The organism is Cryobacterium sp. TMT1-62 (assembly GCF_004403145.1).
Classification (GTDB): Bacteria; Actinomycetota; Actinomycetes; order Actinomycetales; family Microbacteriaceae; genus Cryobacterium; species Cryobacterium sandaracinum.
The window spans coordinates 1-57,671 of sequence record NZ_SOGZ01000033.1 but is presented as its reverse complement, the minus strand read 5'-3'; the positions used below and the strand labels follow the sequence as shown (position 1 = coordinate 57,671).

Genomic DNA, 57,671 nt, shown 5'->3' with positions numbered 1-57,671 from the left:
CCGACCCGCGACGACGCCTGAATGTACTCTGCAGTGTTCTTCGGCTGGCCGACCACGAGCATTAGCCCGAGGCGTGGCACGTCCACGCCCACTTGCAGCATGGACGTCGCGAGCACGACGTCGTAGGGGAAAGCGTCTCGCGACTTTAGCTTCTTACCCGCAGCCTTGGCTGCAGCTGCTAGAACGCCGTACTGCCGCTTTGCCTGCGTCGTGTCTCTCTCGGGATCGAATGGCACCGCGAGGTTGGTCAGCGTCGCCGAGATTTCCGACGACGAAATGCGCGACGTGAGTTCGCCGATCCGTAATCCACTCGAACCGCGGCGAGGGTAGCCCGAGTCCCTGTCGGGGTTGCTGGTGCGAGTGACGATGTCGTCTTCGAGATACCGGCGCATGCCAGCGAGCTCGCGGGTCGCAGAGAAGTAGTCGACGAGGGTCGCATACGGCTCTGCCGGGTCGCCGTGCTCGTCGAACAGCTTCTGCCCGGCGAGCAGCAGGATCTCACTGACCCGAATCTCGGCGAGCGTCAGCCGCGCACCGTGCGCGCAGACGCCGATGTACCGGCGTCCGGGCTTCGCCGCGGTGATCGGCTCTTCCGTGGAGAAGAAGGTGTCGGTGACCGAGAGCACCTGCGGTGGGAAGATCTGCACCCGCCGCGCGTAGAGCTTCTGCACCTGGTCGCGGGCGTTGCGCACGGTCGCCGTCGATGCGATGACCAGCGGCTTGACCAGCGCCGCCTCGTCAGCTGTGCCGATCTCCCACGTCGAGAGGGTATCGACGGCAGCTTCGAACAGCCCTACGGCCGTACCGAGGGCGCCGGTGATGAGGTGCAGCTCGTCCTGGATGATGAGGTCCGGCGGCCGCAGGCGGTCGATAGGCTTGACTGACGCTTTCGGGTACGTCCGGCCTCCTTCCACCTTCGACGCGTGGTCCTTGGCGTTGCACACAGTCGAGGCGGTGTCCGGATGCTTGTAGCCGTGCCGCTCGCACCGCTTCGACACGTACCCGAACAGGCTCGCCGCTTCGCCTTCGCGGGCGAGCCGCGCGAACTTGTCCACGGTAGCAAGAAGGAACGTCGGCGGATTCCGGTAGATCTCGTCATCGACGGTAAGCACAGGCAGACCGTCCACGACACTGCCGCCGGCGGAGAATGGGCAGGTGCCGAGCTTGTCGCCGCAGTACACGTGGATGCGCTGGGTTGCCTTCACGGCGACGACATCCGCCTTCGGATTGATCGGCGTGCCGCACCACGGGCAGCTGCTGAATTGAAGCACGGTGAGCCCGTAGGCCGAATTCCCGTCGTCGTTGCGTACGTCCTTGACCTGCTGCTCGGCCTCGGCGAACCGCTTCGGGCTCACGCTCGAGCCGACCCAGAGTCCGATCCGGAATGGTTCGTCTCCCCATATCGCGGGGTCTTCACGGCGTACGATCTCGGCCGCGCACATCAGGGTGGTCGCACGCAGGAACTGCTGCGAGGTGAGCAGCCGCAGCGTGTATCGCATCAGCACGGCCACCCCGTCGCGACCGTCGATCACCCCGCCAGGCGTCTCGATCACTCCCTGCAGGCGACGGATGCCGAACGTGAAAGCCGCGAGCCCGAGATAGGCCTCGGTCTTGCCACCACCGGTCGGGAAGAACAGCAGCTCGGCCCGGGGCATGTCACCGGACCGCCGCGGCACCGTGGGGTCGACGATCGACGACAGCTGCATCAGGATGAACGCGAGCTGGAACGCGCGCCAGGAGGCCGCGATGTCCCCTTTGGACTCGATCGCCGCGGTCGCCTCGGCCGCCGTCAGGGTCCGTTCAGCGGCCCGGAGTCCCGCGATCTGGGAGCGGATGCGCTGATCGCGCATGGTGCGGTTCATGAACGCGAACGCCTGCCGCGCCTGCGCACTGTTCGGGGCGTCCGAGGCGGCGTCGGTCAGGAGGGCGAGTCCCTCGCGGAGGCGCTTCAGAGCGTCTTCGCCGTCCTGGAGGCCGCTCTCCGCGACTTCGTGCAGATGCTCCGGAAGCGCCTGCGCATCGACCCGCCGCCTGCCAAGCCAGTCCTCGTAGCCGTCGATCAATGGCGTGAGGTATTGGTCGAGCTGTTCTGGGGCCGCGTCCATCAGCAATCGCATGCTCATCTGGGCGCCCGCAATCGACGGCGCGAGCGTTTGCGGCACATCTGCGGTGGGCAGCCAAGTAGTGCGCACAGCGACCGCACGACGGGAGTCCGGCTCAGGCAGTGTCCACGTGGCGGAGGCCGTGCGACCGACGGCGAATTCGAGGCGGTCGCGGTAGAGCAGGTCGAGCTGCAGCACCTCGGCATCGCCGAAGTCGCGCGCACTGTCGAGCGCATCTCGAGTCGGCCGGAATACCGCCTGCCCGTCGGCAGCGGTCACCTCAAGCTCGGTCTGGAACAGCCACACGCGAGGCGGCAGCTCTCTGCCGGTGACCTTGGTGTTCTGCAGTGCGGCTTCGACCACGCGTACGCCGTCGTGCTCGAACACCTCGACCGAGATGGCGACGTGGCCATCGACGATCACCTTGGTGAGGGTCTCGCTCGTGCCGATCCTCGATATATCGATCGTCACCGGCTTGTCGTAGGGCGTGCGGTCGTTGTAGGTCTTGGTGTAGCCGTCTTCGTCGGTCTCCCGACGGGACTCGTATTGCCCCCACCTTGCAGTGAAAATGAGGTTGTTGTCCTTGGGACCGACCTGGAACCGTAGCCCCATCGACGAGGGCGCGATGAGCTTGGACTCTGGGCCGCGGTCCTCATCCGTGTCGGTGCCGCCTGCGTCGGAGATCGTCTCGTCCGCTTCTTCGAGCACGCCCTGCACGTCGCGGCTCGCGTCTGGGTCCACGACCGCCACGCCTTCCGAGTCGCGGAAATCTTCGGGGCTGTCCGCGTCGTCCGCGGTCAGGCGCCCGCGCACCGGATTTGGCACTGGTTCGTCGTCGCCGATCGCGACGGGCGCGAGAGCTCCGACGAGGTACCGACCACGCGGCGTGCCGCTGATCGTCTCGTCGAGTTCGCCCCACGGGCCCATCAGGTCGCGCTGGAGTAGGTCGATAAGTTCGTCGCGCACCTCGACGGAAGTCGCCGGGGTGCCGGAAGTGATCTCGGTGGTCGTCATCTAGAACATCGCTCCTTCTGGGACTGACTCAAGGTCGACTTCCATCTCCCGGATAGAGGTCGCCTTGCCATCGTTCTCCGCCTCCAGCGCCGCCCGGCGGTGGTTCTCCTCTAACAACCGATCAAGGATTTCGACGCGGGCGCCAGGACTCACTGTGAACCGTTCCATCTGGCGGTAGGTGTGGAAACCGTGGTCGAGTGGGACGTCGGTCCATCCGTAGGCCTCCATGGCCGCGTGGTCGATCTCGACGTGGATCTCACGGAGACGGTTCACATCAGCATCTGCAGTGATGATCGGGTTGTTAAGAAGGCCATAGAGCGGCGTGAGCCCCATCTGGCGGCGTTGCATAACCTCGCGGCGTTCGCGATCCAAGATCTCGCCCGCCTGACGCATACGGCTCGTCGAGTTCGGACGCGGGAGTGTCTCGAAGACGTCCGAGGGCGTGTATCTGGGATCGTTCCTCATCCCCGACCCGTACTTGATTGCCCAAGTCTGGTGCGGCATGGACGATAGCATTGCCAAATCCGCGAAATCCTCGGTTGCAAATATGCCGAGCGCGTGGCTGAAAACTTGGTCCGCCATAACTCGCATCGGCATCACCGTCTTGCTTACGAGGGTGATTGCGATCACGTGCCGCAGGCCGGCGATTGCTCTATAGAGACCGGGTCGTTTCTCCCCGTAGTGCCACCATCGTTCAGGCAACGGCTTACGCAATGCATATGTCCCGTCAGGCTTGAGCCGTTGCCTCTCGGGCTTCACCCGCGCGAGAACGCGTTCAAACGGCAACCTATAGCGCTCAGCTTGCGACAACGGCCAGTCGGAGAAGTTGATGACTGCCCGGCTTCCGTCAGCAGACGGCCGAGAATTGAGATCCTCCCCATTCATGTAGGGGCGGATCACTTCCGCATTCGCCGACGACGCGGCAACCATTACTGCCGCCTCCTCGGGAGTCAAAACGAACCCTGAGCCAAGGACGATCGACCCTTGGAAGACGAAACGGGCATTCTCAGCCAATCGGACAGGCACGCCTTCCACCCTTCCCTGTGGCTCAAGCAGCGTCGAGATCGAGTGCACGAATGTACCGTCCGAAACCGGCCGAACGGATTCACCGAGCGGGCGCAGCGAACCCCACACAGCCGCGTATTCAAGGTTTGCGCTCCGAGCTGGCCAACTTGCGCTCTGGACGCTCCGGCGAATCACCATCCCGGCGTCGACAATCTGGTCAAGGCCCACCTCCCGCGTCGCGCCCTGACCGATCGTATTCGTGGCAATAAGCCCGAGCTGACCCTGAACCGGTACGAGAAGGTCATAGGCACGAAGGAAGAAATATGCGACGAGGTCAGCGCTTCCCCGAGCCGACCGAGCGATGACATGAACGAACCAGTCACGAACATTCGTGCCCATCGCTCCCGTCAACTTCTGGCCGCCAAGGAATGGTGGGTTTCCGATGATCGCGTCGAATCCTCCGTGTTCCACAATCACATCCGGGGCTTCAATCACCCAGTGCAATGGTTTCCAGCGAGCATCACCGGTTTCAACAGCGGGCGTGAGCCCTGCCGTGAGTAACAATTCGAGTCGGGCGCCTTCCCCCGTTGTTACGATCGGTGGATACGCCGTGTAAAGAGCGTCGGCTAGCTCGTCGTACCTTGCTTCGAGGGCGCGCCCTGGCTTGCCTCCTTCGAGCAGCCCGGCCGCGATGATGCCGTCAGCGACGTCACGTAGCTTCGCGGTGACCGCGCGCGACTCTTCCAGGAGCTTCCGCTTGGCGCGGGAGGACCTCATCCGGTCGGCGTCGTCGACCTGGCCGCTGGAGAGTTCCCGGCGCAGCTGCGCGGCCTTCTCGAGGTCGCTGTCGACATCGAGTTGCAGCAGCTTCGATTGGACAAGTTGGCTGTGTCCGGGGTCGATGTGCTGTGCGCGCAACTGACGCTCGGTTGTGACGCCGAGCAGGGAGTTGCCGTGAAAGACACGGTCGTCGACGAAGGAGAACGGCTTGCCTGGGTCCATGGAGACGAGCCACAGGGAGAGCTTGCACATCTCGACGGCCATGCCGTTGATGTCGGCACCGTAGAGGCAGCGGGCGACGATTTCGCGGATCGCCCAGCGTTTGACGTCCTCATTCTCCTCGGCGGTCAGGCCTTCCTTCGACCTCGCCTCGATGAGACGCGCCGCGAGGTAGCGCGCGGCGGCCACGAGGAAAGCGCCGGACCCAACGGCGATGTCCGCGACCTTGAGGTTGAGGATCTCGGTGGAGCTCTTCAGCACCCAGTCGTCCTTGTTCTCGGTGTCGAGGGGCCCTGGCGAGTAGACGAGCGGTTCGAGCGCGTGCAGCACCACTTCCTCCGCGAGCGAGCGCGGGGTGTAATGCGTGCCCGTGTTGGCGCGTTGCGGCGACTCCGTCATCACCAGGCCACCTGCGGGCACGACGTAGGGGAAGTCGCGCAGGTCGTTGCGGATCAGAGCGTGCAACGGGACAAGCTGGTCGACGATCTCGGTGTGGCCGAGCAGCACGTACCCGAGGCGGGTGCGGGCGTCCGCGGCATCCGTCTCATCATCGGCCTCGTAGGCTTTGGCGATCTGCCGTGGCGTCGCCGGTTTTGCAGTGGCCTGGGACTTGCCAAGGTGATCCGTCAGCTTCTTAGCAAAGTCGATGCCGCTGGAGGCAGCATCCGCAAGGTCACTCAGCTCGGCGAGAGCGATCTCGGGTTCATAGCCGCTCTTGCCGTGCAGGCCGACGATGACATCGGTGGTGTACTCGGCGGAGTAGCCGAGCAGTCCCTCGTAGACGTAGCCGATCTGCTCGACGTCGAGGTCGCGAAACGACAACTGGCGGGCCTCGCCGCCGACGTGGGCGATCTGCACAGCCTGGAGCACCTTGAGCATGACCCGGTCGGAGACGCGCACGGTAAGTAGCCCCTGCGCGTTGGTCGAGCGAAGCCAGGGGAACCGGGTGGGGTCGAACATCGAGCCGCCGTAGGCCGGCATGCGGGTGTCTTCGAACGTGGCGCCCGAATAGATGGCGGTGCTCGCCGCGAGCAGGCGATGCCAGGTCTCCCACGTGTGATCGAGTGCCTCTTCGGTGTCGTTCTGCGCCTGGCGCTCCAGATCAACGCGAACACCGGCGATGGCGTAGGAGTCGCGATACATCTGGTGCTGCGGCAAAAGCCCGCGCTCCTCTGCGAATAGGAGGAATATGACCCGCATCAGCACCGAAACGGAGGCCTCATAAACCTCCTTGGCGTCATCGGGCAGCGGTGATTCCTCACCGTTCGCGAGGGCACGCAGGTGTGATTCCGACATGGCCTGCAACACGAGCTCGACCGCGCGACGCACCTGATCGCCGAGGGCCTCGGTGATCGCCTCGGCGCTGGCGACGCTCGCCTCGAACAGCCTCGGGAGGCGTTTCTCCGGGGCACCGCCGGCGATGGAGACGAGGCCGGCAAGAGCGAAGAAGGCGTCGCGACTGTCTCTCTCCTCGCGCCAGATGAGCGCGTCGAACACACCGCTCGCGGTGGTGACACCACTGACCGATGAGACGACTCCCCACCAGCGGCCGTCGGTGACGAGGCCAACGGTGACCCCGGTGTCGCGCAACAAGGCGGCGGTGCGATCGATCGAGTCCGCGGCCCAGCCATCGGAACCGAACCGGCGGAGATCCTCCGTCGGGTCCACGACCACGACGAGCGCAGCAGGACCATGGCCGACGTCGAGCGCGGCCCACGGGCGAACCCTCACATCACCATCCGGCGAACCTGCGACGAGTGTGGGATCGGGGTTCTCGACGAGGTACTGGCCCCACTGCAACAGGTCACGCAGAACCGCGGTGACCCAGCGGTCGCGCCAGGCCAGCCCACCAGAAGCATCCGCTTTGCCGTGACGATTCGTCCATGCCTTGGACCAGAGCGTGTGCTCATACACGAACGTGCTGTTGACGTCGTCGATTGCATTGAAAGGCCGGTCGAGCCCCGACGGGAACACCGACTTCAACGCCGCCTTGGAAAGGAACGGCCCATCGATGTCGACAAGGGACAACCACTCCCACGGATCCTTAATTGCCACGGGTCTTCCCCAGTCTCTCGGCGTCGGCCGGGCTCAGTGCGAAAACGACCGCGGCAACGAATGTGTGCGGCTGCAGGTTGGCGTACCGTCGGGCGACCGCGTTGCGTTCGTCGCGCTGCTCCTCCGTGAGGACATCAAGCCGGCGGCGGATGTTCGCAAGGTCTTTCTCGCGCTGCTGCTGTTCCTCGTGGAAGAGCATCTGCTCGACCTCGCGCCTGCGGACCTCGGCGTTGTCGAGGGTGCTGGCGAGCGTATGCCGGAACCGGGCGAACACCTCGTCGACTCGAGCGAGGTCTGCGATCTTGCGCTTGTCTAGATCCTGCTCGATCGCTCCCCGCAGTCTCTGCGCGCGGGAATCCACGGCGGCGCGGACACGCTGACGGATACCGCCATCAGCCTCGCCGTCCTCGTTCCAGAGGTCGGCGAGCGCGACCAGAATACCCGGTTTTGGAACGGCGAGCCTGTCGGCGTCGAGCGCCGTGACAAGTAGCTCTTCGGCGCTTTCGACTCCGATTTCCTGGCGGCGTCTGAGCCTGGTTCCGGCGAGGAAGACCTCTTCGTGGAGGCGAGTGCCGCCGTCGCCGACGACGACCAGGCGGGCGACACCGGCGACAAAGGACTGTTCCAGACCGTCGACCACGACGGCGCTCACGCCGTGGATGTGGTTAGAGCGGGTCCATATCTGTCCGCGCAGTTCCCGCGCGGCACGCTGGATCAGCGGGTGCCCGAGGTGCGCGTAGACGATGTCGGTACGCCCCTTCGCGTCCTTCCCCTCGAAGGTGATGGGGCGCGCGACCTCCGGGTGCAACCGAGTGTGCAGCCCCTCGAGACCAGGCGTCCAGGTGCGGTCGAGGCCGGAGGGTAGCGCGAAAAGCTCGGCCTGTTCCTGGTCGTCGACCACTTCGATCAGGCCGGGCTGCCCGGAGACGCGGAGTCCCGTCTCGAGTACGCGGCGCAGGTTGCGGTCGTGGAGGTGCAGTCGATCGCGAGATCCTTCGAGCCGGTCAGCGAGCTCGGTCAGCTCGCGGCCAAGATTCTGCTCACCCTGAAGAGCTTTGGTTATGATCTGTTCGCCGGAGCCCTTGACTGGCTTTGGCCGGCTCGGCAGGTTGCCGTAGCCGAGGTCCCGCTGAATGTCGGGGTCGATAATGTCGCCAGCCGAGCCCAGGTCTTCCTGCACGCGCGAGATCTTGCGAGCGACCCGGGCGAGGTAGTCGGTGTCTCGAGCGTAGTTCGATGCCGTATCGGACTTGTCCTCAGGGTCGGGATGGTAGACCTGCGGTCGCTCAGTCTGCCCGTACCGATCGATGCGGCCGATGCGCTGCTCAAGCCTATTCGGGTTGAAGGGGATGTCGTAGCTGACCAGCCTGTGGCAGTGCGTCTGCAGGTCGATGCCCTCGCCTGCGGCATCCGTTGCGAGGAGGATGCGCACCGGGTCTTTCGACGGTTCCTCAGTGAAGCGCACGCGGATGAGTTCGCGCTCGTCGGCGTCTGTGGCCCCCTCAATCACTGCAAGCCGGTCGCCCCCGAGGTCGAAGGCGTTGAGCACGTCGCGGATCCAATGAAGTGTCGCGACGTACTCGGTGAAGATGACGAGACGCCCGTTCAGCCAGGTGCCATCGGGAGTGAGGAGCTGCGCGCGGATTTGGTTGATGAGTGCCTGCAGTTTTGTGTCCGGCAGCGACATAAACCGCGAGCCCCAGTCGATGAGCCACTCAAGGTCCGTGACGTCCTCATCTGTCAACGGGACCTGTGCGCGCTGGGCGCTGCGCAGGGCCTCAAGCTCTGGCTGTTCGGTGCGGCCTTCTTCTTCATCGGAAGCCTCGTCGCCCAGCACTTCGTCGTAGTCGGGAAGATCAACGTCATCATCACCGCGCAGCCGTGTGGCGAGGTATGTCTCCGCTGTCGCGGCGAACGCCGTCGGCGAGGAGAAGAACCGTTTCTTCAGAATCAGCGTGGCCAGGTCGGCGGCCCGCTTGCCCTTGTCTGCTTTGACGGCCTTGTTGCGTCGCGTCGTGAACGCGATCAGCCGGTCATAGGCTTCGGATTCGCCCGCACTCGGCTGGAACAACATCGCGTGCACTTCTCTGAGCTGAAATCCCTCGTTCGGAAGGTCCTTTTTCAACCGGCGCACCGCCACCTGAGCCAGAGCCTGTGGGTCGAGGTCGGCGCCTCGGGCGAAGCGCTGCGGGTCGACCATCTCCATGAGCGCGGTGAATGACTCTGTGTAGCCGTTGTGAGGAGTGGCGCTGAGGAAAAGTCGGTGCTCGCACCGCCGCGCCAGTTCACGAACGGCGACCGTGCGCTGGCTGTCGACCGCGTAGCGGTTCGTGTCGCTACCGCCACGAGAGGGAGCTGCAGGGGCCACGTGGTGAGCCTCATCGATGATCACGACGTCGAAGGCGTAGCGGTCGGCGATGCGCTTGTCGTCTGCGCGCGCGTAGACATCGCGCAGAAGTCGCTCGGCTCGCGGGGTCGGAAGCCACGACATGGAGACGATGACACGCGGGAATACGACAAACGGGTTGGCATGCACGCCGAAACGACGACGGAAATCGCGCATAGTGTTCGAGTTGACGATTTCAAAGGTCAGCCCGAATTTCTCGGACATCTCTTCTTTCCATTTGATGACCAGGCCCGCGGGGCACACGATGATCACCGAGCGAGCGCGATGCCGGAGCAGGAGCTCCTGAACCACGAGGCCCGCCTCGACCGTCTTTCCGAGGCCGACGTCATCGGCCAGAAGGAGGTTCGCGCGGGGCGCCTCAAGGGCACGGCGGAGCGGCTCGAGTTGGTAAGCCTCCACAGTCGCGCTGCTTCGGAAGGGAGCCTGCAGCGTGCGGGCGTCAGCGGAGGTCAGCGCACCCCAGCGGAGGGCGTCGACGTACGCAGCGAATGTCGTGGGGTCGTCAATCCGAGTCGGATCGATGGTGACGGGTAGGCCCTGCTCAAGGATGACGCCTCGACCCGGTTCCAGCTCCCAGACCACCGTGAGCTCACGACCGTAGTGCTCTTCTTCGATGGACTGGAGCGACACCGCATGCTGGAGCTCGGCGGTGCCATCATCCGCGCTCGACCGCCGGAGTGCCTGCTGCGCCACATTGGTGACGATCCATTTTGCGCCTCTAACGCTCGCGAGCCGGCCGACTTCGGGTACCTCTGTGGTCGTCGTCGTGCTGCGTGCGTCAAGCTCTATCGTCACTGATTCCCCCATGTTGCCAACTTCCCCTCCACAAACGATCTCACATCAAGTTTCTACACAACGCCACCGATATCAGAGCCCGGAGTAGGACACGAGGTCTCTCATGAAGTCGGGATCGTAGTTCAAGCTGCTGCGTTGCAGTCGTGTCGTGAAGCCCCGCGCCGCTTTCTGCGAGAGCGGGCGAGATCCTCGCTCACGCAACAGGCGAGCAAGCGAGGTCTGCCGATGCAGGGAACCGGTAGTCAGTGCGTCGGGGAGTTTTCCGTTTATGCGGCGACCGTCAACGAGCGCGCCGGACCAGCCCCATCCGTCACCAGCTGTCATCCGCCCCGCGAGATCGACCGGGCCCAGGTCGTCGTAGGCCTTGAGACCCTCGGCGATCCAGCGAACCACGGGCACCGCGACCGCGTTACCGACCAGCTTCCAGCGATCCCGTTCGGGAGCGGCCTTGGTCCATCCTGCGGTGAAGCCCTGGAGCATCTCCAGCGCTTCGATCGACGGCGTCCGGAATCTTTCTTCGGCCTCGACGGCCGGCAACCAGACAGCCGGAGAGGTCGGAATTCCAGCAGTCGTCGATCCCTTGATGGTGGGCACGACACCAATGCCCCAGCCGACGCCCCGGTTGCCCTCGGACCAGTAGAAGCCATTCGCGTCAGAACGCAGGCGCGATGGTGTGACACCCGCTGGAGGCGCTTCATTCAAGTCCCGGAACAACACTCGAGACGGGTCATGATGACGACTCGCGAGAATGAACACGCGCTTGCGTCGTTGGGCCACACCGAAGTACTGGGCGTCGAGGATGCGGTATGACCACGAGTACCCCGCCTCTGTGAGGGTGTCGGTGATGACTCGGATTGCATTGCCTTGCTTGAGCCGCAGCATATTGGGCACGTTCTCCAGCAGGACCCACTCGGGCTTCGCGATGCGGACCCGCTCAAGTACGCCGAGGATCAGGCCCGATGCGCTGCCGTCGAGCCCTGCCTGCTTGCCGGCCTGCGACAGGTCCGTGCAGGGGAATCCGGCGACGACGAGGTGCGCATCGTGCATGTCGTTGGGGAGGTCGCGAACATCGGAGTGGAGAACGGTTCCTGGGATGCGGTTCGCCAGCACGCTACGCGCCGGTTCCCAGTTTTCATAGGCGTGGACGGGCCCGGCGAAACCAGCCTTACTCAGCCCACGCTCGAAACCTCCGATGCCCCCGAACAAGCTCAGTATCGGGGCGTCAGATTGCATCTTTCGAGTATTTCAGACGCTGGGGACGTTAGCCGTGCGCAGCGCCGCCTGGTCAGCTCCTGCGGCGATCGTCTCAGCCAGGCGACGGATGTTGTCGAGTAATTTCTCCGGTGCCGCATTGAGATCGATCGCATGGCAGAAAAGAGTCACCTTCGCTTCACTGACCACGTGTTCAGCGGGAGACTCGTTGCCGGCCGCGTAGACCAAGTGCCCCTCTGACAGACCATATCGAATGCAGTACGCCAACACTTGGTAGAGGTCGGCGTTCGGATGTCGCCCGTTCTTTTCTGCTTTGTACTTTGCGTCAATTGCCGCCACTGTCATGCCGCGACGCTGCCAAACGATGTCCGGTCGAATGGAGACTTTCTCACCCGCATCCAGATGATCGTTCAGCTGGGACTCGACCTCCCCGCCAAACTGAGACAGTGCAGCGCTTAAAGCCGACGACACGAAATCTTCGTAGATGGTCCACATATCGAAAAGAAATGAGGTCGCTGTAACGGCGCCTTCTCGGTGCTCTAGCGACGCGTTGTTCAGGATGAGCACGGCGAGGCCGATCGCATTCCGGTACCGCTCATTGATCCGCGTGAATCGAACTTCCGGCAACGGGGCGCCCGTGCGAATCAGACTGACCTCCCGCAGTACGTCACGGATACGCCGCACCGCCTGCCGAGTTGGCGCGGGGAGACTCGGCATGCGCAACAACCGATCTGCAGCGGCTAAAAGTAACTGGTTCTCAGCTATGTCAACTGTGTAGTCGTCATAGGTCACTCTGACCGGCAGTGGAAGGCCCGCGTCTCGAGTTATCTGCGCCGCGATATCCAACCGACCACGGATGACAGCCGCTGATTCGGAGACTGATCTGTATCCCTGGAGTACTCCACGACTGATCGCCCGCCCGACCTGATCAGTGAACGCTCTACCGATGGTGGTGAGAAGGTCGCTCTCGCTATCAAGGTCGATTTCGCCATGGCGCCAGAATCTCTGGTCCCGAGCGTATGTCATCATGAAAAACAGGCGCGCGATGGGGATTTTCGGCTGCAGATCAACCTGATATTCACCGATCCGGATTACGCCGACCTTGCGCACGTTGGTGACGTTCCACACGCCCGGTTCATCCGCAAAGCACGTCGCGATCTGCTGCTGATTCAAGGCCATGGCAACGTGGGCCGGCATTCGAATCCGCTTGGATTCGCTGCTCTCATGGAGGAGGATTCGCGGCATTGTCAACTAACCACATGATCGTCCATGGCCGATGTCTGGGCGTGTGAAATCACAGCGTCGACCGCAGCAGCTCGCACGGCGGGAAGTCCGTAGCGTGTGGCAACGTTCGTGTCGTCGCCATAGTGGTGTTCTTCAAGAAGAGGCAGGATGTCGGTCTTCCAGATTGACGCGAGCCGCGCCTCAGGGAGCTTGTGATCGGAGGGCATGAAATACGATGGGCCGATCCGCAAATCCGATTTGACGAGCAAGCCATTCAACGCCGCGAGAAGCCTTGCCGGCTCGGTATCCATGTTGTTTGCCACCAGCCATCTGTCGAGCACGGACCTTGTTGGCTGGGCATCCGGGCTCAGCTCAATGAATGCAAAACGCCGTCGCATCGCGGCATCCAGGAGAGCTATGGAACGATCGGTCGTGTTCATCGTGCCGATAATGAAGAGGTTCTCCGGCAGAGTGAACTGATCATCTCCATACTGCAGGCTGATGCGCCTGTTCCGGTACTCAAGCAGAAAGTAGAGCTCCCCGAAGATCTTCGCGAGATTCCCCCGGTTGATCTCATCGATCACCAGCACGTAGTTGAACTCTGGATTGTCAATCGCCTGGGTGACGATGCGACGCAATGGACCCGGTTTGACTTCGTAGGTGAGTACCGCGTCTTTCAACGTGGGCCGATAGCCCTCGAAAAAGTCTTCGTAGGAATAGCTGGGGTGGAACTGCACTAGTTCGGTGTTGTTCCGTTCGCCCGCGACGTGCTGCGCCAGCGCCAGCGCCAGGAACGTTTTCCCTGTTCCGGGCGGCCCATAAAGAATCACCTGACGCCTCCGTTCCAGCAATTCGAGCTGGTCCTGCAGCCAGGTTTGATCCATATGCAGATCCGCTACAAGGTTTGGGCCCGCGGCTGGGAAGCCCTGCCTGGTTGGAAGATACGGGTCTACTACCGGATCTGGCTTCGGCTCCGGAACGGGAACGGGAACGGGAGTCTCCTCGAACATCCAGCGTTTGGAGAGAAGCGGGTCATAGAAGTTGACGGGTTCATGTGACTTGCGCTGCAATTGCAGAATGATCTCAAGAAGATCACGGTCGATATCGTCACTCGGCTCGCGTATTTCGCCTATGAACGCCTCTCTGATCAGCGGTTTGTGTGCCTCCGAAACGATTGGTGGAAAGACCTCGGGATGAACAAGGTAGAGAAGCGAGTTCCGCTGAGAGGAAAAGACGTTGCCGCGGATTCCGAAGACGAACTCCTTCCATTTCCAAGCATCAGTCAACATTGATATCCGCTCGGTATCCGACAGCTCTATCCACGCGTCGACGAGATGAATCAGGAGCACTGTAGCTGGGAACAAGCCGTTCGCCATGGCCTGGCCTGGATTAAAGACCCCCGTTTTGAAAGCCCTCAGAAGCGGGGCAGGTATCTGCACGGGATGGTCCATGTAGGAAAGAATCGTCTCGATGCGCTGCTGTTTTGCGCGAGCGCCGATGGCTCCCTTGTGGATTGGAAGCAACTGCCACGTCACGAGTTCTGCCATGAGCAGGCGCGCGTTGTCCGAGGCGGAAGCGAGTTGCACTCCGAGCTTCTCGACGAACTTGCCTGGCTCAAATTCTGGCGCGTAGACGAAAACAGCAAGAAGCTCGTCAATCGCGGAGCGATTCCATACGGATCGTCCTGGAGAGAACACGGAGTCACCCTCCTGTAGCCCGTGGACGACGAACAGAGAGGCCGCCTCGCGCACGCGTTCTTCTTCCAAGCTCCCCGGCACGATCACCGTGCGCAGGAGTTCAGCCTTCTTGGCCTTGGACTGCGCGCTCCACTCTGAGTACTGAGCGCGAGCCTCGCGGCTGAGGTCTTCGGGATCTGTGAATGTCTCAAGAGCCGACAGACCTTCCTCGGAGATTTGCCAAGTCTCGTCTGTCCCGTCGATCTTGAGCAACCATCCGGCTTTAGCGAATTCTGTGCAGGCCCAGGCGAGGTTGTTGATCCCTCGCGGGCGCCCACCGCTGAGGACAACTTGCTCTTGATCTTCCAGCGGGATCGCCGCCATCACTTTGTCAAAAACGCCCGACGCATTCGATCCACCCGCTATTCCTTCGGGATTGTCCCGAAGCAGCTTGAGCACAGCCTGAGCGCGCAGAGCCCTGTTTTCATTCGCCGTCATGAGTCTGACCCTAGCGTCACCGGTCAGATCCCCCTCCGCTTTCCGCACGACCGCCAATTGCACTGAGTCCTACCGCAGTGCGACTTGGCTTGACAGGGAGTCGCTCCAGGTGGGAGCGCACTGACATCGTAGGATTCCCCCAGGGGCGACGCCGCCTCGCAGTGGAGATCCTCGGGGGAGTCGATTTTGGTGGAGCACTTGGATGACCTCAGCTATCGGCCGCATTCCGAAAGCTGGGCCTGGCTTGAAGCACTCGAACCGGCAACTGCACTCGTCATCGGAGCTGTCACCGACGAACAGGCCACGAGCGTCGACGGTTTGTCGGTGGATGAAGCTCGAGCCGCCCAGTCCCGAATAGCGACTCGACAGCTCAGCTCCGGCGCATACGCGTTCAAGGTCGAGGCAAGGTGGCATGCCGTTCTCGTTTTCGGCGCGCGAGATCCTGGACCCGCCGCCTCCGCCCGGTACCGCACCGACGACACCCACTTGGGTGCGGCGCGCGACATCTACAAAGACCATTGGCTAGGTGCAGAGTCGTTCCTGGGCGGCTCACCATTCGCCCCAGGAGATTTCGTACGCCCCCGCTCCGAACGTGTCATTGGTCAGGTGAGCAGCGTTCGACGCTCTGGCGGCCGGCACCAAGTCGCGGTGGAAATCAAGCACTCCTTGCAGTCGTTCGACGCCGAGGATCTTGAGCTAATGGACGGCGACCCGCGCAGCCCGGAGTTCTGGCTGCGACAGGATCCCGCCAGCGCGAATGACATCGGGCTGACGCTCTCCTGGCTGAAACTGAACTATCCCCTCACCGACGTGCTCTATTCCTACGCCGCCACGAAAACGACCTTCAAGCCGTATCAGTTCATCCCAGCGCTGAAGATACTCAACTCGGCAACCAGCCGACTCCTCATCGCCGACGAAGTCGGGCTCGGGAAGACTATCGAGGCCGGACTCATCTGGACGGAACTCGAGCAGCGTGCACCCATCCGTCGCGCACTGGTTGTAGTGCCTGCCGCTCTCCGCGTCAAGTGGCAGCAAGAGATGGAGCGGCGGTTCATGCGCACACTCCCGCTGCTCGAAAAGAGCGACCTTCGCGAATTCGCCGAGAAGCTTCGACAAGATCAGGATCCCGAATTCGTGGGAATCGTGTCGATTGAGTCGCTACGTGGTTCGGGAGACCTCCTGGCCGATCTCGCCGACCTGAATCCGCATTTTGATCTGGCCATCGTCGATGAAGCTCACGTCCTCCGAAATCGCACATCAAAGTCTCACCATGTCGGAGAACTACTTTCTGACTGGGCGGACTACCTCGTCTTTCTATCAGCCACGCCCTTGAACCTCGGCTCCGAGGACCTTTACAATCTGGTTCACCTCCTCGACGAGGGAGGGTTCCCTGATCGAGCCGTATTCAACGGGCAGCTGGAACCAAACAAGGCTCTCAATGCCGTCGCACGCATCGTGAGTGCACACGAGACGAGGTCGCGGGTGTCCGCCAGGCAGCAGCTGGACCTCATCCATGCGATGGAGCACGGCGGGGCCCTGTCGAGACGACCGGACTTCTCAAGGCTCAGGGCTCTGCTTTCTGGCGACGCGCCGTTGGAGCACTCCGAGATCGCCGCGATCAAGCGAATCGTGGCAGAGCTGAACACCCTGGGCGGGGTGTTGAGCCGCACCCGCAAGGTCGACGTTCCCGACAAGAAAGCCAAACGAATCGCGGAGCAGATTGCGGTCGTCTGGACCGATCAGGAGCGGAACTTCTACGAAGCAGTGGTTGACCACTACCGCAGGAAGGCACAAGCAAGCGGTTTGCCCGTCGGTTTTGCCATGCAGATGCCCCTACGGCAGGCGTCCAGCAGCATCCCCGTGATGAGGGCCCTGATGCGGGAACGTGAAGGTTGGGCCTACGAGGCCAACGACGAAGACGCCGGGTTCGAGGACTGGGACAGCATCAGCGGTACGGAGGGTCCCTCCGGATGGGATGCCGGTCTTGCCCGGCTTGCCGATTGGCGCATCGATCGAGATTCAAAACTCGAAGCCCTCAAGAGCCGATTGCGAGCTGTTAGTGACAGCGGCTCACAGCAGATCCTCATCTTCTCTTTCTTTCGAGGAACGGTCGAATATCTGGCGAAGAGCCTCAGTCCCGAGTTCTCCACCCGAGTCCTCCACGGGGGCATTCCCATGGCCAACCGCGAAGACGTCATTACGGGATTCCGGAACCAGGAATTCGAGATCCTCATCGCAAACCAGGTGGGGTCGGAAGGCCTTGACTTTGAGTTCTGCAATGTACTGGTGAACTACGACCTCCCCTGGAACCCGATGCAAGTCGAGCAACGCATCGGACGCCTCGATCGATTCGGCCAACAGCACGACAAGATTCTGATCTTCAACATGCACGTGCCGGGGACGATCGAAAGCGAGATCATCGGACGGCTGTACATGCGAATCGGTGTCTTCGAAAACTCCATTGGAGATCTCGAACCGATCATGCGTAGCACCATGCAAGACGTTGAGCGTCTACTTGACCCCACTTTGTCGCCAACGGAGCGCGAAGCAGACATGGACCGCATTGCCGTCGCGCTTGAGAAGAAACGCTCCGACGTGAGACAGCTCGAAGAGTCCAGCGGCGTGCTCACGACCGTCTCCCAACTCGACATCGATGGATTGACGGAGGACGGACCATCCAGCGGGAGATACATCGGGCACCACGAGCTGTTTCGTCTACTTTCCACACTCCTCGAAAACTTCAAGGGGACTATTGATGCGGGTCCTCGGGCGGACCTCTTCATCGTGCGCGGGTCATTGGACCTCGCGCGCGCGCTGCGGGACGTCCGCCACACAGATGGCGGAACTATGATCGGCGTCGGCAGGCTCGTCGGCCTGTTGCGCGACGGCCACCCCGTGACAATCAGTTTCAAACCGGAAGCGATCGGAAACGAAGCGATCGAACTCATCACCGCCCGACACCCTCTCATCCGTCTGGCCGTCGCATCGCTGGGCGAAAAGGCCGTGCGGCTCCAAAGGTTTGGGACGCTCAGCATCGACGGGCTGGCGGCTCAATCACGGATTCTGGCGCGAGTCGATTTGGTCCGGTCAGTCGGGGTTCGTCCCTTGTGCGAACTGTGGATCACGACGATGGATCTCGAAACAGGCGCCTCCGTGGAGGGCTTGGAAGAGCAGTTCATGGTGGCTGTGGCTGATGGGACCTTACGCAACAGCAACGCACCGCTCCCAAGCAATCTGCACTCCGCTGCCAAGCAACTCGCAGGAATTCTGGATGACCGACACCAAAACATTCGCTCAGAACGACGTCAGGACAACTCTGCCCTCGTCGACGCGCGTATCGAGTCGCTTCTGCACTCAAATCAAATCAAGATCGACCGAACGCGCGAGCAATTATCGCACCAACGCATGACGAGCAACTCCCCGAACATCATCAGAATGCAGGAAGGCCGGCTTCGCAATCTGACTCGTGACCGAGACGAGATCCGGCAGAACTACGAGGAGAAACGGCATCTCACCATGAGCGTGGAACAGATGGCAATCATCTACATCACGGGCTGTCCGACCGAGTCCTAGTCCCCCGTGTAGTCGGATGACCAGCGCCGAACCTGGGTGCCTGGCTCATCCGTGTCCTCGACTTGGATTGATTCAGAACCCTCACCACGAATGACAGGCCACTGGGACACGCGCATAGTGGAAACTTCCCCGTTACCATCCCGGATGAAAACACGCCCGCTCGGATCGAGTTTGAGAACGGGCGCCGACTGCCCGAAGTTGAGCGGCACGAAGGGAACCTCCTCGTGTGCGAACTTGAAATTGATGGCTACTTTGCTGACGGAACGTACTCTGAGCTGGCCTTGCCCGAATTTCTGGAGCTCGCGGTGTTCGTCGGTCCATCGGTACTCAACGGAATCGGTGTGGATCACCGTGTGGTGCGTGTACAGCGGTTCGTAGGCGGGGTAGACGAGAACTTCGCGTTCTTCATCGGTCACCGAATCTTTCCAGGTGATTACAAAGTCAAATCCTGGGCGATGGAGATTGAGCCGCTCGTAGGCCTGATCCTCTGCAAGACCTCTCACGATGGTCTCGGTCGGTTCTTCGGCGGCACTCGAACCGTAGATCTGATCGGCCGGAAAGTATTGGGCCATCCGATTGAAGATGGCGGGGACATGAGCCATACCTCCGGCGAGAAGGACATAGTCGACTCCGTCTTTCAGTGCCTCAAGGTTGAGGCTCCGAGCCTTGCTCGGCGACATCGACCTCGAGGCCACGCCGCGTCTGCCCACCTGTGACATGAGCCCAGCTCGAAGGGCCAATTCGATTGACGCCATTGCCCGGTCCAGCTGGGGCTCGAATGCGATCTCGAGTTCTGACCGACTGTAGGTAAGGGACGGCAAGGTATATCCCGGGTATCCGATCACGATTGTTGTCTCGTGTTCGGTCCCCAACTCGATCTTGGCGTGCCGCGCCGCTCGAACCATCCACCCGTGGATCTCTTCGTAGTCGGCTCGACCTTTGAGCGCGATACCCAGGTCTGAGTATTTCCGTTCGAGGTCAAGAACGATGAGGTCGTCGAGCGCGTCGCCGGCCTCGTCGATACCTATCGCGGACTGAACCGATATGGAAGGGCCAGATTCCTCAAGCACGACGGATAGGACGGCGACGTCCAGCGTGCCTCCGCCCATGTCGAACACCAGGAGTTTCCCATCGATGGGCACATTTCTGCGGGCCTGCTCTGTTATCCAGGCCACGCCGGCAGCGATCGGCTCATCGATCAGGGTGTTGTCTCCGACGGCGATGCCTGCCTTGTTAGCGAGGGTGATGAGTCGGCGCCGTTGATCACCTGTCCACATCGCGGGACATCCCAGTCTCACAGAACCACGTTCATCGACGGGGACGAAGTTGTCCTGCGCCTTCTTGGCGATGGACCGAAGAATCATCTCGATCGCGCTGTCTGCGTCGACGTCGATTCGTTCTTCACCATTGAAGATGGAAACGCGGTCGAGGTTGTTCGTGATTGCCCGCTTGACCGAACGCAGGATCTGGTCTTCCGGTAGGGATCCGGCTTCCTCGCCTATGTACCAGGTGCTGCCGTCGATGCCCGCGACCGACGGTAGCCAGGAAGTGGTGGTCCCAAGCGGGACGACTTCGGGTTGAAACAAGGTGGACTCGGCTACCAATGAGGTAGATGTTCCAAAGTCGACTCCACGGACACGCTCATTACTCATCGCTCACGTCTGCAACCTTCTTTGTGACTAGCGCTTTGATCAGAAGGACGTCTTCGTCCCTTGTTGTCCAGATATACCCTGACCGCACGACATCGACGGCGTCGCCGATTTCAGGCCTACTACCAGGGGCTTCATGGTTGATGGGGTCGAAGGGCTCGTCGACACCGGACCGCCCGATCGCCTTCAGATTCTGGCGCTTGAGGAAAGCCTGCATTCGAGCCGTCAGAGTAGCCGGTTCGAGGTGTGTGGCCTCTGCCTCAACCATCGCGGCCAGCTGAGCGAGCGCCTTGACTGCGCTGACCTCAATCTGTCTCTTCTCCTGATCACGGAGGGTGCCGACGGCATCTCCAGCCAGGGAAAGCTTTTCCCTCAGTTTTGCAGCCTGCTCGGATGCTCTCTCAAGGTCGGCCCGGCAGGCCGCGATTTCCGATTGAGCAGCCGTGAGCAAGGAGACATTTGACTCTCTCTCCGAGCGCAACGAATCCAGCAGGTGCTTGTTGTTCAGCTGGTCCATCCACTGGGAAGCGAGAGTGTCACGTTCGGCGACGCGCGCGAATGCGGTGACGAGCATGTCAGGTGCGATCTGGGCAGCAACAAGGTTTGACTCCCCGATCAGCCTGGCCAGATCTCGCCTCGTTGACGCAGTCCTGGTCGCTTGCGTCACGAGTGGAACCACGTATTTCTCCAACACATCCGGAAGGCGGAGCATCTCACTCACAGCGCCATCACCGACGCGAACGAGCGCATCAAAATCCAACCCAACCCACCAGGAAGGTTCTCTCAAGCGAGAAGGTTCAAGGCGACCGACTGCTGCGATCAGAGCAGCTCGGCCGTCATGCTTTTCCAGTGGCAGGTGTTTCGTTGCGGCAGCAAGCCGGTCGAGTTCGCTCCGGGTGGGCCGCGAGCCGCCATCTCGTGAGGCCGCACGGATCATGTGGGTCACTCGATCGACAATTGAGCCTTGGACTCGCACGGACTCGGTTGCCGACGAATCCCTGAGTGCCACAAGAAGCCCAGCCCATTGTTCAAAGCCAACGAAAGTGTTGGGCTTCTCCCATAGGAAGTGCCTGGCCAAAGCAATCAGGGCCGGGCGCAGAGCCGTTCGCCGCTCGGTCGACGCCCTGTTAGTTTCAGCCAGCGCCAGTGCGAGCACCGGCACAGCCAACTGCGAAGCCGCCCAGTCCGTGAATTCGAGCTCGCCCATGAACTTGAGGCGACGCTGAAGTGGAGCAAGGAGCGGGAATATCGTGCGCTTTGTTTCATCCTCGAGTAAAGCGACGACGCTTTCCAGGAGAGAACTGGGATAGCCCGATAGAAGCAGCGCTGAAGCGAGAGGGGCCTGCGCAAACCCATGCAGTGCACTGCTGCTGGCCTGCCCATCGGTGATGAGCGCGAAGATGAGGTCGTCCATGGCCGAATGACTCACCTTGGCGTAAGCGGCCACGAGTTCGTCTTGCTCCGCCCGTGACGAGTTGTTCAGAGCGAGCTTCTGCAGGACTTCAGATGAGGAAGCCGCGGATTCGGTATTCGCCTTCGACGCAGCTTTCGAAGGCCTGGTATGCCCCGGCCGGAGAACCGGTTCCGAGGACAGGCCAGTCTTCTGCATTACGGGCGCTTCTGCGCTGCTGAGGGGCATCGACAGAGGGTTAGGCACGTCCTCTCGAAGAGGCATCGACGATTTCCGTGACTCAGCGCTTGCGTCCTCACGTTTCAGTGGCGGCTCAGAGTCGAGCGCAGCCTGAACCCTCCGCTCTCCAACGGTGAGCCCTGCCGGCGGTGTTCCGCGCCAGCCGTAGGTGGGCTTCGCGCTGCCACTCTTATTTATGGAATCATGCTCAGCGAGCTGACCTTCGGCCTGCTTCCAAGCCTTCGCCACCGCGCCGGGATCCAGATCGTATCCCACCGCGGCCGCCTTGATCTGCTGTGCGGTCTTGGCGGTCTTCTCCTCGCGAATGACGGTGATGAAGAATTCGAGGGGCGCCTCGGTCATCAGTCGCGGGAGATCGTCAGGATCCATGTATTGCAGGTACCGTGGTGACCCCACTCGCGCCTGGATTAAACCGCTGCGCAGCTTCACCTCTTGCCGATTGCCCGGCTGCCATTCAACGGTGAAGTGGCTGTGGCTGTGCACCTCGACGATTCTCCCGGTCCGGCTTTCTCGTTCACCATGCGCAAGCTCTATAACCACAAATGTTTCCGACACGCCACCAGTGTATTGAGCGTTGTCTTCGCTCCTGCCAACCCCCGCACACGGCCTTTCAGTGTCGCCAGTGACACCTCTGGGTCCGATGTCGTGCATAGTGAACTTGGGCTGCGAAAGGATCATTTGATCAGTTACCCGCAGCGTGGATTTGGTGCCGCCCGGTGAACCATAGGCCGGTCACACTCGATCGCCGATAGGTTCCCAGGAAACCAACCGGTCTGACGATGACATCGACCCGCCAGGAACGTTGACCGATATCAGGCAGTTTCTTTGCCTGCTTCTCAAGGTCAAAATGCCAGGCGTCCATCGTGTTGGTCAGAAAGGAGGCCCGACGGTCAATGCGTGAGATCACGGAAATCGTCGAAGTCGGGTCGGGAACACCGCATTCGCCCGAGTGACCGGTCAGATGCAGAGGGTCCCATCCCCCCTGAAAGTACTCGGACCCCGTGAGCTCGGCGGCTGCTTCAACTTCTCTCACCCACCTCTCCCAGTGAGGCGCCAGCGGTTCGAGATCGGCTGGCCATGTGGCCGATTCGGGGCCGTCCGCGTTGAGGAACACTGGGCGACCTTTCAAGAGCCAGCCAAGATACGCGTCCAAGTTTCCGTCGCGGTCCCACACCTCGGAGATGAGAGACAGCGTCGGATCCTCGACCGGCTTCCCCTCGTCATACCACCACCGCAAACCTCTATCTGGATGGGCCCATCCCAGCCGATGTAGCAGCAAATAGTGCAATGCAGCCCAGTAGCCAAGGGCCTGCTCGTGCACGTCGCGCACGTCCGGCGCGGCGGGAACCCGCTGGAGGGAAAGTGGAGCGGCAAGGGCCTGGAATACGCCAGGTACACCCCAGAACCACTCAGACTGACCGCCCTGTAGTGCTTGGCCGGCATTGTCGAAGAAGCTGGCATTGCCCATCGGGTGCTCACTGATGCGCTGACGCTCAAGGAGAAATCGGTCGCTCATGGTCAGGCGCCGTGCATTACTGCCACTCGCACAGTGGAATTCGGCGCCCCGAACTGCTGGAGGATTTGCTCAAGAGTCGTGCCCAACAGCAGGGCAGACGTCTCGTACTTCTCTGTCAGCCTGACGCGAGACTCATCGGACAAACCCGCCTGCCGCGCCGGGTCGGCGTTGTGCGAGATGTCGGCCTGCTTCACGATCAGCGCGAGCGGGATGGCTCTGACGCGAGCCATCGACTCGTCGAGCGACTCCCCTCTTACCTTCGTGAGAGCATCCACTGCCGCGACGATTTCCTCGAAGAAGCCCCGGCTGCGCAGGTCGTCGAGGGTCACGTCGGTGTCCTCCACGACGTCGTGCAGCACGGCCACGATCTTCGCATCGGTGCCGCTCACGCGCTGCATCACCGCCAGGGGGTGGTAAATGTACGCGACGCCGAGCTTGTCGACCTGCCCTGCATGCGCCATGCGGGCCAGAGTGATGGCGTCGTGAAACTGTGAGGGCCTGGCACCTGCGATGAGGTAGTCAGTAACGGATGCCCAACTCGGGAACGCGGCATCCGGCCCGAATTGCAGCCACTCACCTTCGAAGCCGCCTGCGCCGTTCGCCGAGCGGTCGTCGATCAGATAGTCGCCGCGGTTGAGGTTCTTGTGATGGGAAAGGATCAGCCGCTTGTAGGCGGCAGTCTCGCTTTCGATACCGAGGTGCTTCTGTACCCAGAGCACCTTGTCGTGCCAGGCGGAGGCGTTGTGCCACGGTGCGGTCGACAGAATGTAGGTGTCGAAGTGCTGGGCCAGCTCGCGGTAGGCCTCCAGGGCATCCGGCAACGGGTCCATCAGGCCGAAGATTCCGGGGGCATCGTCGTAGTGGCCCGCGTACTTCACTCGGTCCGCCTCGCTCAGCCGCGCGATGCCGCTCGGGAAGTCGACGAGCGTGTTGTCGAGGTCGATGTACAGGATTTTCTTGGGTGCAGGCGTTTCGTGGTGCGTCATGGCGGTGCTCCTTGATTCGGGTGTCTTCACGGCAGGTACGGGCCCAGAACGCGGGCCGTGGTGAGGGCGAGCTTGCGGTCGATGTACTCGTAGGCCGGCATCAGCTCGGTCGCGCCCATCACCGTGTGGATCACGCCGGCCGCATCGAAGATGGCGATCGGCTCGAGGTTGCGCAACAGCGCCCAGAACGGCTGGAAGAAGTGGATGCTGCGACCGGTCGCCGCGAGCTGCTCGTCCACCGCCAGCACGTAGGCGTCGCGGGCCTCGATCGCCGTGGGGAACGGCCGGAAGTAGGCGCAGTCGGGGTCGTCGTCGGGGTTCATCGGCGCCGGCATCGCGTACCAGTCGTGCCGGTCGTCGACGGCGGTGGCGAGCGCACTGGCCATCACCCGGTAGGTCAGCGATCGCGGCGTCGTCACCGGGGTGGCCTTCGGGATGCCGAGGCCCGTCGCCACCTCGATGCGCTTGACGGTCTCGTGCGGGCTGATGGCTGCCATCATCTCGATCCAGCTGATGCTGGTCACGACGCCGTTGACCAGGTACTTGCAGCCGCCGACGAGATCCCATTGGATGCTCATACCGTCCTGCTCGTCATGCACGATCACCAGGCGGCCATCGCCGGGGACCTCGTGGCCCGAGATGCGCAGGTGCGGATGCCGCCGCACCAGTTCGCTCGCGATCCACCACAGCTGCGCGGTGAGGAAGCGGTCGGCGGGCGGGTTGTACTCCTCGAAGCCGTCGCCTCCGCCGTCGTCGTCGTCGTTGTTGGTCACGAAGCTGTTACCGGAATCGTTGGATGCCGCGTCGCTCATGGTGTGGTCTCCTTGTTAGTCAGGTGCGGAGCGGCATCCGTCTGCGCGGACGCTGCCTCATGGGCCGGGCTCAGCCGCACGATGGCCTCGCGTAGGAAACGCTTCGGCGCCGCCACCGGTAGGGCAGCCACGACCTCGGCGAGCGCCTGCTCGATCGGCACGCCCCGATGCAGGGACGCATAGAGCGCGGCGACCGACGGGGTGCGGCTCTGCGCCTGTGCGCAGTGCAGCAGCACCGTGTGGCCCTCCGCCCGCAGCGCGGCGATGGCGTCCACGGTGGCGCTGAGCACGACGTCGAGGTCGGGGTTTTCCGCGGGGTCGTCCCGGTCGATCAGGCGCACCTGCAGGTGATGACGGATGCGCGCCGGCACCTGCCTGCGGCCGACCCGGCAGAGCGAGACCACCGCGTCGATCTCGGCCGGTAGAGCGTCGAGGGCTCCGGCCGCACCGAGCCAGACCCCGGCGTCGTGCGGATGCCGGATCAGGGTGGAGACGTCACCGAGGTAGGCGTAGTCGAAGCGTGCCGGACGTGTGAGAGTCATGCGTGCCCCCCGGCGTTTTCCATCTGCGGGTGCGCGGTGTTGAACACCGTGGCGTGCACCAGGCGATCACGGTGACGGATGCCGCTCAGACTCAACTTCCCCCGCCTCGACAGTATCGGAGCGACACCGTGGGCGTCTCCGCCGTGTTCGAGGGGCACCGGGTCGAAGAGCGAGTCGAGGGCAGCCGCCGACTGCGCGGCCAGGGCCTGGGTGTCCATCGCGGGCATCGCGGACCAGCCGCTGACGAAGTGCCGTGCGGCCGAGGCGGGCGTCTTGGCGGCGGGCGCCAGCTGCGCGTCGAGCATGGCCGCGTTCACCAGGCCGGTCCACCGGCTCGCGAGCCCGGCGGTGCTGCCGAACAGCTCGCCCCAGGCCACGACTCCCCCGATGCCGACGACCACGCCGCGCTGGCCGGGCAGGCGGCCGGCGTCGACCCTCGGCGCCCGGCCCAGGTGGTCGAGCATCGAGGAACTCTCCGTGCCGCCGAGCTCGGTCTCAAACCGGCCGATCCGCTTCCAGACCTGATACTGGGCGGGTTCGAGCTGCTCGCCATTGTTCTGGACGTTCTGCCCGCCGTGAGGCTCGGGGTGCCGGGCCCGGTCGAGTCCGTACCGAACGGATGCCGCCCCGCGCCGCCCGCGGGCTCCGTGCTCCTGGTCGCCGCCCCACCTCCCGTGCTCGACGCAGACCACCTCGACCACCCGGCCCTCCCCGCGGTCGATGATCGTGCTGGCGGCGACCATGCGGTCCTGCCAGCCACCGGCGAGCAGGTCACCCTCGAGCAGCACGACCGGCTTGGCACCGGTGTTCTGCACCACGAGCTCGCCGACCACCGGCCCACCCTCCCGCTCGGCGACGTGCAGGCCGGCGCTCGACCAGTCGAGGCCGGTCAGGCCGGGCGCATCCGTCCAGACCGGGAAGAGTGTCACGGCGCCGAAGCTGGTGCCGTGTCCGACATGAAGTGTGTGTTTCATTTGGTCCCCCTGATTTGGGTTTTGATTCGATCAATCTTGATCTATTCACAACATAGATCAAACCTGCGACAATTACCTAGTGACCGAGTATCGAGACAGTGCCAAGAAGCTCCTGACCGACTATCCGCGGCCGTCGGTGGCGGTGGACACGGCGGTGCTCACGGTGAAAGACGGCGCGCTCTGCGTTGCACTGGTGCAGAACAAGACCGGCTGGCGTTTGCCGGGAACGTTCGTGCATGAGCGGGAGACGCTGGCCGAGGCCGTGCTCCGCTCCCTGCGCGACAAGGCACACATCGAGGGACTCAGACCGCGCCAGTTGCACGTCTTCGATGACCCCGACCGGGATAACCGGGGCTGGGTGATGTCGGTGGCGCATCTCGTGGTGGTGCCGGAGGCATCCGTCGCCCACGTCGACCTGACGCCCGTGGCCGAGGTGCACGACCTGGTCTACGACCACAGGAAGATCATCGAGATGGCGGTGGACACCCTGCGGGCCTCCTATCGCGCGTTCGCCGACCCGGAGCGGCTGCTCGGGCCGGAGTTCACGCTGCTCGAGCTGCTGCGGCTGCACTCGGCGATCGCGGGCGAGCCGCTCGGCAAGGACACGTTCCGCCGGCACATGCTGGGCCAACTGGTCGAGACGGATGCCTACCAGCAGGGCGTGGTCGGCAAGCCGGCGAAGGTGTTTCGGCACGCGGTGGGGTGAGTCGGCCACGCTGACTCCGTGAGAGGCAACCAATCGACCTTCAATCGCCCGCGTCGGGGATGCTCACGGGCGCTGTGAGGGGTCGCCGGTGCCTCAGAAGACGAGCCCGTGCCGCTGCATCAGGGGCATGGTGGCCTCGAAGTCGACATCGCAGCCATACTGGGCCGCCAGCGGCGGGAGCGTCGCCGGGTCGTACTCGCCACCCGGCTCGGCCAACTGGCGGAAGAGCTGTTCGATCCCGCCGGGTGCGATCAATTCGAGGACCCGCAGTTGCTCCTCGCCGGCATTCCAGAAGGTGTGCCAGCGCCCCCTCGGCTTGAACACCAGCTCACCCGGCAAGGCCACGATTTCGTCGCCTTCTTCGAAGACGCCGAGCCGCCCGGCAAGCACGAGACTGTACTCGTCTTCCCGACTGTGCCGGTGGATCGGTGCCGCGAGGGTGAGCGGCGCCAGCAGATGTTCAACGACGGCGATCACCCCACCCGAGTCCGCACTGTCAATGAGGTAGCGGTCCAAGGCGCCGGGGTCTCCGGTCGCCTCGATGTCACGGGCAGTCTTCACACGGATGCCGGCTGCCCCGGCTGGGTTCACGGTCATGATTCCTCCTCCTGGTGCGGGGACAGCGGGGTTGACGCGTACAGTTCGAACGCTAGGCCGCCCCCAGGGGATTGGATACCGGGAGGGCGCCCCGATTGAGGTCATTTACGACCCGTCACGATCACGCTCAGGTCGGCGTGAGCGTGCTCTTGTACCGCGGATACCGACGGCAGCCCAGTGACAGCCCGCGCTTGCCGGGGCACTCAACCACGAACGCAGGGCCGCACCACCCGAGGGTTAGGCTGCAACGTGTGATAACAGCAGCCGTGCCCACCGCCACCGAACGGCTGCCGGAGCGCGCAGCCGTGATCGACCTCGACGCGATCAGACACAACGTTCGCCACCTCGTTGCGCTCGCCGCCCCAGCCCGGCTGATGGCGGTCGTCAAAGCGGACGCCTACGGTCACGGGGTTCTCCCCGTCGCTCGCGCGGCGCTCGAGGCGGGAGCGGAGTGGCTCGGCGTGGCACATATATCGGAGGCACTGGCACTGCGCGCTGCGGCCATCCCGGTGCCGGTACTGGCCTGGCTGAACACCACAGACAGCGACTTCGCCGCGGCAATCGCCGCGGACATTGATCTCGGATGCTCCGGCTGGGAGTTGCCGCTCATCGCCCTGGCCGCGCAGCAGCAGCAAAAAACCGCACGCATTCATCTCAAGATTGACACCGGTCTGGGCCGCAACGGCAGCACCCCCACAGAGTGGGCCGAGCTCGTGGCCCGCGCCCGACAGGCGGAAGCCAGCGGATCTGTGACCGTCGTGGGCATCTTCTCGCACCTCGCGGTGGCCGATGAACCCGACCGCGTCGAGACCGACGAACAGGTTGCGGCATTCACGACGGCCGTTGCTGTGGCGCAGGAGGCGGGGCTGAGCCCGATGGTGCGGCACCTCGCCAACAGCGCCGGCACGCTGTCCCGCCCCGACACGCACTTCGATCTGGTGCGGGCGGGGCTGGCCATCTACGGCCTGTCGCCGTTCGCCAACCAGACCTCGAACGATCTCGGATTGCGCCCGGCGATGACCTTGCGCACGCTCGTATCGGTAAGCAAAGACGTTCCCGCCGGACAGGGCGTCTCCTACGGGCTCAACTACCGCACCACGGCCCCGACGACGCTCGCCCTGATTCCATTGGGCTACGCCGACGGCATTCCGCGCATCGCCACGGGAGGCCCGGTGCGAGTCAACGGCGTGACCTATCCCGTGGTCGGGCGCATCGCCATGGACCAGATGGTCATCGACCTCGGTGAGGCCGCACTCGTGGCCTCCGGCTCGTCGGTGATCGGTGCCGAAGCGGTGCTGTTCGGCCCCGGCGACGACGACGCATCCGTTGACGAGTGGGCGGCGGCCGCCGGCACCATCAATTACGAAGTGGTCACCCGCATCAGTCCCCGCGTTCCCCGCGTATACCGAAACGTCTGAGACCAATCCGGGCAGGCCCGTCAGAGGCGCGGACGGCCAGCCCAGCGGTCGGCCTTGAGAGCCAGGTGCAGCTCAAGGCGCGCCTGCCCGCCGAGCGGGTCGACGCCCAATGCGGAACGGATGCGTGCCAGCCGGTTGTAAATACTGGTTCGGTGCAAATGCAGGTGCTCTGCGACCTCGGCCACGGACCCGTTCTTGTCGTAGAGCATCTCGAGCACGGGCAGCAGCTCCCCGTTTCGGTCGAGTGCCCGGAGTTCGGAGAAGAGCGCTGACTCGGACGGCAACACGTCTCGACTTGCGACGGCCAGGAATTGGTAGACCCCGGTAGCGCGAAACGATACGAGCGTGCCGAGCTGAGTATCAACCCTGGCCGCTTGCACGGCGCTCCGCGCCTCGGAGTAGGCACCGGGCAGCCGTCGCAGGTCGGTGAAGGGCTCGCTCAGCCCGATCAGGGCGGGTGCAGCCACCTGCCCACCGCGGCGGGACACCTCGAACTCAAAGCGCATTCGAACCTCGGACAGGTCGAAGCCGTCAATCTCGTCGTGGAGCAGCAGAACGGCATGCGTTTCGGTGCCGGCCGAGAACAGCACGGTATTGATACCAAGCGTGGCATAGAGTGCGGCGAGACGGTGCAGCAGGCCGCTCTTGGCGGGGTCGCGCTGCGCGTTGTCACCGCGCTCGAGCAGCGCGGCGAGCCGCCAGGGTCCGCGCCCGTGCACACCAGGCCAACCGTCCACCGCCACGCCGGCATTGCGGTCCCCCAAGCACGCGGCGAGGAATTGGGCCTCGTCGGCGCGCCGCGCTTTAGAATCGGCGCTGGAACGGTTGAGCAGCATCTCTGCGAGGGCGTCCATCTCCGGGCGGATGAGCCGCAGCTCACGCAGAATCACCTCGGGCGTTTGCTCGTCGTCGAGCTGGAGGACCCACAGATACCCCACCCGGAATCCACGTGCCAGCAGCGGCACGCACACGCGGCCCAACATTCCGAGGTCGGCGTTGGCCGGCACGGGAACCGGCTTCACTGCCGAGGCGATACCGTGGCTGAGCTGCCAGGCGCTGACATCGGGCGGAACAACCTTGCTCAGCAGAAAGTTCGTGCGCACTCGGTCGGCCGTGGGTTGATGCGCGCTATACGCGAGCAGCCCGCCGTCGAGGTCTTCAAGCGAGAGAGCCCGGTCAATTCGCGCGGCGATGTTGACCACTGCTTGGTCAATATCGGCCGTTTTCATAGATTCAATCTAACGGAGCAGCGTGGACGTCAGCAGACGATCGACGCACCTGGGCGCTACAGATGTCGAGCCGACTGCGGGGTGTCTGCACGATGAGTCCGCCTCTGACCACCGGCCTCGGGAAAGACAAATACCTGTGTAAACGGCAATTTTCTGCCTTGTGCACCGCGCGACGGAGTTGCCCTCGGCCTCCGTTATCCCCATGGCGGAGCCGGGGCGGCCTTTAAATCCGGGTTTATCGTTTTAAAGCTGACCAAAGTCGATCAGCAGGCGTCTACAAGAAGCAGGAGTTCCCCATGATCATTGGCGTTCCAACCGAAGTCAAGAACAACGAGTTCCGCGTGGCCATCACCGCCGCCGGAGTGCACGAAGCCAAGATTCACGGCCACACCGTGCTGGTACAGGCCGGCGCGGGAATCGCCTCCGGCTTCGCTGACACCGACTACGAAGCCGCCGGTGCAACCATCGTCAAGACCGCCTTCGAGGTGTGGGCCAGCGCCGACATGATCCTCAAGGTGAAAGAGCCGATCGCGGCCGAGTACTCGTACTTTCGTGAGGGCTTGATCCTCTTCACCTACCTGCACCTCGCCGCAGAGCCCGCCCTCGCCAGCGCCCTGCTCGAGTCCGGCGTGACCGCGATCGCTTACGAGACCGTGCAGAAGGCTGACCGTTCACTGCCGCTGCTTGCCCCGATGAGCGAGGTTGCCGGACGCCTCGCCGTTCAGGTCGGCGCCGCGTCGATGACCCGACCCGGTGGTGGCCCGGGCATGCTGATGGGCGGGGTGCCCGGGGTGCGGGCCGCCAAGGTGACTGTGATCGGTGCCGGCGTCGCTGGCTCCAACGCCGCCGCCATGGCCATCGGGATGGGCGCTGACGTCACCATCCTGGACATCAACATCGACCGCCTGCGCGAACTCGACGCCCAGTACGCCGGACGTCTGAAGACCATCGCCTCGAACGCCTACGAGATCAACCGTTCCGTCACCGAAGCCGACCTCGTGATCGGCTCCGTGCTGATCCCCGGCGCCAAGGCCCCCAAGCTCGTCACCAACGAGCTCGTGTCGCGCATGAAGCGGGGCTCCGTGCTCGTGGACATCGCGGTCGACCAGGGCGGCTGCTTCGAGGGCACACACGCCACAACGCACGAGAACCCCACCTTCCCCGTGCACGGTTCGATCTTCTACTGCGTCGCCAACATGCCCGGCGCCGTCCCGCAGACGTCGACCCTCGCGCTGACGAACGTGACTCTGCCCTACGCTTTGTCGATTGCCGACCGTGGCGTGCGTGCAGCATTCGAGCGGGACGCCGCCCTTGCCGGTGGCCTGAACATCGCCGCCGGAAAGGTCGCGAACCGCTCGGTCAGCGTCGCCCTCGACCTACCGCTCACGGATTGGACCGACCTCGTCTCAGAGGTCGAGCTCGCGCTGGTCTAGCAGCACTGGTCGCGGATGCCGGGTACGGCCTGATCGGTCGGCCCCGGCATCCGCGACCCACAATTTCTGCAGAGATCGGTGACCCCGACACTGTGCCCATTGCCTGGACTACAAGGAAGTATCTCCGATGTCGCAAGTGAAAACCAGCACGCATCCAGCGCCGAACGCGCAACCACACCTGGCACGATCGCTCTCGAACCGTCATATCCAGCTCATCGCCATCGGCGGTGCGATCGGAACGGGCCTGTTCATGGGCTCGGGGAAGACGATCTCCCTCGCGGGGCCGTCCGTGATCTTCGTCTATATGATCATCGGCTTCATGTTGTTCTTCGTCATGCGGGCCATGGGCGAGTTGCTGCTCTCCAACCTCGAATACAAGTCGTTCAGCGACTTCGCCGGTGACCTGCTCGGGCCGTGGGCCGCCTTCTTCACGAGCTGGACGTACTGGGTGTGCTGGATCGTCACCGCCATCGCCGAGCTGATCGCGATCGCGCTGTATACGAGCTTCTGGTGGCCCGATCTGCCGCTATGGATTCCGGCGCTCGTGGCGGTAACGATTCTGCTCGGCTTCAACCTCACGAGCGTCAAGGCGTTCGGCGAGACCGAGTTCTGGTTCGCGCTGATCAAAATCGTGGCAATTGTCACGCTTATCGTCGTGGGCCTCGTGATGGTGTTCACTCAGTTCCAGTCCCCCAACGGCACCCCGGCGAGTTTCACCAACCTGTGGAACGACGGCGGGATGTTCCCGACCGGCCCGATGGGGTTCATCGCCGGTTTCCAGCTCTCCGTGTTCGCGTTCCTCGGGGTCGAGCTCGTGGGCACCACGGCCGCCGAAGCGCAGCACCCGGAGAAGAACCTTCCCAAGGCAATCAACTCCATTCCCATTCGCATCATGCTGTTCTACGTTCTCGCCTTGATCATGATCATGACGGTCACGCCGTGGCGTGAGGTCCGCGCCGATGTGAGCCCGTTCGTGGCGATGTTCGCCCTCGCAGGGCTCGGCGGGGCCGCGGCCGTGATCAACTTCGTCGTGCTCACGAGCGCGACATCCTCAGCGAACTCCGGTCTGTATTCAACATCCAGAATGCTTTTCGGGCTGTCGGTCGAGGGCACGGCATCGGGGCGGTTCCAACGTCTGACCCGCCACAAGGTGCCGGCCAACGCCCTGCTGTTCTCGTGCATGTTCCTGCTCATATCGGCTGTGCTGCTGTATTCGAGTTCATCGATCATGGCCGTGTTCACCGTGGTGACAACAATGGCGTCGGTGCTGTTCATCTTCGTGTGGACCATCATCGTGGTGAGCTACATCGTGTATCGCAAGCGCCGCCCGGCGCTGCACGCAGCGTCCAAGTTCAAAATGCCCGGCGGCGTGTACATGAGTTATGTCCTGCTCGCGTTCTTCGTATTCCTGATCTGGGCGCTCACCCAGAAGACGGATACGCTGCAGGCGTTGGTCGTGACGCCAGTGTGGTTCATCGGGCTCGGCATCGCCTGGCTCATCATCCGCCGTCGCCCCGAAATGGCCGCTAATCAAGAACTTCACCGGGCCAGTGTCGAGGCCGATCGGGCTTTGGCGCTCACCTTCCGCAACTGAGGGTCGAGACGAGCCGGTCAGTCCGAGGCAGCGCGGTGCTCAGCCGGCGTCACAGGGGAGACATCTGCATGTACTGCAGCCTGTCCGCCTCCCGCCGGGCGTCCCGGAGGAGCCTCACCGTTCGCAGCACGAACCCGATCAGCGCCAGCACAGTGGAGACCGCGACCAGGTAGAGGGAAACAGTGACCATGAGGGCCGGCCTCTCCATTTCCACTCCGGGGTAGCCGGCTCCGAACTGCCACAGGGCGTATCCGGCACCGGCAAGCAGAACCACCAGGCCCAGGCTGCCCAGGAACAGCTTCGGGCCGTCGCCTCGCAGAAGCTGCACGATTCCGTCCAGGAGGAACGACGCCGCGAACGGCAGACACACCGTGCCCATCAGGATCCCGCAGTGCGCCACGACCAGCGCCCCCGTTGCGAGCAACACATTATCCGAACTCACGCTTCAGTCCCCCAACTGATTGGCTTTACTGCAAAGTTCAAGCCTAGGTGGGGGCGCGCCGCGAAAGAGGGCTTTGGCCTGCTTTTTTGTCCCCAGTGGGGGTGTCCCGGCAGTGAATGTGGATGCCTGCGCCAGGTCTGGAACAGACTCCACACCGATTCGGAGGCTCCTGATTCGCCCTGCCGAAGCCGTGAGGGGTCACAAATCGACCTTCAATCGACTCAGGAAGGTCGATTTGCGACCCCTCACAGCCGTCTTCAGCCACCGTGGCGGTTGGCGCTATCGAAAGTCGGTGACTTTGAGCCGCCACTAACGTCATGGAGATGCGGCGAACACCTCGTCAAGCGTGACCAATTCGTTCCCGCCGAAGTATTTTTGTACGTCGGCGGGACATTCCACGGCAGCGATAGAAGGGGGCATATAGACATCAACCCGGTCGCCCACGAACTCGACCTCGATGCTGACGCAGACCAACACGTTGGCAACCCTCGAATTGAATCCACTTCCGGTGGAGCTTTGCCCCGATGCGGCGTAGCTAACCAGCACCTTCGGGTAGGACATTGATCGATCGACTACCGCTCCGAACGCCGCTCCGCGAGCCCAACCGGGTGTCTGTTCATCTGTGTCTTCGCGGATTGTGGCGAACGCCGGCTTGGGCCAGACGTCTCCTGTGGACACCGCATCCAAGTAGCTGTCGAGGTTGTGGCCAATGGCGCTTTCGATGGCTAGGGCGGAGACCTTCTCTATGGTGATCCTGGCCTCAAACATTGCCTCCTCTCGTATATTCGGACGCGAACCTGAGCACGCCGAAAGAGGGAGGATCAGGCACAAAACGAGAGCGGTCTCAACAACCCGTCGTCCTGAATGCCACGGCGCCTTTACGCCACTGTTTAATCGGGAGGGCGTGGAAGGCTGCCTCATCGATGGCGCCTCAATACTCATGGATCCCCCGATTCCCTGGGCCGAATCTAGCGGGCGGGGAACGCTGACTACAGCCCCAGAACGGGCGGGCCGCCCTTACAGAATCGATGACTACTCGAGCGTCACGAAAACTGTCGCAAGACGCGGCCAATCTCCTGCTGATTCCAACTCCTTCAGAAGCGCGCGCGGTTGCCAGAAAAGCTTTGATTCCATGTGCTAAGACCCAATTCCAGCCTGGCTACGCTCTCCGAGGTGCTCCGTGGCCAACTTGATGGCAACGAATAGCGACATCTCGTCGGTCACGGACTGGGGCCCAGCCGCGGCTATGGCATCCTTGAGTCCGGCCCAACGAACCGGTTGAATTCCATCGACGGTCAAATTGCTCGGCGTGAATGTGGACCGATCAAACTCGTCGATCTGCCAGCGGCTCGCCACCCGGAACTCCCACTTATCGAGGTCGAGCGGGTCGTAATCGGCCGAACAGGTCGACGTAACCAAGGCAAAGACATACACATCGGCGTGAAGTCGCTTCGGCTTCCCACCAATGTCAGTGTGGGCGTTTCCCTTTCGCACTTTCCAACGCGGTTTTGTTTGAGAACGCGGATCAGACTTATTCCAGGCCTGAACAAGGCCTGAGGTCTTGACCTCGATGCGGGTGCCGCTGAGCGCCAGCACGTCGTACGCGTCCAACTCGACTCGACTCGCGGGAATTGCGTTTACGGCGAGGCCAACCACGTACTCGGCCAGGTAGCCGCGCAGATTGTTCGTTCGCGCATCTCCCATCCCGAAACGCCAGAAGTCGACCACCTTGGCCTGGGGTCCGTTCCGGAACTCATCGGCTGATTCCAGTTGCCATTCGCACGAGTCATGCGGCCCCCTCGTTCTGTTTGTTGCTCCAATCGCAGCCCGAGATGACCCCGCTTGCGCGCCAAGGTAGGCCCAGAACAGGAGTTTGTCTTTGCTCGGAACGTCTCCTGTGGTGCATTCCTTTCACCCTAGAGCAGGGGCCACGGAGCATCAGTGACCGAATGTCGGTGGCCCCTGAGATCCTGAACTCCTTCCGACCGGGAGCGCCACGGCCTGGAGGCACCCGATGACCACCCACACCGAAACCGCGCTGTTCCGCCTGATCGACAACTCGGCGACGTCACCCGTGATCCTGCACGCACCGCACGGCGGGCGTGCGATCCCGGCGGAGCACCTGCACTCCTACGTCATCTCACCGGCCGAGTCGGAGGCGGAGAAAGACATCATGACCGACCACTTCACCGACGAACTCGTCGGGGCCATCACGGGTGCGAGCGCGGTCATCAACGGGCTCTCGCGGTTCGCGGTCGACGTCGAGCGGTTCCCTGGCGACACCGAAGAGATGAACGCGGTCGGCATGGGCGTGCTCTACACCCACGGCGCGAGGAGATCCGGCGGGTGTCCGCCGCCGACGAGAAGCTCCTGATGGACTACTTCACCACCTACTCGGCCCGGTTCACCGAGCGCGTGGACGCGACACTGGCCGTGCACGGGCGAGCCGTGATCTTCGACGTTCATTCCTACCCGGAGGCCGAGCTGTCGGATGAGCTGCACGGCGGCGGCTACCGGGCACCGCTCTGCGTCGGGTCGGAGCCGTTCCACGCATCCGTCGACCTTCTGGCCACGGTTGGCGGATGCTTCCCTGACCTCGACGCGCACGCCAATGCGCCGTTCGCGGGCTCGTACGTGCCGCTCAAGCACTACCGCAGCGATGCGCGGGTGAGTTCGGTGATGCTCGAGATTCGCCGGGACGTCTACCTGGACGAGGCCACGGTGACTCGCAAGCCGGAGGGGTTCGCGCCGTTGCAGGTTTCGCTGAAGCGGCTGGTCGACCAGGTTCGATACGGCTAAAACGACGCAGACGGTCACTGCCGGAAACGTACGCGCTCTCCCACGGTCGCGCGCAAACCATCGAGTTGCCACGACGCGCCTTCGTCAATCCCGGGCAAGCCCTGTGGCGAGTAGCGCTTGATGGTAGCGGTGGTCCAGACACCTGGTAGCGGCGGTCGGGCATCCGTTTGCATCGAAACGATGCCGGTCAGAACGGGGCCTCATCGGGCAGCGGTGGCCGGGCGGGTCTCGGCGGCCCGGCGCCGGCCCGAGACGCACCCGCGGGTGCACCCGGAGTGGCGATCGGGGTGGCCGGTTCCGTCACGAATGGGCGTCCGGTCGGTGAGTGCCAGGTGAGGATGCCGCCTGGCTCTTGTTTCACCGTCCACCCGGTCTCCGTCTTCAACGCATGGCAGCCCGGACAGAGATGGGCAAGGTTGTCGTGGGCGGTGTGGCCGAGGTCTTGCCATTCATGGGTATGGTCGAGATCGGCGCCGCGCGCGGGCTGGTTGCAACCGGCGAAGCGGCAGGTTTCGTCGCGCAGGCGGAGAAACCGCCGGAGCTCTTTCGTCACCTTGTAGCGTGTGCGGCCGACCGAGAGCACGACCCCGGTTTCGGGATGAACCAGGATGCGCGTGAAGCTCGGTGCTCGCGAGGCCAGGTCGCGGGCCGTGTCGGGGTCAATCGGCCCGTAGCCCTCGAGGTAGCCGGGTTCTTCGCTGTGGCCGAGGAGGGTCATCACCGGGACCGTGATCTGGACCGTGGCACGGATGCCCGTGCCGATTCCCGACGGAGTCACCCCGTCGATCAGCAGGTCGGTCATCACGTCGGTGCGCATCTGGGTGGGGGAACGCGGCTCCCCCGGCCCCTGCAGGCTGCGCGCGGCATCGTTTGCCCGGGCGAAGATGGCGTGCACGACGTCGGCGCTCGTGGTCAGGCTCAGCGTCGCCATTCCGTCGGGCTCCGCCTGCACCCAGGAGGTGCGTTCCGCGAAGGACTTCTCCCGCCGGGCGGTGATGGACTCCGGGTGCAGGCGCTCGCGGAGCACGCGGGCCTTGTGCTTGAGCTTGGCCGCCGTCAGAGCGCGCGCGGCCGGCAGCAGCGCCTCCTCGAAATCGGACAGGGCCGCGGCGGGCACCGAGAGGGCCTGCCCGATGATCACCTGGGCGTGCCGGTAGCTGATCTCGCCGGCTTGCAGCGCCGCCCGGGTGCCGGGGAGGTCTTCGGCCAGGGCCCGGGACTCGGCGATCAGACCCTCGGCGGTGGGTGCGGGGATGCGCAAGGTGCAGGCCAGTTCGCTCGAGAATTCGCGCCGGGCGATCTCGTCGGGGTCCCACCGGGAGCTCGTGTTGCGGGGAGCGCTCGCGGCCGTGGCTTCGCTGAACCTGCGGGCGTCATCGATCAGGTCGGCCCGCTGCGCGAAGCCCCGCGCGAGGCTGCGGTCGACGGCGGCTATCGCGTCGAAACGCGAGCCGAGCTGGGCCTGCGAGGTGCTGACTGAGGTGGTCATAGCAGTCACGTTACGGGGTGCCACTGACATTCGACGGCCGTGGCACAGGAGTGTGAATGAGCTGGTCAAAGTGGTTTTGTGGAGGAGTAGTCGGGGGTGTGCGGTGAGGGCCGAGGGGCAGCCGTGGTGGCCATTCGGCAATCCGTTTGCCGACCAGAAGCGGCTTGGCGACACCCCTCGAGGCTTCCGACCGAAGCGATGCTCCTGCGCGTAGGCTCCGGCCAAAGCATTGCATTCGTCCTGACACATGCGATCCCGCGTGTTCTGGACTTCCTGGAATCGTCAATACCGGTGTCACACGAAGTGAACTGGAGCGGAGATGGCTTCTCGCGGAAACGCCAACGAACCGAGGATGTGGGTCGGCGTCGTGCAACCGCCGCAAAGCCGCTGGCCGGGCGTTGTGGGTGGGCTGCTAATCGGCATCCTTACGGCTGTCGCCACGTCCCTGCTGCTCCTTGCGCTCACTCCGCTCTTCAAGAGCGCGCTCGCCGAGGCCGACTGCGATGATCCCCGCGGGCTGCACCTGGTGTCAGGGGTCGGCGCCGAGAGTTCCAGTGCCCTGACGGAATCCGACCCCATTATTGTCGAGCATCCAGCCGCTTTGGCGATCGATGGGGATCTCGGCACGTCGTGGGTGGAGGGCGTTGACGGTCTAGGCAAGAACGAGACGCTAACTCTGACTCTGCCTGGCACACCCGATGTGCAGCTCGTCTGCGTGATCAATGGCTATGCGAAGTCGGAGGCCTTGTTCCTCCGCAATGCCCGGGTGAGGCAGTTCACCGTGAAGACCGACCAGGGCATCCAACCCTCCATGCTTCGTCAGAAGCCGGTCGCCGACTATGCCGCGTATCAAAGCCTGGCAATCCCGAAGGGCAGCACCACAGAGATCGTGCTCACGATCGCCATCGCGGTGGGCGGCGTGGGCGGCGACCGGGCGGCAGACACCTCAATCAGCGAAGTCGAGGTGTGGGCGAGAGACTGACCGCGAGCTTCCCACCTCCCCCAGGTTTGACCGCCGCACATGCTCAATACTGCCCGGGTCCGCGCGGGACCCGACGGGTGCAGACTGGCCGCTGCGACCCTGCCCACGGCATCCGTCACCTCGCCCAGCAGCCGGAAGACAATGTGCCAGCGCTGCCCGTAGAGCACCACGTCGATCGGGTGCCCGGGTGCCAGTTCCACGAGCTGGCCGTCGCCGAGCTCGGTGAGGCATTGTTGCTCGGGCAGCAGCCCCCAACCGAGGCCGAGCGCCACCGCGCGGGCGAAGTCAGCCGAAGTGGGATGTGGTGGCGCGGGACATCCGCGCTCAGTGAACCTTTGTTCAGGAGCCCTCCGCTCAGGAGCCCTCTGTTCAGCCTGCGCGAACCAATTCGACGGAGATTTTGCCTGAAACGACCGAAAATGGGCCTCCCAGGCACTTTTTCATGAGAATCTCCGTCGAATTCGTTCGGGGCTTGGCGAAGGAACGGCAGCGGGAGCGAACGGGAGCGGACGGGACCCGGACGGGACCCGGACGGGAGCGGACGGGACCCGGACGGGACCCGGACGGGAGCGGACGGGACCCGGACGGGACCCGGACGGGAGCGGACGGGACCCGGACGGGACCCGGACGAGGACGGGAGAGGGTGGGACCCGGACGGGGGAGGGCGGGCGGGAGCGGGCGCGGCTTTGGAGGGGAGCGGGTGCTACTCCGCGCACCACACCCCGGCCTGCATCGTCGCCGTGACGCATAGGCCCGCGTCGAGCACGATCAGGTCGGCGCGGAGGCCGGCGGCGAGCCGACCGCGGTCGGGGAGGCCGATCATGTCGGCCGGGTTCTGGGTGGCCGCCCGCACAGCGACGGCCAGCGGCACTCCGGCGGTGTGCACGGCGTAGCGCACGGCTTCGCTCAGGGTGAGCACGCTGCCGGCGATCGTGCCGTCGGCCAGGCGCGCCACGCCGTCAGCGACGCTCACGTCCAGGCCTCCGAGCTTGTAGGCGCCGTCGTCCGCGCCGGCGGCGGCCATGGCATCCGTGACGAAGACGGGCCGCGACGGGCTTTCGATGATGAACCGTACGACGGCCGGGTGCAGGTGCACGCCGTCGGCGATGAGCTCGGCGAAGACGTTCGGGTCTTCAAGCAGGGCGAGAGCCGGGCCGGGCTCACGCTGGTGGATCTGCCGCATCGCGTTGAATACGTGCGTGCCGGCCGTGGCCCCCGCCGCGATCGCCTGCCGCGTCAGGTCGTAGTTCGCGTCGGTGTGCCCGATCGCGGCCACGGCCCCGTGGCCCGCGATCTGCGTCACGGCCGCTAGCCCGCCCTCAAGTTCAGGCGCGATGGTGACCATGCGCACGGTGCCTCGTCCCGCCCGCATCAACCGGTCGACGGTCTCAGTATCAGGCTCGCGCAACAAGCTCTCGTCGTGGGCCCCGCGGTGAGCCGGACTCAGCCACGGGCCCTCCAGGTGAATGCCGGCCAGCACTCCCCGTTCGACCAGCCCGGACAGGGCTGCCACAGTGCGCTCGAATTCGTCGAGGGGACCGGTGACGAGACTGGCCATCATCGTGGTCGTGCCGTGGGCCCGGTGGGTCGCGGTGATCCGCGCCACGGCTGCGTCGGTGTCGGCGTCGTTGAAGCTGCTGCCGCCGCCGCCGTGCGTGTGGATGTCGACGTAGCCGGGCGCCAGGGTGCTCTGCTCGAAGACCTGGTCGGGAGGGCGGGGCGGCTCCCCCGCGCCGCAGGCCACAATCAGCCCCGCACGGATGTCTACCCACCCCGGCGTGTGCACCGCATCGGGTGCGATCACGGCCCGGGCAGCGAGGAGCATCGAGTCGACCTGGATGGGTGCGGGCGGGGTCATGAGGGTGTCTCCAGGAGTCAGCGAGTTGCAGGGAACGGGGGTCAGGGTCAAGTCAGGGAGTGCTGCGTCAGATCCCCTGCCAGGCGTGCTTGTTGGCCCAGGCGTACTTGTAGTAGGCGAGGTTCTCGAGCCGGGAGGCGGCGGCCTCGTCGACGATGACCGTCACATGCGGGTGCAGCTGGATGACGGATCCCGGCTTGCTCGACGTGATCGGTCCCTCGACGGCGGCGGCGATGGCATCCGCTTTCTCCTCGCCGAAGGCCAGCAGAATGAGGTGCCGGGCCCGCAGAATGGTGCCCAGACCCTGCGTCATGCAATGGATCGGCACGTCGTCGGGGGATGCGAAGAACCGCGCGTTGTCGACGCGGGTCTTCTCGGCGAGGGTCTTGATTCGCGTGATCGACGCGAACGACGACCCCGGCTCGTTGAACCCGACGTGCCCGGTGCGGCCGATGCCGAGAATCTGCACGTCGATGCCGCCGGCGGCGCGAATGGCTGCCTCGTAGTCGACGCCCGCGGTCTCGATCGTGGCCAGATCGCCGTTCGGCACCTGGATGTTCTCGGGGGTGAGGCCGATCGGCACGACGGCGTCGCGGGTGATCACGGAGCGGTAGCTTTCCGGGTGGTCGGCGGGCAGGCCGACGTATTCGTCCAGTGCGAAGCCGCGCACCCGGGAGACGTCCATCGGGTTCTCCGCCAGGGAGGCGGCGAGCGCCGCATAGACCGAGAGCGGGGTCGAGCCGGTGGCCAGGCCCAGCACCGCGTCGGGCTTCTGGGTGATCAGTGCGCGAATGGATGCCGCCGCGAGCGTTCCCGCCGCGGCCTTACTGTCAACAAAAACTACTTCAGCCATTTTTCGTACTCCAGATTCTGGATTGTGTGGACTAGACCGACGTCGAGGAGGCGGAGTCCGGCGCACTGGCGTCGGGCACCTCGTCGTCGCCGCGGCCGGGGGTCTTCAGATTCCACTTGCGGATCACGAAGCGGAACAAAAAGTAGTAGATCGCGCCATACGCCAATCCGATCGGGATGAGCAGAAGCGGCTTCTCGGCGAGGCCGAAGTTGAGCACGTAATCGAACAGACCCGCGCTGAAGCTGAAACCGTCGCGGATACCCAGTGCGTTCACCAGGGCCATCGACGTTCCAGTGAGGAAGGCGTGGATGACGAAGAGGGGGAACGCCACGAACATGAACGAGAACTCCAGGGGCTCGGTGACGCCGGTGAGCATGGCGGTGAGGGCACCGGAGAGCATGATGCCACCGACGATTTTCTTTTGGGTCGGCTTCGCCTCATGCCAGATGGCCAGGGCTCCAGCGGGCAGGGCGAACATCATGATCGGGAAGAACCCGGTCATGAAGGTTCCGGCGGTGGGGTCGCCGGCGAAGAACCGCGCGATATCGCCGCTGGCGCCGTTGTAGTCGCCGATCACAAACCACACCACGGAGTTGAGGATGTGGTGCAGCCCCACGGGGATGAGCAGCCGGTTGGTGGTGCCGTACAGGAAGCCGCCCCAGATGTCGTTGGAGGTGACGACATCGCCGAAGGCAGTCAATCCGCCGGCGAAGGCCGGGTAGACGAAGCTGAGCAGAACACCGAGTGCGAGCGCCACCACGGCGGTGATGATCGGGACGAAGCGTCGACCACCGAAAAAGGCGAGGTAGCTGGGCAAGGAGATGCGGTGATATTTCTGCCAGAGCACCGCAGAGACGATACCCATCAGGATGCCGCCGAGCACGCTGTAATCGACGAGAACCTGGGGGTCACCCTTGGCCGGCAGTCCCAGTACGAGAGGCGACATCGCCTCACCGACCTTGGAGAAGACGAGATAGCCGACCACGGCCGCGAGGGCGGTCGAGCCGTCGGACTTCTTCGCGAAGCCGATCGCGACGCCGACCGCGAAGAGCAACGGGAGGGCCCCGAACAGTGCCCCGCCCGCCGAGGCGATGACGGCTCCGCCCGTTTCGAAGCCCGGAATGGCGCCGAGCAGGTCAGGCTGACCGATGCGGAGAAGCAGCCCGGCGGCAGGCAACGCCGCGATGGGCAACATAAGGCTGCGGCCGACTCGCTGAGCCTGGCCCAGGCCCGGTATTTTTCGTCGCGTCCCGGCGTCTTCGGTGATGCTGGACATGAATTCCTCCTGTGATGGGTGTGGTGTGTGGGGCCCGGTCTCATGCCGGGCCGGAGATCAGAGCTGGTGCCGGAGATTCAGGGTCATGTGAATCTGGTAGCGATCACCGCGGTACCAGGACGTGACGTACTCGATGGCGGCTGACCCCGCCGACGAGGTGCGCCGGAAGACGATGAGCGGCGCCCCCGCGGTGACGCCCAGCGTCTCCGCGAGTTGGGGACCGGCAGCATCCGCCCAGACCGCCTGCTCGGCGTTGTCGATGCGCAGGCCGTATTCGGTCGCGAACGTCGCGTACAGGGAGCGGGTGAGGTCTTGCTCGCCAAGATTCGGCAGCAGCTCCGCCGGATAGTAGCCGCGTTCGAGGGCCATCGGGGTGCCGCCGGCCAGCCGGAGCCGTTCGACGACCTGCACCCGGGCGCCCGCGCCCAGACCGAGTGCCGCCCGCACATCGAGCGGTGCCTCGATCAGCGCGGTGGCCAGCAGGAGTGTTGCCGGAACAAGGCCGCGGCGGCGCATGTCCTCGGTGAAGGAGGCCAGGTGCAGATCGCTCTGCACGCGCTCGCCCGCCACGAAGGTGCCTTTGCCCTGGATGCGGTAGAGCAGACCCTCCTCGACCAGCTGACGGATGGCCTCCCGCACGGTCGACCGGCTGACGCCGTATTTCGCCATCAGCTTGCGCTCGGGCGGAATCGCGGCGTGTGGAGCCAGGGTCTCCTCGACCAGATCCTGCAGGATCGAGCGCAGCTGCGTTTGCTTGGACACCGGCCCGGCTGCGAGCATTGAACTCTCCTCCTGGGTCTGGCGCATGGCGTTGCCTTTCACTTGTTGATCGGTTCGGTCGGCGTCGAGCCCGAGTGGTGTAGTACCACTTCCGCTGAGTGGTCCGTACTGGTACGATCCAATAGTTAGATCATGAAGGCAGGGCACCCCACTTGTCAACACCGAGTGCGGCCCTGGCCTTCGATCGAATCAAAGTCGATGAGCCCGTCGCAGTGCCCACCACAGAAGGAACAGAAGATGACTAGCAAAGCCGCGCAGATCCTGGCCGCCCTCGGCGGAAAAACCAACATCGTCGAAATCGAGGCGTGCATCACTCGCCTGCGCACCGAGGTGACCGACCCCGCGGCCGTGAACGAGGCGGCGCTCAAGGCCGCCGGAGCGCACGGTGTCTTCCGTTCCGGCACCATTGTGCAAGTCGTCGTGGGCCCCGAAGCCGACAACCTGGCCGAGGACATCGAGGACCTGCTATGAGCCCGGCCGCACCCGTGAGCGCCTCCGTGGTCGCCCCCGTCATCGTCCTTTCCCCTGTGCCCGGCCGCGCTGTGGCGCTCGCCGAGGTGCCCGACCCCACCTTCGCCCAGGCCATCGTGGGCCCGGGCGCCGCGATCGACCCGCCCCGCGGCGTGGTCGACGCCATCGCCCCGATCAGCGGCACGCTGCTCAAGGTATTCCCGCACGCCTACGTGATCGTCTCCCCCGACGGTCTGGGTGTGCTTGTGCATTTGGGTATCGACACCGTCGAACTGCACGGCGAGGGCTTCACCCTGCGCGCACAGCAGGGCGACCACGTCTCTGCCGGCGACATCATCGTCACCTGGGACGTGTCGGCCATCGAGGCCACCGGGCGCAACCCGATCGTGCCCGTGATCATCCTCGAACAGAAGGCGGAGAACATCACGCTGGCGGATGCCGTCACGGCCGGCGCCCAACTCGAGTCCGGCGATGTCTTCCTGACCGTCACCCGCTGAGCGTCCACCGCTGACCGTCGACCGCGGACGCATCCGCCGGGGGATTCATGGTGCTGGTGCTGGTACTGGTACTGGTGCTGGTACTGGTGCTGGTGCTGGTACTGGTGCTGGTGCTGGTACTCGTGCTCATCGTGCTGCCGCTTGCGGCTTGCCTGCGGCCAGGTCGGAGGTTACGCGGGAGGCCGCGTCGCGAGCTCGGAGAGCAGCACCGTCAGGCGCCGCCGGCACCCGTTTCCGGACGGTCGTCGCCGACCTCTTCCTGCGCCATGGCCCGAGCCGAAGCCTCGGGCACCCACATCACGTCGCCGTGCTCGGCGTTGGCTCCCCGGGCCAGCACGAACATCAGGGACGACAGCCGGTTCAGGTACCGCGCGGTGAGCGGGTCGACGGAGGTCGGGTGCAGGTCGATGGCAACCCACACCGCTCGCTCGGCACGGCGCACGACGCCACGCGCCTGGTAGAGCAGTGCGGCTGCGACCGTTCCGCCGGGGAGCACGAAGCCGCTCAGGTCGGCGGCCTGCTGCGCAAAGTGATCGACGGCACGCTCGAGCCGGACAAGGTGCGACTCGCGGATGCGTGCCGGCGCCGACTCGGGGTCGTCGAGGGGCACGGACAGGTCGGCCACCAAATCGAACAGGTCGTTCTGCACGCTGGCGAGCGTACTGGTCACCTCGATGGGCAGGCCACCGGCAGCCATGGCCAAGCTGACGGCCGCGTTGGCCTCGTCGCAGGCTTCGTAGGCGGCGACACGCACGTCGGTCTTGGCCACGTCGCCGTGCCGGCCGAAGGTGGTGCGGCCGGAATCGCCCTTGCCGGTGTAGAGGGCCGGTTGGGCCGGTGCGAATTCTCCGAGGTCAGCCATAGCGGACACTATAGTAATCGCCGCGCCATCCGCGTAGCGTTTAGGCGAGCCGCAAGCAGTTTTCTTCTCGCACCTCCCGCGGCAGTGACGTGACGGGAACTGTCCGATCGACGGGTGTTCGATCACCGAGGAGCGATATGTCCAAGGATTCAGCAGATGGCATCGAGTCGGAACTCGGGCACGCGGTCAGTGAACCGCACCGAGAGGGCCTGGGCACCATCGACAAAACGGTTTTCGGCGTTTCCGCCGGCATCATCGTGGTGATCTGTCTGGTCGGGGTGATGTTCACCGAGACCGTGGGCGACGTCTCGGCATCCGTTCTCGGCTGGGTAACCGGCAACCTCGGCTGGTTGTTCATTCTCGGGGCGTCGGGCTTCGTCATCTTCTCGTTGGTGCTGGCCTTCGGGAGGTACGGCAGCATTCCGCTCTCCCGCGACGGGCAGAGCACCGAGTTCTCGACAGTCTCCTGGGTTTCCATGATGTTCAGTGCAGGCATGGGGATCGGGCTGATGTTCTTCGGCGTGTACGAGCCGGTCACCCACCTGGCGACGCCGCCGCCGTTCGTCGACGCACCGGCGAACAGCCCGGAGGCTGCCAACGCGGCCATGGCGTACACCTTCTTCCACTGGGGTCTGCATCCGTGGGCGATCTATTCGGTGGTCGGCTTGGCCCTGGCCTACTCCACCTACCGGATGGGCCGCGGCAACCTGATGAGCGCTCCATTCCAGGCCCTGTTCGGCAAGGAACGGATCGAGGGCAAGGGCTGGGGCAAGCCGATCGACATCCTGGCGATCATCTGCACCCAATTCGGTTCGGCGACGTCGCTCGGGCTGGGCGCACTGCAGATCGCGGCCGGTGTCTCACTGCTTCGTTCCGGGCAATTCGAGGAGGAACCCGGAACGGTCGTGCCGATCATCATTATCTGCGTGCTGACCGTGGGGGTCGTGTTCTCCGCGGCGAGCGGGGTGGCGAAAGGCATCAAGTGGTTGAGTAACACCAACATGGTGCTGTCGGCCCTACTCGTCGTGTTCGTCTTTGTGGTCGGCCCGACCGTCTTCATCCTGAATCTGTTGCCGTCGTCGATCGGCGTCTATCTGGCCGATCTCGTACCGATGAGCTTCCACTCGGCGGTGTTCGGCGGCGAGGAGTGGCTGGCGAGCTGGACGATCTTCTACTGGGCGTGGTGGATCTCCTGGACCCCGTTCGTGGGCACCTTCATCGCCCGGATCTCCCGCGGCCGCACCATACGTGAGTTCATTCTCGGCGTGCTTCTGGTGCCGACGGGGGTCAGCATCCTGTGGTTCGTCGTCTTCGGCGGCATGGGATTGAACCTGCAGCTGAACGGTGTCGACATCGCCGGCACCGGCAGTGCGGCGGCCGGCTTCTTCGCGGCGTTGCAGCAGTATCCGTTCTTCATCGGCTCGGCTCTCGTAGTGATGGTGCTCACCGCCGTGTTCTTCGTCAGCGGGGCGGATGCGGGCGCTCTCGTGCTCGGGACGCTGTCGAGTCGCGGTCGTAAGGAGCCCTGGAAGCCGCTGGTGATCCTCTGGGCGATCCTCACCGGCGCCGTCGCTGCGGTTCTGCTGTTCGTGGGCGGGCTGGGTGCCCTGCAGACGTTCACCATCCTGGCGGCGACCCCGTTCGTTCTGATCATCATCGGGCTGTGCGTGTCGCTCTATGTGGATCTGCGTCGTGACCCGTTGCGCCAGCGCACCGTCGGGCCGGTGCGCACCTCCTCGGAGGCGCTGGGCGCGGTCCCGTTCACGAATGCGACCGCGGAGAGCATCGACCTGGGCCTGCAACCGGATGCCGCGTCTCCCCTCGACCCGGATGGCCATCGGCCCTGAGACCGGCTTGTTTTTGCAGGCCGATCGCTCACGCCTCGGACTTGAGTGCCTGCAGGAACGCGGTGTTCGGATGCGCGTGCGGCAGGACATCCGTCACCTCGCGCAGCGCCTGCTCGATCGGGATCCCCCGGTGTCTCGCAGCGTAGAGCGCACCAACCGCGGGCGTGCGACTGACCGCTTGCACGCAGTGCACGAGCACGGTGCGTCCCTCGGCGCGCAGGGCCGCGATGACATCGACGGTGTCCGTGAGCACGAAGTCGAGGTTGGGGTTGGCCTTCTCTGCTGGCTCGTCGATCAGCCAGACCGCAACCTTGTTCTCCGCACGGATGCGGCCGGGAACCTGTGTACGGCCGACCCGGCAGAGCGACACGACGGCGTCGATTTCCACCGGCAGGTCACCCAGGATGCCGATCGCACCGAGCCAGACACCATCGTCGTGCGGGTGCCGCACGAAGGTGGAAATGTCGCCGGAGGTGGAGTAGGGCAGGTGATCGGCGGTAGGCCAGGTGGTGGCGGCACGGTCTTTGCGGGACCGACGGTCGAGTACGGCCACGTCGCGGCGCTTAACTGCACCAGGCTCGTTCCGGTCGGTGCTGGCCCGGTCTCGGCGCTCGGCCAGCACCGGGGACCCCGACACGCTCGACCATCGGGATCGCCCACCGTTCGCGCGGGCGGCCAGCACACCGCGGCGCACCAGTTCGTCGGCGCGCAATCCGCCCGGCCAGCCGTGCACGATGCGGCGCCAGGCGGCCGGCACCGCGGATGCGCCATAGCGCGCCCCGAGCAGCCCGCCGGCGATCGCGGCGACCGTGTCGGTGTCGCGGCCGCCGCGCACGGCGATCTCGAGGGCGTCCTGCAGGTGCCCGGCGGGGGTGGCGGAGACGGTTCCCGCGCCGGAAGCGCCACCCGGCGCGCTCCGTGGCTGAATGATCGCCGACCAGGCCGCCTGCAGCGCCTCCACGACCCAGCCGTTCCGGCTGAAGTCGGAGGGAACGCCGGCCTCGGCCACGACGAAGCGCGCCTCCCAGAGCGCGCGGCGTTCGGCGGGCAGGGCGTCGAGGCCCACCCGAACGTCGAGGGTGCCCTCGAGCACCGCGTGCCGAATGGCCAGGCACCAGAGCACGCAGGCGTCGCCGGCATCCGTTTCATAATGGGTGAGCGTGCTGATCGTGCGGGCGACGCCGGCGAGCGCCACCGGGTCGTCGAGGTAGGCGAGCGCCACGGGCGCCGTGCGCATGAGCGAACCGTTGCCGCCGCTGCGGCCGTGCCGGTCGTGATGGGCACGGGCGACGACGCGCACCGCGGATGCCGTGGGGTCGGTTCGGGAGAGCACCGCGCGCAGCTGGTTGCCCACGTCCGGTGCCGTGCGGGCCCACTCGACCCAGGCAGCCACGATCTCGTCGAGCACGGCCTCGTCGCGGAGGTCCTGACCGGCCGCGATCGCGTTGACGATCGGCACGGCCATGGAGGTGTCGTCGGTCCACTCTCCGGGAGCCCAATCGAACCCGCCGCCGCCCCTCATCGTAACCACGGCGTCGCTCGCGAGCGGCGGGCCGAACTCGTAGCCGGCGCCGAGGGCGTCGCCACAGGCCATGCCCAGCAGAACGCCGGCGGCGCGGTCCAGTTGTGCGGACGTCAGTTTCAAGCGTTTCCCCCGTGCAATCGTGCGATCGTGCAGTCAATGAAGTCGGGCTCCGGCTGGCCCGTTTTCCGGGCCCCCCGAGGCACAAACCCCCACGTCGAGCCTACGGGCGAAACGCCGCATCCGTCGCCGCCGCATTCGAGGGTCAGTGCCGGCCGTGAACCGGGGGGGTCGTTCGTTTCCCCGCCCACGGCCCTGCAGCACCTCCGCCCCTAACGAATTCGACGGAGACTTTGCCCATAAACCCTGTTTTCGGCCTCAACCCGACCCTTTCGGCAAAATCTCCGTCGAATTGGTTCAAGGCCGGGCACGGCGCTCTGAATNAATGGGGGGGGGCTCCTCGGGTTCTACGCCGCCGACAGCACCACGGCGGTAACCATCTGGTCCCGGCCGGAATCCTTGGCCTGGTAGAGGGCCGCGTCGGCGCGCGCGAGCCAGTCCGCCACGGTCTCGCCCGGGGAGAGTTCGGCCAGGCCGACGCTCACAGTGCAGGCCAGATCGGGCGCCAGGGCACCCCAGTGGTAGCCGCGAACGGAGGCCAGCAGGCGCTCGCACGCCTGCTCGGCACACTCCAGGGTGGTGTCCGCGAAAACGAGCAAGAACTCCTCGCCGCCCACGCGCACGGCCATATCACTGTCCCGGGTGACGGCGCGCAACAGGGTGGCCATGGCGTTCAGCACCTCGTCGCCGGTGGCGTGCCCGTGCTCGTCGTTGACCCGCTTGAAGTGGTCCATGTCGATCATGGCCACGCAGATCGGTTGCCGGGTGTCACGGGAGCGGCCCATCAGGGGCGGCAGCTGGCGGTCGAGCGCCCGGCGATTGGGCAGTCGGGTCAGCGGGTCGGTGTTCGCCTGGTGGTCCAGATCGTCGGCACGGATGCGCAGCCGTGCCGCATCGAGCTGCGACCGCTCCGCCTCGTGGCGGGCCTGCTCGATCCCCAGGGTGTTGATCAGCATCTGGGACTGGATGCCGGCCGTCTCGGTCGTGCGTTTCAGGATCAGGGCGTGCAGCTTCTCGAAGTGCCCGAGCGCCTGCTCGAACCGGCCGGACTCCTTGTGCATCTCGAACAAGGCCTGCTGCAGCTTGATGTGCAGAGCCGGATCGTCGTCGAGGGCGGCGACCAGCAGCTGGGCGTTCATCATCGCGGTTGCCCCATCGAGGTCACCCTCGGCCCTGGCCACCTCGGCCAACTGCGCGTCGTTGTTCTCCTCGAGACTGCGGAACCCGTGCGCCTTCGCCAGACGGCGGGCCCGGCCGGCCTGCTCGCGGGCCTCTTCGTGCTCGCCGAGTTCGATCAGGATGCTGACCAGGTTGGTGCGGGCGATGCTCTCGTAGAAGTTGTGCCGTTGGGCGTGGGCCACGGCCACGGCCTCCCGCACGAGCAGGAGGGCCTGCTTCAGGCCCATCTCCACGTTCATGCCCTGGGCGCTCTGCCTCTGAGCCTGGATCAGGCAGGTGTCACCGAGGTTGTTGAGACCCACGAACCGCGCCTCGGGGTCGTCGATCGTGCGCGTGAGGCCCAGCGCCTGCCGCCCCAGTTCGAGCGCCCGTTCGGACTCGCCCATGCCCTCGTGCACCATCGACGAACGGCTGAGCGCCCAGAATTCGGCCAGGGCGCTGCCACTGCCGCGGGCCGTCTCCACTGCCGCGAGCACGTGGCGCAGCGCCGGTTCGTAGAGCCCCGTGTCGCTGTAGGCCAGCACCAGGGTGCAGTGCACCTTGGACTGCCGCAGCAGATCGCCGGTGCCGTCCAGGAACTCCAGCGCCAACAGTCCCTGCTGAACGGATGCCTCATAGTCGCCCAGTCGCAGCCGATGCAGCGCCAGCAGTTCACGGGCCTGCGCCTGCTGCAGCAGCGTCGCGCCGGCCCGGGCCAGCACCGCCTCGGCCTGCCCGACACCGTCGAGATGGCTCCCGCTCGCGCTCAATCGCTCGCAGTCGGCGAGGAGGTCGTCGATCGAGGATTCTGGCGCTGGTTCTGGCGCTGGTTCTGGCGCCGGATCTGGCGCTGGTTCTGGCGCCTGCACTGCGTGAGGCGCTGCTGGTCGTGGCAGGTCGATGGCCGGTTGTCCCCCTGAGTCTTGTGCGGCATCCTGGTCTGAATGCATGTTCAGTCCCCCAACTGTTCGTGCTCAGACTGAACCTAGCAGTCGGCCTGCCTCAAAAACCCGGTTCTCGAGGGCATCGACGATGGCCCTCTGCCCCAAAACGAGGCGCACGCACGCCGACCCGCGGGGCACTCAGGGTGCCGACCTAGGATGAGCTCATGACCGACCTCGCCGCTCCCCCTGCTTCCAACGCCCAGCGCCTGACCATGTTCGGGGCGGAGTGGTGCGGCGACTGCCGCCGCTCGAAGAAACTGCTCGATACGCTGAACGTCGACTACGACTACGTCGACCTCCTGCTCGTGGGGGACGGCGCCGACCGTGCCCACGCGATCAGCGGCCGCACCCAGATCCCGGTGATCCTGTTCCCGGACGGCACCCACGTGGTGGAGCCCAGCGATTCGACTCTGCACGCGAAGTTGACCCAGCTCGGCAGCATCCGCTAACCGGCTCGCTCGCCCTCTCCGCAGCGGAGGCCAGCTCGCCTGCCCGAGTGCCCGCGCCCGATTCAGGGGAAGTAGTCGGCGAGCACGCGCGCGGTCACGAGCGCGAGCTTGCGGTCGAGCCGCTCATACAGGGGCATCAGTGCCGTGGCGCCCGAGGTCGTGTGCACCACCCCGGCAGAGTCGAAGATCGCGATCGGCTCAAGGTCGCGCAGCAGCGCCCAGAACGGCTGGTAGAAGTACACGCTGCGACCGCCCGCCTCGAACTCATCGAGGGTCATCGCGACATACTCCGCCCGCGCCCGAACGGTGGAGGGAAAGTCGCGGAAGAACTCGCATCCGGGGTTTTCTGGATCTTCGTCGTGCAGCATGGGCGCCGGAACCGCGTACCACTCGTACCGGTCGTTGGTCGCGGTGGCCAGCGCGCTGGCGATCACCCGGTAGGTCAGCGCCCGGGCGGACGTGGCCGGTGTGGTCTTCGGGATGCCGAGTCCGGTCGCCACCTCGATACGCTTGACGATCGTGTGCGGGTTGAGCGTGGCCAGCATCTGGATCCAGCTGATTTTCTGCACCACCCCGTTGACCAGGAATTTGCAGCCGCCCTCGAGGTCCCACTGCACGCTCATGCCGTCCTGCTCGTCATGCACGATCAGGAGGCGGTCGGCCTCGTCGACCTCCACCCCGGAGATGCGGAGATGCGGATGCCGCCGCACCAGTTCGCTCGCGATCCACCACATCTGGGCGGTGAGGAAGCGGTCCGCCGGCGGGTGGTAGACCTCGTAGCGGTCGACCTCGCTCTCGCTGACGCCGCCACTGTCGCCGCTATCACCACCGCTGTCGCCACCGCTATCACCGCTGTCGCCGCTGTCGTCACCGCTGCCGCCGCCGCTGTCGCCGTCACGGCCGGGCAGAAAATTCTCGCCGGAATCGTTTGACTCTGCATCACTCATAGTCGCGTCCCTCCACTCGATGCGGCTCTGCCCGCTCATCATCGTCGATCCGGGCCCCGAGCGAAACTCCCCGTTCGAGGTCGGTCGGCGCACGGGGTTCCTGCACAGCCGGACCCGTGCGGTGATTCTGCACACGCTGCGTCGGCCCCGAGGTCCCGACCCCGGCCCGCGCCTACGGTACCGGCATGACCATCGCCGCGAGCCGCTCCCGTTCCCGTCACCGCTTCTCCGCCGATTCCGTGGGCGCCTACCTGCACGAGATCGGCCGTGTGCCGCTCCTGACCAAGACGGATGAGATCGAGCTCGCCCAGCGCATCGAGGTCGGGCTGCTCGCAGCGGAGAGACTCTCACGGCTTTGGCCGGGTGCTTCCGGAGAGGGGGCCGCCGACCTCGGAGAGGAGCTCCGCTGGCTCGCGGCCGACGGCGGGCGGGCCATGAATCACCTGATCTGCGCGAATCTCCGGCTGGTGGTGTCCGTGGCCCGGCACTTTACCGGCCGCGGGCTCGACCTCCTCGACCTGATCCAGGAAGGCAATCTCGGCCTGATCCGGGCGGCCCCGCGTTTCGACCACACCCGCGGTTTCAAGTTCTCGACCTATGCCACCTGGTGGATCCGCCAGAGCATTCAACGCGCGCTGGCCGACCAGGCCCGAACCATCCGTCTCCCGGCCTACCAGGTTGAGGCGCTCACCGCCCTCAACCAGGTGCAGCACCGGCTGCGGCAGCAGTTCGGCCGCGACGGCACCATCGCGGAACTCGGCCAGGCCAGCGGGCTCACCACGCAACAGATCCTGACGCTGCGGAACCGCACCGGCCAGCCGCGGTCGATCGACGCCCCGGTCTGGGCCGACCTCGGCAGCGGCCTCGAGAACGTGCCCTTCGGCGACACCATTGCGGATGTCGCGGCGCTCGACCCGTGCGACGCCGCCGGCCGCATCCTCCTGCTGGAGCGCCTCGCCTGCCACCTCTCCCTCCTGCCCGACCGCGAAGCCAGCGTCCTGAGCATGCGGTACGGCCTTGGCGGCGACATCCCGAAGCCCCGGCGGGAGATCGGAGCGCACTTCGGTGTGTCCTACGACCGGGTGCGGCAGATCGAGCTGCAGGCCCTGGCCCGGCTGCGGTCTCCGTTGGCCTCCGGGCGGGTTCCCGGGGCGCGGGTCAGCGCCAGCGCGGAGACGGCGGAACGGGGCGGCGGCAGAATCGCGGCAGCATCCGTTTCTCGAAGTGCTTGACGGCGAATCCTCCGCGAGCGTAGCTTCAAACTGTTGCCCCGGACCCCGGCGACCGCACCGGAAAAGCCGACTGAGGGGGTTCGATGTTTGGGAACGCGGGTGCACAACCGCCGAAGGATGTCGACGGCCGGGATTTGATCTCCGAGGCGTCGTGCTCGGTTCCGCCGGGGCTGGCGTGTCCCGCTGAGAGCAGCATCTCCCTGGCGAACGACGATTCGGTCGGGAACTGGCTCGAGGACTTGCCGGAGCGTTCCTGGGATGTCGGCCCGGGAGAGTAGTCCCGTCGGCCCGGCCCGAGGCGGCCCGAGCGGCGCATTCGCCCTCGCGCGGGAGCTGCACGTGCCTGGGAATGAATCCACAGAAACATGTGTTTGCATAGAAGTCGGCATCACGCCGGACTGCGCAGCTCAGAAAGCGCATGCCAGACTCGACGCCAACAGCACACCGACCAGCTTCCCGCCAGAAAGGGACCCCGTGACTCCGCACACCTCCGGACTGCACCACGTCACCGCGATTGCCGGTGCACCGCAGCGCAACATCGACTTCTACGTGACCGGCCTCGGCCTGCGGCTCGTAAAGAAAACGGTCAACTTCGACGACCCCGGCACCTACCACCTCTATTACGGGGATGACGCGGGCCGCCCGGGTTCGCTGCTCACCTTCTTCCCCTGGACGGGCATCTCCAGCGGGCGCCCCGGCTCGGGCCAGTCCACGTCCACCGCTTTCTCGGTGCCGGCCGGCAGCCTCGGCTGGTGGGCCGGCCACTTCAGGCAACTCGGCGTCGAATCCGAATTCGTGCGCCGCTCCGCAGACGAGGAACGCCTCTCCCTGCGTGACCCCGACGGCCTGCAGCTGGACCTCGTGGCCTCGTCGACGGTTGATCCGCGCAATCCGTGGGACTCGGCATCCGTGCCCGCCGAGTACGCGGTGCGCGGCCAGCATTCCTCGGTGCTCACCGTCGCCGACCCGACCGGCACCGTCGAGGTGCTCACCCGCGACCTCGGCATGCACGTGATCGAGGAGACAACCGACCGCATCCGGGTGGGTGCCGGCGACGGAGCCCCCGGCAACATCGTGGACATCCTCGCCGACCCGAACGGGCAGGTCGGCCTGACCGCCGGCGGCAGCGTGCACCACATCGCGTTCCGGGTGCCGGACAAGACCACGCAGGAGCAGTGGCGCCAGGAACTCGTCGCGCGCGGCTACGGCGTGACGGCGATCCTCGACCGGCAGTACTTCACGTCGATCTATTTTCGCGAGCCCGGCGGCGTCTTGTTCGAGATCGCGACGGACACCCCCGGCTTCGACATCGACGAGCCACTGCTGGAACTGGGCCGCTCGCTCAAGCTGCCGCCGTGGCTCGAGCCCAGCCGGGACCAGATCGAGCGCGCCGTCGTTCCGATCACCCTGCCGAGCGAGAACAACCCGGCCCTCGTCGCGGAGAAGTAGGACCCTCGATGACCGAGCAACGCGACTCCCCACAGACCGATCTCGACTGGGTGCACGTTTTCCGGGCGGGTTCGCCGACGGCATCCGGCGACTCGGGCCCGCCCGGCTCAGACCCCACGGATGTCTCCGCCCCCGTGCTGTTGATGCTGCATGGCACCGGCGGCGATGAGCAGGAGATCCTCACCCTTGCCGACGCGCTCGACCCCGGCGCGACCGTGCTCGCCCCGCGCGGTCGCGTCACCGAGGGCGGCATGCTGCGCTGGTTCCGCCGCCTCTCCGAGGGCGTGTTCGATGTCGAGGACGTGGTGCTGCGGGCCGGCGAACTGGCGGGTTTCATCGCCCAAGCCCGGCAGCACTACGACCTCGACGGGCGCCGCATTATCGCCGTGGGCTTCTCCAACGGGGCCAACATCGCCCTGGCCACGGCCCTGCTGCACCCCGACGTTCTCGACCGGGTCGTCGCGTTCTCCGGCATGTTCCCGCTCGACGATCGCGCGCTCGCCACGGACCTCGCCGACACGACGGTGCTGATGCTCAACGGACGCTCCGACTTGATGGCCCCGCTCGCGAGCGCCGACCGGGCCGTCGCCACCCTCATCGGGCGCGGCGCCCAGGTCGACCGCGAGCTGCGCGATGGCGGTCACGGCATCGCCGCCACGGATGTCGCCGCCGCCCGAGCTTGGCTGGCCCGCCCCATGCAGACGCGCGCGTAGGCGTGCCGTGAGGGAGCAGCCCGTCGAGCCGGACCTCGATTTCGAGTATCGAACGCAGCGACAGCGCGTGCTCTTCGGCACCGGGCGGGCCGGCGAGCTGCTCGGCGAGGTGCTCGGCAAGGTGCTCGGCGAGCAGCCGGCCACGGGGCAGGCCGGCGGCACCGGCACCAGCACGGCGAGCGTAATCGCTACGGCGGGCACCTTGGGCGCCAGCGGCACCCCCGGCGCCCCGCGCGTGATGATGATCGCGACCCGGCGGGAACTGGAGCGGTCCGCGGCGGTGCTCGCCGGCATCCGTTCGGTGCTGGTGTTCGATGAGGTCGTGCAGCACGTTCCGGCGGAGTCGGCCGAGCGCGCCCATCGGGCGGCCCAGGCGGCTCGCGTCGACGTGATCGTTGCCCTCGGCGGCGGGTCGGCGATCGGGTTGGCCAAGATTCTCGCGTTGCGCAGCGAGCGGACCGGCGGACTGCCGATCGTGGCGGTGCCCACCACCTATTCCGGTTCGGAGGCCACCGCGGTCTGGGGGCTGGTCGAAAACGGGGTGAAGACCACCGGGTTCGATCTGAGGGTCCTGCCCGGCACCGTGATCTACGACGCCGACCTCACGCTGTCCCTCCCTCGCGAGCTGAGCGTGTCCAGCGCGCTGAACGCCCTCGCCCACGGCGTCGACGCCCTCTGGGCCCCGGGCGCGAACCCGGTCAGCGCGCTGCTCGCCGCTGAGGGAATCCGGATGCTGGCCCACGCCCTACCGCGAATCGCCGTGGCTCCCGGGGTCGGCCCGCACACCGCGGAGGCGGCCGGCTCGGACACATCGGGGAGCGATCCGGTTCTGGGGGGCGGCGGCATCCACGGAGCCCTGGCCGCCCGGAAGGATGCCCTCTATGGCGCGTATCTGTCGGCGAGCGCGTTCTCCAGCGCCGGTTCGGGCCTGCATCACACGATCTGTCACGTGCTGGGCGGGACTTTTGGGCTGCCGCACGCGCAGACGCACGCCATCGTGCTGCCGCATGTGGTCGCCCTCAACGCGCCCGCCGCCACCGAGGCCGAGGCGCGGATAGCCGCCGCCCTGGGCTCGCGCACCGCCGTCGAAGGGTTACTCGCCCTGCGGGACAGCCTGCACGCACCGACTGCCCTGCGGGACTTCGGGTTTCAGGAGTCGGACATCGCCCGGGCCGTGGCACTGATCCTGCCGGCCGTTCCCGCGTCGAACCCGCGCGCGGTCACCCCCGACGACCTGACTCTGCTGCTGCGGAATGCCTGGTCCGGCGCCGCCCCGGGCGGGCGCTAGCCGCTGGGCGGGCGGCGCGGCCGGGC

The 57,671-nt window shown here is 65.0% G+C and carries 44 protein-coding genes (1 of these 44 running past the window's edge); 16 read left to right on the top strand and 28 right to left on the bottom strand.

The window, feature by feature from the left end:
• The 6 genes in view from drmA to E3T34_RS09245 are tightly spaced (at most 60 nt apart) and all read right to left on the bottom strand, a layout consistent with a single transcriptional unit that may run on beyond the window.
• Nucleotides 1-3,116, bottom strand: partial view of a DISARM system helicase DrmA gene (gene drmA / locus E3T34_RS09270; RefSeq protein WP_134342804.1) — the 5' portion only. The gene continues 637 nt to the left of window position 1, outside the view; the window shows 3,116 of its 3,753 coding nt (coding positions 1-3,116); its start codon is at nucleotides 3,114-3,116; the stop codon falls past the left edge of the window.
• Entirely contained in the window at nucleotides 3,117-7,175 is a 4,059-nt protein-coding gene (locus tag E3T34_RS09265; RefSeq protein WP_174843133.1) for a DNA methyltransferase, read from the bottom strand.
• Nucleotides 7,165-10,389: a DISARM system SNF2-like helicase DrmD gene (drmD, locus tag E3T34_RS09260; RefSeq protein WP_134342803.1), complete on the bottom strand. Its 3,225-nt coding sequence runs from the start codon at nucleotides 10,387-10,389 to the stop codon at nucleotides 7,165-7,167. Before drmD ends, E3T34_RS09265 begins: the two co-directional genes overlap by 11 nt.
• A 60-nt stretch (nucleotides 10,390-10,449) precedes the next feature.
• Complete coding sequence (locus tag E3T34_RS09255; RefSeq protein ID WP_134342802.1) at nucleotides 10,450-11,610, bottom strand: DNA cytosine methyltransferase; 1,161 nt, start codon at nucleotides 11,608-11,610, stop codon at nucleotides 10,450-10,452.
• 12 nt (nucleotides 11,611-11,622) lie between these two features.
• Entirely contained in the window at nucleotides 11,623-12,834 is a 1,212-nt protein-coding gene (locus E3T34_RS09250) for an McrC family protein (RefSeq protein WP_134342801.1), read from the bottom strand.
• Between the two features lie 2 nt (nucleotides 12,835-12,836).
• Nucleotides 12,837-14,987 carry an AAA family ATPase gene (locus tag E3T34_RS09245; RefSeq protein WP_134342800.1) on the bottom strand — a complete coding sequence of 717 codons (2,151 nt, stop codon included), beginning with the start codon at nucleotides 14,985-14,987 and terminating at the stop codon, nucleotides 12,837-12,839.
• 198 nt (nucleotides 14,988-15,185) lie between these two features.
• On the opposite strand from E3T34_RS09245, the gene E3T34_RS09240 reads away from it, so the two are divergent.
• Nucleotides 15,186-18,560 carry a helicase-related protein gene (locus tag E3T34_RS09240; protein WP_134342799.1) on the top strand — a complete coding sequence of 1,125 codons (3,375 nt, stop codon included), beginning with the start codon at nucleotides 15,186-15,188 and terminating at the stop codon, nucleotides 18,558-18,560.
• Here the strand turns inward: E3T34_RS09240 and E3T34_RS09235 are convergent.
• The 7 genes from E3T34_RS09235 to E3T34_RS09200 form a co-directional block, all read right to left on the bottom strand.
• Nucleotides 18,557-20,212: an Hsp70 family protein gene (locus E3T34_RS09235; RefSeq protein ID WP_134342798.1), complete on the bottom strand. Its 1,656-nt coding sequence runs from the start codon at nucleotides 20,210-20,212 to the stop codon at nucleotides 18,557-18,559. The genes E3T34_RS09240 and E3T34_RS09235 overlap by 4 nt on opposite strands.
• A complete protein-coding gene (locus E3T34_RS09230) occupies nucleotides 20,205-22,415 on the bottom strand; it encodes a hypothetical protein (protein ID WP_134342797.1) in 2,211 nt (736 codons plus the stop codon). The genes E3T34_RS09235 and E3T34_RS09230 overlap by 8 nt, the downstream gene beginning before the upstream one ends.
• A gap of 127 nt (nucleotides 22,416-22,542) precedes the next feature.
• Complete coding sequence (locus tag E3T34_RS09225; protein ID WP_134342796.1) at nucleotides 22,543-23,376, bottom strand: hypothetical protein; 834 nt, start codon at nucleotides 23,374-23,376, stop codon at nucleotides 22,543-22,545.
• 2 nt (nucleotides 23,377-23,378) lie between these two features.
• Nucleotides 23,379-24,362 carry a hypothetical protein gene (locus E3T34_RS16160; RefSeq protein WP_198412279.1) on the bottom strand — a complete coding sequence of 328 codons (984 nt, stop codon included), beginning with the start codon at nucleotides 24,360-24,362 and terminating at the stop codon, nucleotides 23,379-23,381.
• Nucleotides 24,363-24,388: 26 nt separating this feature from the next.
• Nucleotides 24,389-25,174: a hypothetical protein gene (locus tag E3T34_RS09210; protein WP_134342795.1), complete on the bottom strand. Its 786-nt coding sequence runs from the start codon at nucleotides 25,172-25,174 to the stop codon at nucleotides 24,389-24,391.
• A complete protein-coding gene (locus E3T34_RS09205) occupies nucleotides 25,171-25,716 on the bottom strand; it encodes a dual specificity protein phosphatase family protein (RefSeq protein ID WP_134342794.1) in 546 nt (181 codons plus the stop codon). The genes E3T34_RS09210 and E3T34_RS09205 overlap by 4 nt, the downstream gene beginning before the upstream one ends.
• Nucleotides 25,713-26,690, bottom strand: coding sequence for an ARPP-1 family domain-containing protein (locus E3T34_RS09200; protein WP_134342793.1), 978 nt, complete (start codon nucleotides 26,688-26,690; stop codon nucleotides 25,713-25,715). The genes E3T34_RS09205 and E3T34_RS09200 overlap by 4 nt, the downstream gene beginning before the upstream one ends.
• Before the next feature lie 79 nt (nucleotides 26,691-26,769).
• Here E3T34_RS09200 and E3T34_RS09195 point away from each other — a divergent pair, with 79 nt between their 5' ends.
• Complete coding sequence (locus tag E3T34_RS09195) at nucleotides 26,770-27,396, top strand: NUDIX domain-containing protein (RefSeq protein WP_134342792.1); 627 nt, start codon at nucleotides 26,770-26,772, stop codon at nucleotides 27,394-27,396.
• A 93-nt stretch (nucleotides 27,397-27,489) separates the two neighbouring features.
• Here E3T34_RS09195 and E3T34_RS09190 read toward each other — a convergent pair whose 3' ends face one another.
• Nucleotides 27,490-27,993 carry a cupin domain-containing protein gene (locus E3T34_RS09190; protein WP_134342791.1) on the bottom strand — a complete coding sequence of 168 codons (504 nt, stop codon included), beginning with the start codon at nucleotides 27,991-27,993 and terminating at the stop codon, nucleotides 27,490-27,492.
• A 251-nt stretch (nucleotides 27,994-28,244) separates the two neighbouring features.
• Between E3T34_RS09190 and alr the strand changes: the two genes are divergently transcribed.
• A complete protein-coding gene (gene alr / locus E3T34_RS09185; protein ID WP_241977377.1) occupies nucleotides 28,245-29,411 on the top strand; it encodes an alanine racemase in 1,167 nt (388 codons plus the stop codon).
• 20 nt (nucleotides 29,412-29,431) lie between these two features.
• Here alr and E3T34_RS09180 read toward each other — a convergent pair whose 3' ends face one another.
• On the bottom strand, nucleotides 29,432-30,640 hold the full coding sequence (locus E3T34_RS09180) for a CdaR family transcriptional regulator (RefSeq protein ID WP_134342790.1): 1,209 nt from the start codon (nucleotides 30,638-30,640) through the stop codon (nucleotides 29,432-29,434).
• Nucleotides 30,641-30,936: 296 nt separating this feature from the next.
• On the opposite strand from E3T34_RS09180, the gene ald reads away from it, so the two are divergent.
• On the top strand, nucleotides 30,937-32,073 hold the full coding sequence (gene ald / locus E3T34_RS09175; protein WP_134342789.1) for an alanine dehydrogenase: 1,137 nt from the start codon (nucleotides 30,937-30,939) through the stop codon (nucleotides 32,071-32,073).
• Nucleotides 32,074-32,200: 127 nt separating this feature from the next.
• A complete protein-coding gene (gene cycA / locus E3T34_RS09170) occupies nucleotides 32,201-33,667 on the top strand; it encodes a D-serine/D-alanine/glycine transporter (protein WP_104099488.1) in 1,467 nt (488 codons plus the stop codon).
• Nucleotides 33,668-33,716: 49 nt separating this feature from the next.
• Here cycA and E3T34_RS09165 read toward each other — a convergent pair whose 3' ends face one another.
• The 3 genes from E3T34_RS09165 to E3T34_RS09155 form a co-directional block, all read right to left on the bottom strand.
• On the bottom strand, nucleotides 33,717-34,109 hold the full coding sequence (locus E3T34_RS09165) for a hypothetical protein (RefSeq protein WP_134342788.1): 393 nt from the start codon (nucleotides 34,107-34,109) through the stop codon (nucleotides 33,717-33,719).
• Nucleotides 34,110-34,424: 315 nt separating this feature from the next.
• Nucleotides 34,425-34,877 carry a hypothetical protein gene (locus E3T34_RS09160; protein ID WP_104099486.1) on the bottom strand — a complete coding sequence of 151 codons (453 nt, stop codon included), beginning with the start codon at nucleotides 34,875-34,877 and terminating at the stop codon, nucleotides 34,425-34,427.
• Nucleotides 34,878-35,246: 369 nt separating this feature from the next.
• Nucleotides 35,247-35,837 carry a hypothetical protein gene (locus E3T34_RS09155; RefSeq protein ID WP_134342787.1) on the bottom strand — a complete coding sequence of 197 codons (591 nt, stop codon included), beginning with the start codon at nucleotides 35,835-35,837 and terminating at the stop codon, nucleotides 35,247-35,249.
• 286 nt (nucleotides 35,838-36,123) lie between these two features.
• Here E3T34_RS09155 and E3T34_RS16495 point away from each other — a divergent pair, with 286 nt between their 5' ends.
• Nucleotides 36,124-36,483, top strand: coding sequence for an N-formylglutamate amidohydrolase (locus tag E3T34_RS16495; protein WP_241976755.1), 360 nt, complete (start codon nucleotides 36,124-36,126; stop codon nucleotides 36,481-36,483).
• Nucleotides 36,456-36,908, top strand: a complete 453-nt coding sequence (locus E3T34_RS16490) for an N-formylglutamate amidohydrolase (protein WP_241976756.1) — start codon at nucleotides 36,456-36,458, stop codon at nucleotides 36,906-36,908. The genes E3T34_RS16495 and E3T34_RS16490 overlap by 28 nt, the downstream gene beginning before the upstream one ends.
• A gap of 187 nt (nucleotides 36,909-37,095) precedes the next feature.
• Here the strand turns inward: E3T34_RS16490 and E3T34_RS09145 are convergent, their stop codons facing one another.
• A complete protein-coding gene (locus E3T34_RS09145) occupies nucleotides 37,096-38,397 on the bottom strand; it encodes an HNH endonuclease signature motif containing protein (RefSeq protein WP_166785872.1) in 1,302 nt (433 codons plus the stop codon).
• Between the two features lie 319 nt (nucleotides 38,398-38,716).
• Between E3T34_RS09145 and E3T34_RS09140 the strand changes: the two genes are divergently transcribed.
• Nucleotides 38,717-39,379, top strand: coding sequence for a hypothetical protein (locus E3T34_RS09140; RefSeq protein ID WP_134342784.1), 663 nt, complete (start codon nucleotides 38,717-38,719; stop codon nucleotides 39,377-39,379).
• A gap of 703 nt (nucleotides 39,380-40,082) precedes the next feature.
• Here the strand turns inward: E3T34_RS09140 and nagA are convergent.
• The 4 genes from nagA to E3T34_RS16820 form a co-directional block, all read right to left on the bottom strand.
• On the bottom strand, nucleotides 40,083-41,237 hold the full coding sequence (gene nagA / locus E3T34_RS09135; RefSeq protein ID WP_233191144.1) for an N-acetylglucosamine-6-phosphate deacetylase: 1,155 nt from the start codon (nucleotides 41,235-41,237) through the stop codon (nucleotides 40,083-40,085).
• A 67-nt stretch (nucleotides 41,238-41,304) separates the two neighbouring features.
• On the bottom strand, nucleotides 41,305-42,090 hold the full coding sequence (gene nagB / locus E3T34_RS09130) for a glucosamine-6-phosphate deaminase (RefSeq protein WP_104099480.1): 786 nt from the start codon (nucleotides 42,088-42,090) through the stop codon (nucleotides 41,305-41,307).
• A gap of 31 nt (nucleotides 42,091-42,121) precedes the next feature.
• A complete protein-coding gene (locus E3T34_RS09125) occupies nucleotides 42,122-43,366 on the bottom strand; it encodes a PTS transporter subunit EIIC (protein ID WP_104099479.1) in 1,245 nt (414 codons plus the stop codon).
• A gap of 57 nt (nucleotides 43,367-43,423) precedes the next feature.
• On the bottom strand, nucleotides 43,424-44,173 hold the full coding sequence (locus E3T34_RS16820; RefSeq protein ID WP_304466185.1) for a GntR family transcriptional regulator: 750 nt from the start codon (nucleotides 44,171-44,173) through the stop codon (nucleotides 43,424-43,426).
• A gap of 171 nt (nucleotides 44,174-44,344) precedes the next feature.
• Between E3T34_RS16820 and E3T34_RS09115 the strand changes: the two genes are divergently transcribed.
• Nucleotides 44,345-44,617 (top strand): glucose PTS transporter subunit EIIB, encoded by a 273-nt coding sequence (locus E3T34_RS09115; RefSeq protein WP_255408595.1) that lies wholly within the window; start codon nucleotides 44,345-44,347, stop codon nucleotides 44,615-44,617.
• Nucleotides 44,614-45,114, top strand: a complete 501-nt coding sequence (locus E3T34_RS09110; protein ID WP_104099477.1) for a PTS glucose transporter subunit IIA — start codon at nucleotides 44,614-44,616, stop codon at nucleotides 45,112-45,114. Before E3T34_RS09115 ends, E3T34_RS09110 begins: the two co-directional genes overlap by 4 nt.
• On the opposite strand, the gene E3T34_RS15840 is transcribed toward E3T34_RS09110, so the two are convergent.
• Together E3T34_RS15840 and E3T34_RS09100 are read right to left on the bottom strand one after the other, a co-directional pair.
• Nucleotides 45,104-45,244: a hypothetical protein gene (locus E3T34_RS15840; protein ID WP_158250198.1), complete on the bottom strand. Its 141-nt coding sequence runs from the start codon at nucleotides 45,242-45,244 to the stop codon at nucleotides 45,104-45,106. The genes E3T34_RS09110 and E3T34_RS15840 overlap by 11 nt on opposite strands.
• Nucleotides 45,245-45,325: 81 nt before the next feature.
• Nucleotides 45,326-45,976: a cob(I)yrinic acid a,c-diamide adenosyltransferase gene (locus E3T34_RS09100; RefSeq protein ID WP_104099476.1), complete on the bottom strand. Its 651-nt coding sequence runs from the start codon at nucleotides 45,974-45,976 to the stop codon at nucleotides 45,326-45,328.
• Nucleotides 45,977-46,113: 137 nt separating this feature from the next.
• Between E3T34_RS09100 and E3T34_RS09095 the strand changes: the two genes are divergently transcribed.
• On the top strand, nucleotides 46,114-47,823 hold the full coding sequence (locus E3T34_RS09095) for a BCCT family transporter (protein ID WP_104099475.1): 1,710 nt from the start codon (nucleotides 46,114-46,116) through the stop codon (nucleotides 47,821-47,823).
• A 28-nt stretch (nucleotides 47,824-47,851) separates the two neighbouring features.
• Here E3T34_RS09095 and E3T34_RS16475 read toward each other — a convergent pair whose 3' ends face one another.
• Both E3T34_RS16475 and E3T34_RS09085 read right to left on the bottom strand, forming a co-directional pair.
• On the bottom strand, nucleotides 47,852-49,468 hold the full coding sequence (locus E3T34_RS16475) for an ADP-ribosylglycohydrolase family protein (protein WP_233191143.1): 1,617 nt from the start codon (nucleotides 49,466-49,468) through the stop codon (nucleotides 47,852-47,854).
• Between the two features lie 344 nt (nucleotides 49,469-49,812).
• Nucleotides 49,813-51,393 (bottom strand): GGDEF domain-containing protein, encoded by a 1,581-nt coding sequence (locus tag E3T34_RS09085; RefSeq protein WP_134342783.1) that lies wholly within the window; start codon nucleotides 51,391-51,393, stop codon nucleotides 49,813-49,815.
• Between the two features lie 338 nt (nucleotides 51,394-51,731).
• Here E3T34_RS09085 and E3T34_RS09080 point away from each other — a divergent pair, with 338 nt between their 5' ends.
• Entirely contained in the window at nucleotides 51,732-52,016 is a 285-nt protein-coding gene (locus E3T34_RS09080) for a glutaredoxin family protein (RefSeq protein ID WP_104099472.1), read from the top strand.
• A gap of 62 nt (nucleotides 52,017-52,078) precedes the next feature.
• Here the strand turns inward: E3T34_RS09080 and E3T34_RS16065 are convergent, their stop codons facing one another.
• On the bottom strand, nucleotides 52,079-52,963 hold the full coding sequence (locus E3T34_RS16065; RefSeq protein WP_104099471.1) for a hypothetical protein: 885 nt from the start codon (nucleotides 52,961-52,963) through the stop codon (nucleotides 52,079-52,081).
• A gap of 185 nt (nucleotides 52,964-53,148) precedes the next feature.
• On the opposite strand from E3T34_RS16065, the gene E3T34_RS09070 reads away from it, so the two are divergent.
• The 4 genes from E3T34_RS09070 to E3T34_RS09055 all read left to right on the top strand — a co-directional run bounded on the left by E3T34_RS09070 (nucleotide 53,149) and on the right by E3T34_RS09055 (nucleotide 57,645).
• A complete protein-coding gene (locus tag E3T34_RS09070; protein ID WP_104099470.1) occupies nucleotides 53,149-54,195 on the top strand; it encodes an RNA polymerase sigma factor RpoD/SigA in 1,047 nt (348 codons plus the stop codon).
• A 474-nt stretch (nucleotides 54,196-54,669) separates the two neighbouring features.
• On the top strand, nucleotides 54,670-55,644 hold the full coding sequence (locus E3T34_RS09065) for a ring-cleaving dioxygenase (RefSeq protein ID WP_104099468.1): 975 nt from the start codon (nucleotides 54,670-54,672) through the stop codon (nucleotides 55,642-55,644).
• An 8-nt stretch (nucleotides 55,645-55,652) separates the two neighbouring features.
• Nucleotides 55,653-56,357 (top strand): alpha/beta hydrolase, encoded by a 705-nt coding sequence (locus E3T34_RS09060; RefSeq protein WP_104099467.1) that lies wholly within the window; start codon nucleotides 55,653-55,655, stop codon nucleotides 56,355-56,357.
• 7 nt (nucleotides 56,358-56,364) lie between these two features.
• Nucleotides 56,365-57,645: a maleylacetate reductase gene (locus E3T34_RS09055; RefSeq protein WP_233191142.1), complete on the top strand. Its 1,281-nt coding sequence runs from the start codon at nucleotides 56,365-56,367 to the stop codon at nucleotides 57,643-57,645.
• Nucleotides 57,646-57,671 lie beyond the last annotated feature (26 nt).

Bases quoted from the DNA above. Each gene is read 5' to 3' on its own strand.
- drmD (WP_134342803.1), bottom strand. From the start codon at position 10,389: ATGGGGGAATCAGTGACGATAGAGCTTGACGCACGCAGCACGACGACG.
- E3T34_RS09255 (WP_134342802.1), bottom strand. From the start codon at position 11,610: ATGCAATCTGACGCCCCGATACTGAGCTTGTTCGGGGGCATCGGAGGT.
- E3T34_RS09250 (WP_134342801.1), bottom strand. From the start codon at position 12,834: ATGCCGCGAATCCTCCTCCATGAGAGCAGCGAATCCAAGCGGATTCGA.
- E3T34_RS09245 (WP_134342800.1), bottom strand. From the start codon at position 14,987: ATGACGGCGAATGAAAACAGGGCTCTGCGCGCTCAGGCTGTGCTCAAG.
- E3T34_RS09235 (WP_134342798.1), bottom strand. From the start codon at position 20,212: ATGAGTAATGAGCGTGTCCGTGGAGTCGACTTTGGAACATCTACCTCA.
- E3T34_RS09225 (WP_134342796.1), bottom strand. From the start codon at position 23,376: ATGAGCGACCGATTTCTCCTTGAGCGTCAGCGCATCAGTGAGCACCCG.
- E3T34_RS16160 (WP_198412279.1), bottom strand. From the start codon at position 24,362: ATGACGCACCACGAAACGCCTGCACCCAAGAAAATCCTGTACATCGAC.
- E3T34_RS09210 (WP_134342795.1), bottom strand. From the start codon at position 25,174: ATGAGCGACGCGGCATCCAACGATTCCGGTAACAGCTTCGTGACCAAC.
- E3T34_RS09205 (WP_134342794.1), bottom strand. From the start codon at position 25,716: ATGACTCTCACACGTCCGGCACGCTTCGACTACGCCTACCTCGGTGAC.
- E3T34_RS09200 (WP_134342793.1), bottom strand. From the start codon at position 26,690: ATGAAACACACACTTCATGTCGGACACGGCACCAGCTTCGGCGCCGTG.
- E3T34_RS09190 (WP_134342791.1), bottom strand. From the start codon at position 27,993: ATGACCGTGAACCCAGCCGGGGCAGCCGGCATCCGTGTGAAGACTGCC.
- E3T34_RS09180 (WP_134342790.1), bottom strand. From the start codon at position 30,640: ATGAAAACGGCCGATATTGACCAAGCAGTGGTCAACATCGCCGCGCGA.
- ald (WP_134342789.1), top strand. From the start codon at position 30,937: ATGATCATTGGCGTTCCAACCGAAGTCAAGAACAACGAGTTCCGCGTG.
- cycA (WP_104099488.1), top strand. From the start codon at position 32,201: ATGTCGCAAGTGAAAACCAGCACGCATCCAGCGCCGAACGCGCAACCA.
- E3T34_RS09160 (WP_104099486.1), bottom strand. From the start codon at position 34,877: ATGTTTGAGGCCAGGATCACCATAGAGAAGGTCTCCGCCCTAGCCATC.
- E3T34_RS16495 (WP_241976755.1), top strand. From the start codon at position 36,124: ATGACCACCCACACCGAAACCGCGCTGTTCCGCCTGATCGACAACTCG.
- E3T34_RS09145 (WP_166785872.1), bottom strand. From the start codon at position 38,397: ATGACCACCTCAGTCAGCACCTCGCAGGCCCAGCTCGGCTCGCGTTTC.
- E3T34_RS09140 (WP_134342784.1), top strand. From the start codon at position 38,717: ATGGCTTCTCGCGGAAACGCCAACGAACCGAGGATGTGGGTCGGCGTC.
- nagA (WP_233191144.1), bottom strand. From the start codon at position 41,237: ATGACCCCGCCCGCACCCATCCAGGTCGACTCGATGCTCCTCGCTGCC.
- nagB (WP_104099480.1), bottom strand. From the start codon at position 42,090: ATGGCTGAAGTAGTTTTTGTTGACAGTAAGGCCGCGGCGGGAACGCTC.
- E3T34_RS09125 (WP_104099479.1), bottom strand. From the start codon at position 43,366: ATGTCCAGCATCACCGAAGACGCCGGGACGCGACGAAAAATACCGGGC.
- E3T34_RS16820 (WP_304466185.1), bottom strand. From the start codon at position 44,173: ATGCGCCAGACCCAGGAGGAGAGTTCAATGCTCGCAGCCGGGCCGGTG.
- E3T34_RS09115 (WP_255408595.1), top strand. From the start codon at position 44,345: ATGAGCCCGTCGCAGTGCCCACCACAGAAGGAACAGAAGATGACTAGC.
- E3T34_RS09110 (WP_104099477.1), top strand. From the start codon at position 44,614: ATGAGCCCGGCCGCACCCGTGAGCGCCTCCGTGGTCGCCCCCGTCATC.
- E3T34_RS15840 (WP_158250198.1), bottom strand. From the start codon at position 45,244: ATGAGCACGAGTACCAGCACCAGCACCAGTACCAGCACCAGCACCAGT.
- E3T34_RS09100 (WP_104099476.1), bottom strand. From the start codon at position 45,976: ATGGCTGACCTCGGAGAATTCGCACCGGCCCAACCGGCCCTCTACACC.
- E3T34_RS09095 (WP_104099475.1), top strand. From the start codon at position 46,114: ATGTCCAAGGATTCAGCAGATGGCATCGAGTCGGAACTCGGGCACGCG.
- E3T34_RS09080 (WP_104099472.1), top strand. From the start codon at position 51,732: ATGACCGACCTCGCCGCTCCCCCTGCTTCCAACGCCCAGCGCCTGACC.
- E3T34_RS16065 (WP_104099471.1), bottom strand. From the start codon at position 52,963: ATGAGTGATGCAGAGTCAAACGATTCCGGCGAGAATTTTCTGCCCGGC.
- E3T34_RS09070 (WP_104099470.1), top strand. From the start codon at position 53,149: ATGACCATCGCCGCGAGCCGCTCCCGTTCCCGTCACCGCTTCTCCGCC.
- E3T34_RS09060 (WP_104099467.1), top strand. From the start codon at position 55,653: ATGACCGAGCAACGCGACTCCCCACAGACCGATCTCGACTGGGTGCAC.